Consider the following 57,671-nt stretch of genomic DNA (forward strand, 5'->3'; position numbering starts at 1 on the left):
GCCAGAAATTACCGATGATCGCGAACTGCAACTATTTCTTCACAGCGCTAGCGATGATGAGATTGACGCCCTAGAAGAAGCTAGACTGGCGGTTGAAAATATCGTTATCCCCAAAGGACAACCTGTGGAATTACTGCCGCGATCGCCCCAAGTACGGAAAATGCAGCATGAGTTAGTCGAACACTATCGCCTGAAGTCTCATAGCTTTGGGGAAGAACCAAATCGACGCTTGCGCATTTATCCGGCGTAACTTCGGCAGAGATCTGGTTAAAAAGGATGTAGAGACGCGAAATTAATCTCCGGGAAAGCCTGGGTGTACGCGCCTCTACGAGAATTTCAAAATATCAAAATAAAAATCGAGTGGACAGTTTTGAAACAAATCCACCCGTTATTGTCGTACTTAAAATACCTGGGCAACCCCGTAAAATTGTTTTAATTATTAGCGTCGCAACAAAATTAACGCGATTCAGTTCCTTGATTAGGGCTACCTGCTACTGTATCTTCACCAGGTGATTCTGGCTTGGCAGAATTCTTAGCATCATCTTGGGCGGCTGTACCTGTCTTACGGATATCTTCTTCAATGGGTGTTTGGTAGCCACCTGAGGTGCTGGGTGTAGTTTCTTTACCTTTTTCTTGCTCAGACATATGTTTTACTCCTTATCATTTACTGTTCTTGCAACAGTCTAAAGGGAGCATGGGCGCAAGTTCATCTTTCTAAAAACTGGTTATAGCAGGTGACTCCATCTGTCTAAAGGCTTATTTCACACTCACCCAGTTGGATATAGGATGTTTGCAAACCGCAGAAATGTTATGAAACTCTTTTCCCTAAAGGTACATTTCGCTCTGGCTGAATTAACACAACTTCTCCATCTTCTAGCACCACACCCAAAACAAGCACTTCAGACATAAAATCAGCGATTTGTCGGGTTGGAAAGTTGGTAACAGCTAATATTAAGCTATCTAATAAATCCTCTTTTTGGTAAAGTTTGGTAATTTGAGCGCTAGATTTTTTGACTCCCAAATTACCAAAATCTATCCACAATTTGTAAGCTGGTTTTCGCGCTTTAGGAAAATCTTCTACTTTGATGACTTTACCAACACGAATTTCTAGTTTTTCAAAATCATCATAAGTAATAGGTGCCATTCCAGACTCTCAAATTACTTAGCTTATTTACCAACAAGCTTAACTAAACCAATACCGCCAAAGTAAAGCCCTAAAACGGCTCCAGCTAGAAGAGTTTGAGTCAGGGGGTCAACAGAAGGTGTAAGGACTGCACCCAAAATAACTGCCCCTAAAGTCACGTAACGCCAGCCAGAAAGCATTGTTTCTGAAGAGACTATTCCCAAAGCACCTAATAAAAGCTGGATCACTGGTATTTGGAATGCTAAACCTGTACTGAATAGTAACAGCAAAACAAATTCAAAATATTTATCAATTGACCACAACTGTTCTACAACATCTGCACCGTAGCTGATAAAGAATTTTAAAGCAGCTGGAATTAACAGATAGTAGGCAAAAGCCAATCCTGCTGCAAACAATACACTCGATCCCAAAACAATCGGGGCTAGCAAGCGCCGTTCTCGACGAGTTAATCCTGGCAGAACAAATTGAATAATTTGGTAAAGCACGAAAGGACTGGAAACAAGCAAGCCACTGTAACCAGCTACTTTTAAAGAGACAAAGAAGTATTCTCCTGGTGCAAGTTGGAGAAATTTTACTCCTTGGGCTGGTACTTCCAGCAACTGAACAATCGGCTTGACAGCGATAAAGCAACCGATAACGCCGATTGCAACGGCGATTAGCGCATAAAAAATCCGCTGCCGTAACTCCTCTAGGTGTTCAAAAAGGCTCATTTCGACCTCGCCCGGTAACTCATCCAGACGATTGCTTTCTGGTTGATCGTATTTTTCGAGGTCAAGATCGGGAGCAGTTGCAGTGTCTACTTCTTGTGAAGGCGTCATGAGTCAACTAGCGAGCATCATTTGTTAACTATTTTATCTAGGCAAGTAGCTACCCAGAAATTTTTCAGTCCGTTAAAACTAACAGCACAATTCTCAATTAGCACCCTAGCCTACCAAGAAATTTATTTTTTGGCTTATAGTTCAAGTCCACTCAAGTGGACTGCGATCGCTAATAAAAGTAAAAATCTAGTTCCATGAAGAGGACTTCGGCTATGAGGTTTGAGAATTTATTCTCAGACGGTATTTGCTACTGGTGCAAGATTTAAACAGTTAATTGTACCTGTGTCACCCCTTGGCGCAATTCTCGCTGTCGTTGCAGCCAAGACTGTCGAACACCCTTACGGATTAAGGGAGCTAGCTGACGTGCTGCCCATCGTACAAGTGCGCTTTTACTTAGTAATTGAGCCTGAGCCGCTTCTTGGCTTTGAAGTTGCTGTGCTCGAATAATTTCTGGCTCCCGTTCGGCTTGAATCTGTGGCAATGCCTCATCAATTGTCACGTGTCCCGATTCCTCATGCAATAGGGGAACCAAATGATTTGCGGCAACAATGACATCTCGTAAAGCCATATTGATGCCTTGAGCACGGATTGGTGACATGGGGTGAGCAGCATCGCCTATAAGCAGTAAACCTGGTGCATACCAACGCCGACAGCGCCCAACTACAACGGATAATAAAACTGGTCGCTCGATGGTTTGTGCATTTTGCCGCAAATGTTCTGCTAACCACGGAGGTGATGCTTCTGCAAGCATCTTTGACCAATCGACTTGTTTCCAGTCAATAGAATCATCTTCATGGAGCGCCCAACCTAACTGGAGATTTCCTTCTGAAGAACGAAACAACCCAAATCCGTGGCGACTGTGCAAGATAGAATAAAAGACATTTTCAGCTTCAAAACGTGGGCTATCCGCTAATTTAAACCAAAGAATATCAAAGCTTTGAGACTGTTGCTCTATGGACAAGTTTGCTCGCTGCCGCACAATGGAATTACGGCCATCTGCTCCAACAACTAGTTCGGCGTCAAAAGAGCGTTCATCGCCTAGTTTCACCCCACAAACCCGTTGTTCGCTCCACAGTAAATCCTGTACAGTCACACCCTGTAAAAACTCAAAATTTGGATAACTGCTTGCCTCGTCAATCAATGCTTCGAGCAAGGCTGGCTGAGAAACGAGAGTGCATGGTTTACCACCAGGTTCTATAGGCTCATCAACTCTAAATAGCGATCGCCCATCAATGAGAAATTCCCAGGCATCCAAGGAGCGATGGGGGATGCGTTCTACTACAGACAACAATCCCATCTGCTCAAGAGCATCCAGCCCGCTAGGCATTAACCCTTCACCACGAAAAACTCGACGGAAGTTACGGGATGCTTCAATCAATTTTACTGAGATACCGCGTTGTACCAGAAGGAGTGCAAGTGTTGCACCAGTCGGCCCAGCCCCAACAATTACAACCTGAGTCATTACTCTTTTTAGGTAATTTATCAAGAACTCAGAATAGGGCAATAAAATTTTGGATTGGAATTTTCCAAACCCTAAAATTCCTAGTCCCTAGTCCCTAGCCCCTAGTTCCTAGTTTACTGCTGTGGTAATTGTGGGTGTTTGGCTGAATATTGTCCTACTAAGCGGGAAATTTCGGGGTTATAAAGTCGCAGATAATTCCAGTAATTTCCAAAAACTTGACGCACATAGTTCCTTGTTTCATCAAAGGGTATGTTTTCCACAAATTCGTCTGTATCTTCTCTAGGTAAAGTTTGTAACCACTTAGCAACATTACCAGGCCCGGCATTGTAACTAGCGATCGCGAGCAGTGAGTTATTCCCATACTGTTGATGGGTGTGATCCAAATACCAAGTGCCTAGCATAATGTTATCGTTAGGATCTTCAAGGTCGATATTTTTGTTATTTTCCTTGAGTTGAGGAGCAATCCATTTGGCTGTACTCGGCAATACCTGCATTAAGCCAGTAGCATTGGCAACAGATTTGATTTTTGGCTCAAACCTTGATTCTTGACGAATTAAGGCTGTTACCAGTAAGGGATTGAGCTGGCGTTTTTGCGACCAATATTCAATTTCTTTGAGGTAGGGAAAGGGATATCGAGCTTGCCAGTAGATAACCTGTTTGCTCAAAGCCTCATACTCAGATTGTTCTTCTGGTTTTTCTCGGTCTTCCAATTTAGAAATTTTATCAATACCAATGATGTTTTCTCCCCTTGTTAGTCGCATCAATCCTTCGGTGAATTGCTCTGCTACCGTAGACTGCATTTTGTTTTGAAATTCGGTTTGCCATTGCAACCACGCATCACGATCTTGAGCTAGCAAATATAATTCTTTAAAAGTTTCAGAGCCTGCGGGAGGAACAGGGCGCACCAGGGGAACTACTTGTGGTTGTAATTGACGTAGGTTGTTAAAATTGCCAACATTCAGTCCTAGAGTTACAGCCGATCGCCATGCATAGTAAGAGTAGGGAAACTCGCTCATTACATACTCATAAGCTTGTTTTGCTTCCTGCACTTTTCCTGCTTTCATTGCCCATTTACCAAGCCAAAAGCCTGCTCTGGGAGCCAAAATACTGTCAGGATTGTTGATTGGAATTGGTTGCGCCCATTGCCATGCTCCTTGATAGTCTGAGGCTTTGGCTTTCTGTTGTGCTATTTTCCAACGATATTCTGCTGCTTGCTCAGTGTTGCTGTACTTATTAACTAGCAGTTCCAGCGCTTGATTTGCTCCTTGCGTATCGTTTTGAGCTTGCAAAATATTGGCTTTTGCTAAGAGCGCTTCGCCAGCATACTCAGGGAATTGATTGATTACCCGATCTAAATAGGGCAAAGCGTTTTTACGGATTTTTGACATTTGTGCCAAACGCAGTAGTGCGGTGCCAGTTTCGCTTGCCTCTGGAAAAGTACTGATCAGTTGTTGATAAGTAGCGATCGCCTGTTCTTGTTTACCACCAATTTGCAAACCTCGTGCTTTGCGGTAGAGATTACGCGGAGTCACAACTGCTCTGGCATAGGCATTGGCAGCTTTAGTAAATTGATTGTTTTCCCAGTAGCCTGTAGCAATAATTTCCCACTGTTCTGGTTTGAGAGTTCCATTTTTGACAAGTTGATCCAGCACGGGAAGAATGCCTGGTTGATCGTAAGCGTATTTTGCCAAAATATATTTCAACTCCGGCTGATTGGGATTTTCTTGAAGTCGGTTGCGAACAATATCCCAAGTCAGAGGATTAGAAGGAAATTCAGCGATCGCTTTTTGTTGGTATTCGTCCAGTCCAATTAAGTATAAAGCTTTGGCAGCAGCTGGGTGTTCGGGATAGCGTTTTAACACCGCTTGTCGATTATCTGAAGCCTTGCCTTCTTCTCCTAAAATGTCATATGCCTGGGCAGCTTTTAGTAGGATGTAGGGTGCAAGCACTGGATAGTCATTTTCTAAACCTTCCAGCAAAGAGAGTGCTTGTTTAGCTTCTTTGGCTTCTATTAAGTCACTTGCCAACAAATAACGAGCGCGATTCCGATCAGCTGATGGAAAACCTTTAGCTAGTTCCTCTAGCTTTGCCGCTCGTTCTTGAGGGGATTGCAGTACCAATGGGAAAACCGATGACTTGGCTTTGTTTGCTTCTGTGAGTTGCTGAGGCTCATTTTTGAAATTTTTGAGCCATTGACCCATATATTGCCCCATTCCAGGAACTGAAGCTACTGCTCCAGCTAAAAAGGCACATAGTCCTGCACCCACAATGAGAGATATTTGTTTTTTCTGTAGGTTCTTCAGCATTGATACCCGCTGAAAGTTTCACAAGAATTTCTTGCCACTCTAGCATTAACTAGTGAAAGAGATAACTTATTTTGCCAATGGATTTTGGATTATTAGTCAGAATATGTAAAATTCAAATTTATTTAAGCATTTATACTTAATCTCCTAATTGTTACTCTTGATTTGTACTTCAGCATCATCCTTAGGATATATTTGTTAGCTTTGCTTAGTTCACTAAGATTATACAAATATAAAAAGCTACTAAAAAGATAGGATTTAAAGGAGTACAAAAATTATTAATAAATTCCTTTAGGGCTTGCCATTATAAGACAGCCAAAAAAGCCCTGAGGTTTTTGTAATGGCTTTGCCAGAAAATTAGAAATAGCCATTTTATTGATTGGGAAATCATAATTGTGCAATATTAGATTAAGTAACTTCCAGTGCCATAGCTACTGCTTTCTGGACGTGAAGTAACATAGTGTCAAATAATTTTGCGATCGTATCTTGTGGACGAATTAAGAGTGGCAGTTCTGTATTACCCAAGACAATCGCTGTTGCTCCTGCCTCCTGCAAATTGTCAATAATACTCAACAGCTTTTGTCGAGAAGTTTCACGTATCTTTCCTAAGCAAAGTTCTTTATAGATGACGTGATGAATATAATTCATTGACTCAGGACTAGGAACTACTACACTAATGCCATAGGATGCAAAACGTTCCTTGTAAAAGTCTTGCTCCATCACGAAGCGTGTACCGAGCAGTCCTACAGAAGAAACACCTGACTCTACAATCTTTTCAGCCGTAGCATCTGCAATGTGTACTAAGGGAATTCCAACATTATTTTGTACTGCTGATGCTACCTTGTGCAATGTATTAGAAGCTATTAGGAAAAAATCTGCTCCTGCTTGCTCAATCTTTTGAACAACATTTATCAGTAAATCTGCTATATCATCCCATCTTTCCTCATGTTCAAGTTGAATGATGGGATGAAAGTTTAGGCTATACATTAAAAGTTCAGCAGAGTGTTCAACACCCAACTTTGCTTTTACTTCCTGGTTGATCAGGCGATAGTATTCGGCAGACGATTCCCAACTGACGCCGCCAACTAACCCAATAGTTTTCACTGAGATACTTCCCTAAATAGTGAATATTGCTGGGCTATTTTAGGAGTCTTCCCCTTCAAGCCAATCATTAACTTGAGAGTAAATACCTTGAGCAAAGGTAATCGCTGCATCATCCATAAACCCAAGCGACGAACTAATACTAAAGGCAAGAAATGATTGGAGAACATTCGATCTAGCAAGTCAGTAAAACCTAAAATAACCAAGTTTTCCCGCTTGCGCCAGCGTTCATAGCGTTTGAGTACCTTCAGAGAGCCAATATCTTCACCGACTTGGTGTGCTTCTTGGATTACCTGAGCCAAAGCTGCTACATCTCGAATGCCTAAATTCAAACCTTGTCCGCCAACCGGATGACAATTGTGTGCTGCATCACCAACTAAAGCCAGTCGATGTCGGGCATAACGATCGCTTTGCATGAGTTGCACCTGAAAAATAAAGCGATCGCCCAGTAATTCCAGCTTGCCCATTTGATTGCCAAAACGACGGCTTAATTCACCTAAAAATTTTTCGTCATCCAAAGCACATAAAGCTTTGGCTTCTTGGTGGGGGGCTGTCCAGACAATTCGGCAACGGTTTCCCGGCAAAGGTAAAATTGCGAAAGGGCCACTAGACCAAAATTTTTCGTAAGCTGTGTGGTTGTGAGATTTCTCTGGTTTGACAAATGCTACAATACAAGATTGCCAATATTTCCAGCCGCGAGTTTTAATATCGGCTCCTTGACGAATCCGCGATCGCGAACCATCGGCAGCTACGAGTAATTTGCTCTTGATTGTCTGCAATTGTTCTGCCACTTTAATTTCTATTGCTACCGCATCTTGCTGGTAATCGGTACTAACTACTTCTGCGGGGCAAAGATAGGTGACATTGGGGCAATTTTGAACAAATTCCTGCAATGGATACAACAGTGCTTGATGTTCTGCCACATAGCCCAAATCTTTAGTACCTATATCAGCTGTTGCAAACTCCACCACATCTGGGTAGTCGGCATCAGAAAGGCGAACGCGACGGTAAACTTCAATTTGGGGCAATATTTTTTCCCAAACTCCTATTCCTTGAAAAATCAGCGCTGAGAGCATATGCACGGCGTAGGCTTGTCCTTTGCACACCGCCGCTGATTCTACTTTTGCCTCCACTAAGAGCACGCTTAACCCGGAATCTTTCAAAGCTGAGGCGAGAGTTAAGCCAGCGATTCCGCCGCCGACTATAACTAAATCATAATCATATCCCTGCTTGTGTGGATCTGCTTGAGCAGGAGGAACAGGTTGTAAAAGCTGTGCTTGCGCCATTGTTAAGAGAAATTACAGCATTTTAATTATTATTTTTACGCGATCAGCTTGTGGAGGGCAAGCGTACTCAGAGGCAAGGGGGCAGAGGAGCAAGGTAGAACGGCTTCTGTTACTTGCGAATGAAGTTTTGTAAATCTTTTGAGTCTAAACTAATTCTCCACAAGCCTGCGAGGGGAGAGTCAGCCAGTTGAGGATTACCAATTATATTGTTGTCACGATCCAAACCAATACTAAAAATTCCACCCAAGGGAAACTGCCCTAATTTTCCAAAGCCTTCAATATTTTTTGGATCGGCGATCGCTCGCTGCTTCAACCGTATAGTTGTTTGCGAACCACCATCAAAATAGATTGTGGCTCGATTATCCTTGAACCTTACCTGAACGTCGTAAACCCCACCAGTTGCGTAATAGTAAGCTTTGGCAGCGAGCTTTTTGCCATCTATATTTCTGCCTTGATACTCGGCTGCCGTAGTGGGTTTAACTAGCATAAACAGGGCTGTAGCTAGAACTAACCCTAAAACTTTCATAGTTACCCCAAGTTAAAGTTTAATCTAGCTATATTTTCTAGGGTAGAACGTAAGTTGATATATGTACTCCAACAAGAAGTTATATCAACATTCACTACTTCACAGTTCAAGTAAGCAGCATATTTGAATTATTGACTCCAGAATAGGGAAATTTGGCAGATATTTCTATAAATTACTACTTAAGAAAGGTAAGGTAACCTTACTTGCGATGGGTGTTATAAATACTTATTACCCTGAATTATAGATTAAGAGTCATAGCAAAAACTTATAATTTCTGCAAACAGTGTTATCACCGTGGCAACTTCCACTCCCGTTGGATGAGTACACAGCAAGCCGAGTTGTTGTCTACTTTTTATTCAACAGCAGATGGGTTCCAATCAAGTTCTGTACCTTATCTAAAGCAATTCAACTTTACTATGAAGGATTGCGCTCAGGTGAAGAATTTTTTTTATTTCCCGATGGGGTAGATCCTAATGACTTCTACCCTCCTTAAGAATATGACAGAGTGATTACACCAAAGTTAAAAACTCCAGTTTAACTGCACTCCTACAATATCAACTTGATTTTCGTACTTTCCTGTGAGACTTCCTTCAGTTCTACTTGCTTGTTCAATTGAACCATCATCAACAAACAAATGAGCATAGCCTACATCTATACTTAGAGAATCTGAAGGTTGATAGCTGGCACCCACAGCTAACCAAGTGCGATCGCTATCTGGAATGCGGGCAGTGCGATACTCATCTTTAACTGGAGTAGGATCATAAGCAATCCCAACCCGTAAAGTGAGTTGCTCCAAAACTTGATAGTTGAAGCCCAAACCGACTCGGATCGTATCTCGCCAATTCTCTGGTTGTACTGTACTTGGTTGGGCTGGGTTATCATAGTCGATTTGCAGTTTATCAAAACGGCTCCAGTTTGTCCAAGTTACATCTCCCATCAAGGCAAATTTGGGAGAAACGTTTTGATAGATACTTAAAGAAAGTGTGTCAGGTAGTTTTAATTCTGCTTTGGCATCTGTATCTGTGAATGCTCCACGCTGGGTAAGAGCGGCAGCAGCTGTAGGAACTGTAAAATCTGCTTCTCCTCTAAGTTGGTGAGTAATAGCAGAACGATACGCTAATCCAATCCGGGTGTTTTTGTCAGGTTTATAAAGAATACCCAGGTTATAGCCTAAGCTCCAATCGTTACCTTCCACTGTCACAAAACCATCGGCAGATTGGGGTTGTGTTGGCAATCCAGCACTCAGCCCAATTAATCCAAAATCAATCGCATTAGAAAGTTCTGCATTAGCGTATTGTAGATTCACGCCTGCACCGATTGAAAGTTGATCGGTTAACTTTGCTGCGATCGCTGGGTTAACATTAATAGTTGTAAGCTGGGATTTTACTGCTTGATAACGTCCCACCCAATTTGATTCATATTCTGTTGTCAGTGCAAATGGCACGTTTACACCAACACCAAGTTTAATGCGATCAGAAATACTCCAGTTTGCATATAAGTTCGGTACTACTGCGTTTACGCCTGCATCCCCACCTTCACCTCCAGACAAGGGAGTACCATTAAATAATGATGAGCCTTGATTCTTAAAGCGGACTGTTGGTGCAATATAGAAAGCACCACCTTGAACAGAACTACCTTCTAATTCAGTCAATCCTGCCGGATTGAAAAAGATTGTACTGGCATCATCTACTGCTGCCGCTCCTCCAGTAAAAGCATTACCTAAACCTTTCACACTTTGTTCAGATAGGGCAAACCCAGAAGCTTGAGCAACTTGGGGATGAGAACAGACACTTAAAGCAATTGTTGGGAGTAGAAACCTAAATCGTAATTTTAAGCTTTGCATTTTAATTGCTGATTTCAAAAATTTTGTTTGCTTTTTGGCAAACAACGTTTTAGGTGATTTGATGGTGCAAAATTTAGCTGGTTGATAGCGGATTGTACCAGTTCTGGCGATTGGCTTTGACTTAAAGTATTATTTGTTCAAAATTAGTAAAGTGCTTGAGTGTAAACAACACAAGCAGATTGATACCCATAAAAAACCCTCCACAAAGGGAGGGAAGCAATAACTATAAAAGCATGAGAATATCCTCAATTGAGAATATCCTTACTCACTCAAATAAAAAAAGGAACAAGTATTATGTAAAAAAAGCATATATTTTATGTAATTTTTCAATAGAAGCATATGGGTGATCGCCTAATCTCGAAAGTAAAAAATCAGTATTAAGCAGAATAATTGTATTGTGGGCGTCTTCTGATAAATCAGCAATTATATACACGACAGCTTATGAAATTGCCACCTCAGTTGCTCACCGATCCATTTTTGCAACTGCCAACCTCAACTTCTGTAAGAGTTGTATGGTTTACCGAGTTTGCTGGTTACGAACACATGGTTTCTTACGGTGAGCATTTGACTCAAACTGTCTTTGCCAAAACTTCTAAACTAACTCGCACTCGTGAAGATCAACAATCACGTGTGGGAAGTCAAACTCAAGATGGGCAAATTTATCAATATCCCGTTAAACGTCACATTTGGCGACACGAGGCTGAAGTAATTAACTTAACTCCTGACAAAAAAACTTCTTATCGAGTTACAAGTGTACGTGAAGATGGCGAAAGTGTTAGTAGTAATGTATTTAATCTTGCACCAAATCCTACTCCCGGCACACCATTGAAAATTCTCCTCACCTCTGATCATCAAATCAAGCCGATGGTGGCAGCCAATTTACAAAAGGTGGTAGAAACAATTGGGCAAGTAGATGCAGTTTGGTTTGCGGGTGACTTGGCAAATATCCCCGATCGCGCTAGCGAATGGTTTGATGATAATCGTGGTGGTGCGTTTTTTCCTTGTTTGCAAGGTCGTGCAAATTATGAAATGTCATACAATAACCAAAAAACAAACTATACAGGAGGAGCGATTATTCAATATGCACCAATGTTTACTTGCATTGGTAATCACGAGATTATGGGGCGCTTTGCTAAAGAAGAGAGTTTAAACGCAGAATTTAACGATACAATTCCCCGTAATGTTGCCCTACATTTGTACGGAGAAGCATTTCTAAAAGATAATTCTTTTAATACCGATACTTACGAAGAAATTTTTACCCTACCACAGAGTAAAGAAGTTGGAAAAACTTACTACGCAGTCAGCTTTGGTGATGTGCGTTTAGTTGTGCTATACGCTACAAATATGTGGCGTTATAGTAGTAGTGATGACGGACACAAGGGAAAATACGGCGAGCCGGAAACAGAATTAAATAATCCTGAAAATTGGGGTTACGGACAGCATATTTATGAGCCGATTGCCAAAGGTAGCAAACAGTACGACTGGTTAGTACAAGAACTCAACACTCTTGAGTTTAAACAAGCTAAGTATAAAGTGGTAATGCTGCATCATCCGCCCCATACTTTAGGAGATAATATTATACCTGCTTATACAGACCCAGTACAGATAATAGAACGGGATGAAGGTGACAAGATTAAGGCAGTGCGTTACGAATATCCCAAACAAGCAGACTATATAATTCGCGATGTATTGCCACTTTTGGAAGCGGCTGGAGTGCAGTTAGTATTTTTTGGGCATTCGCATTTATGGAATCGCTTTTATAGTTCTTCGGGAATGCACTTTATAGAAACTTCTAATGTCGGTAACTCCTATGGTGCTGCTTATGGAGATAAAAAGCGCAAGAACTTACCACTTTGGCATAGTCAAGATTACATAGCAATTGGCGATCCATATGGTTTAGAACCAGTAGTGCCAACAATTGCGCCGATATTAAATGATGATGGGCAACCGATGCCGTATATTTCCAGTAATGACATCACAGCTTTCAGCATTTTTGATACGGCTACAGGTACAGTAAGTAGCTATCGTTTTGATACGCGCAAGCCGGATGGGGAAGTGATTAAATTTGATGAGTTTAAGTTGAATTGACACTCCCGTGCCTGAAGGCGACGGGATTCTTCTCTCATCCAGCCAACTTGTCTAGAGGAGTTTCCCCACCTAGATAGAGGTCGTTCTGTCCAGAAGCTTTAGATTCCGTATGCCCTACGGTACTTTTTAATCCTTTCGCCAATATTTGTTTAGCGGCATTGTGGTCACGGTGCATGACTGTTCCACAATTTGTGCATTTGTGGGTACGAGTAGACAACGATTTTTTAACTCGTGTCCCGCAAACAGAACAGTCTTGACTAGTGTAGTGGGGTGCAACTGCGATCGACCAAGTATCAAAAACTTTGGTGTAGTAGTCCACCCAATCAGTAAACAATGACCATGATGCATCACAGATAGATTTAGCTAGATGATGGTTCTTGACCATATTCTTCACCTGCAAGTCCTCATAGACTACCAAGTCGTTAGATTGGACAAGCGCTCTTGCAGTCTTAACTGCAAAATCTTTACGCTGTCTACTTACCTTGAGGTGCTTCTTAGCTAATCTCTTAACAGCTTTACGACGATTAAGCGAACCTTTTTTACTTTTTGAAACTTGACGTTGTTTGCGTTTTAAAGACTTCTCAGCTTTACGCATCAGTCTAGGATTATCTACTGTTCTACCATTAGAATCAGTGTAGAAAAACTCTAAACCCACATCAATTCCAACTTGATTACCATTGTGTTGATGCTGTTCTTTACGTTCAACGTCAACACAGAATTGACAATAATAACCATCAGCACGCTTAACTATTCTGACACGCTTAATCTGCTTAACAGAGTAGAAACTTAATTCACGAGTACCAATTAACTTGAGCTTGCCAATATTCAAGTCATCAGTGAATATAATGTGTTTTTTGTCAGCAGAAAGCTTGTATCCTGTGGTTTTATACTCTACAGAATGTCCACGCTTTTTGAATCGTGGAAACCCTTTTTTACCAGCCTTTTTAGCTTTGCAATTATCATAAAAACGCTTAATTGCTGACCAAGCTCTATCAGCAGAAGCTTGACGTGCCATAGAGTTAAGCTTGTTGGCAAAATCAAATTCTTTAGCTAAAACAGCACAAAGCTTTTGAAGGTCGTTCTTGCCAACATCTTTGTTATCCATCCAATGTCTTAGAGCCTTGTTACGGATAAACAGAGCAGTCCTAATGGCTTCATCTATTGAGTTGTACTGACTTTGTTTACCTTTTAACTTAACTTCTAAAACTAGCATCGCTTCGACCTGTTGACGATAAATCTAATATAGTACAATATGGTTGATAAGTGCAAGCTATTGACCATAACTTTATTATAATTTTAAAATGCATGACAAATATCGACATAAAACAACATCTGTTACTTTAATTAACTATCACTTTGTTTGGATTCCTAAAAGACGGAAAAAAGTTCTTGTTGGAGATGTGGCTAAACGACTTGAAGAATTGTTGTATGAAAAAACAAAAGAACTAGATTGTGAAATCATAGCTCTTGAAATCATGGAAGACCATGTACATCTATTTCTTTGTTGTCCGCCTACTTTAGCACCAGACCAAATAATGTTTAGGCTAAAAGGTTATACTTCAAGAGTACTCAGACAAGAATTTCCACACTTGTTAAAACTTCCTTCGATGTGGACTAGAAGTTATTTTTGTAGCACTGTTGGAGATGCTTCTAGTGAAACAATTAAAAGGTATATTGCCACTCAAAAAACAAGATAGACTGCACCTAAAGGTGCAACGCATTCATCCCATGCCTAAAGGACGGGACACGTCGCTGTGCGATTGTCCCTCATGGGCTTTCTGCTTAGATTACTGTAATTAGGAAGAGGGAATGGAGAATGCGATCGCATTCTCCACAATATCCTAAACAGCACTTGTCTGCCGAATCGGAATTTCAATTATAAATTCTGCTCCTTGCTCTGGTGTTGAAGTGCAGCTCAAAACACCTTTGTGATTTTCGACAACAATTTGGTAACTAACCGATAATCCCAAGCCAACACCACTACCCACGGGTTTTGTAGTAAAAAACGGATCGAATATTCGTGCTTTGACTTGTTCGCTCATTCCAGCCCCATTATCAGCTATTTTGACACGAACTCTACCCGGAGAAGCAATTTCTGTACGAATACGAATTTGTGGAACTTGGTATTGGGTATTGGGTACTGGTGATTGGGAAGTGTGAGAAGTTTGAAGAAGGGCGTGGGGAGAAGCGGAGTATAGGGAGTTTTTCTCTCCCCCATCTTCCCTATCTTCCTTATCTGTTTCTCTCCCTCTCCCCCCTCCTCCTCTTCCTAATCCCCAGTCTTTAGTCCCTAATCCCTCTAATGCATCAATTGCATTATTAAGAATATTCATAAAGACTTGGTTGAGCTTGCCTGGATAGCACTCAACAGCAGGCAAGTCGCCGTATTCTTTAATAATTTCAATTTGAGGATGGCGAAGATTATCTTTGAGTCGGTGCTGCAAAATTAATAAGGTACTGTCAATGCCTTCATGCAGATTAACTCGTTTCATCTCCGCTTCGTCAAGACGCGAGAAGTTTCTTAAAGACAGGACGATATTACTAATACGTTTAGCACCAGCTTGCATAGATTCTAAAAGCTTTGGCAGATCCATTACTACAAAGTCAAAATCTATGTCTTGCGATCGCTCAACAATTGTCGAGACTGGTTGAGGATAATTTTCTTGATACAGGTGCAACATATCAATTAAGCTGGATATATATTGCTCGGCGTGTGCCAAGTTACCAACAATAAAATTGATGGGATTGTTGATTTCATGAGCAATACCAGCTACCATCTGACCAAGAGAAGACATTTTTTCGCTTTGCACAAGCTGAGTTTGAGTATTTTTGAGGTTTTCTAAGGCTTGCTGTAACTCTAAACTGTGCTTTTGTGCCACTTGAACTGCTGCTTGCAGGGCGCGTTCGACAGAGGAGCGTTCGACAATTTCCACTAATAATTGTTCATTTGCATCTTTTAAAGCCTTTGTCCGCTTGTCAACTTGCATTTCTAGTTCATCTTTAGCCTCAGACAGGGCTTTTTCTGCCAATGCTCGTTCTTGGTGCAAAGCTACTGCTGCTACTGCTGCTGCTAACATATCTACTTCTAAAGCATCCCAAGCACGTGCTTCCATACGATTGTCAAAGCCTATAAAACCCCAAAATTTGTTATTTACAGTTAAAGGTAAAAGCAGGATAGAAAGAATTTCTTGGCAGGCAATAATTTCTCGTTCTGATTCTGGAAATTCAGCGACTATACCTGCAATGATTTCACCCTTTCCTAAAACTTCTGCCCAACGGGGAAGCACTTTTTGCAAGGATACGTTTTGCAGTTTGGGTTTATCTATTTCTAGTTTGACGTCTTTTGCACACCACTCGGCACGCTGACTGCTAAGTAAGCATCCTGTTTCGTTTTGGTGGTTCTCAAACAAGTAAACGCGGCTTGCTCCTGATGCTTGTCCAAGTAATTCTAAGATGTGTGCATAACAATTTCCAGCAGTATCATCAGCCAGCAACCGTCGCTGTGCTTCTACCAGTGTTGCCAGGTAATGTTCCCGCTTCGCCAAAGCAACTTCAGTTTGTTTACGTTCCGATTCAGCTTTTTGACGTTGGTTTGCTTCAATCGCTAAAGTTACTAAGTCTGCTATACAACCTGCGAAGTTTTGTTCTTCTAAAGTCCAATGGCGCACACCACCTGTATATTCATGGCAGACAACGCCTACCATTTCACCTTCCATCCAAATTGGTGCATCTAACATAGATGTAACACCAACGGCGGGCAGATATGCTGTGCCAAATTCACAGGTACGCGGATCTGTATAGGCGTCATCGGCAGCAATGCTACGCTCTGCTTCCAGAGCCTGGAAGTATGCTGGATAGTCAACTGCCCTTATTTCTAATCCACAGCTATGACGATTAGGGGTTTTCTCGTAGAGGTTGAGGCAGTGAATTTTGGAGCGATCGCTATTGTAGTGCCACACACTTACACGTTCTAATCCAAGAGTGGTGGCGGCGGCTTCGGTAATTTTGTCTAAAGCGGCATTTAAATCGCCTTGTGCCAAATTTCTACTTTTTGCCAGTGACAAAAGCACCTGATTTTGCTGTTCTAAGCGATTGTGGGTGTGACGCAGGATTAATTCGCAGCTTTGCCGTTCAATAATATTACTAAAGGTACAAATTACCTGTTCTGTATCATCCTGAGGTTGCGTATTCACTAGCAACCAAATCCGTTCACTGTTAGTGCGATCAGAAATACCCAAAATCAGATTTTCTTGTCGAGAAAGTAGTAGATTGGGGTTAGCAAAAGTTGTATTGTCTGCTTGGGTAATTTGCCAGGTATGGGCAAAAGCAGTAGTTCCCAATAATTCTTGTTCTGAACGTTGTAGCAATTTACAACCTATGTCATTACAAAATAAAATTTCTGCCTTTGCTCCCAATAGCATTACCCCTACAGGTATTTGGCGTAAGATTTTTTTTTGATCTAATAAAGTCTTTAAGTCTTTCTGACGAGCGTAATCTTTTTTATGATTTATTACCATACTTAATTTAATTCAAAAACTTTCTTCCCTTCTGCCTCCTGCATAGCTGCCTTTTATTCAGTTGTTTTACTTTTGTGCGTGCCTCCTGACAAAAATGCACAGCCCCATCTCAAAATACAAACAAAATCAGCTTACTAAGTAGATTGATTTTGATAATATATTATTTGTTACAATTTTTATAACCGAAAAAATACGGCTGTTATTTAAATTTAAACTAATAGACGCAACTGTGATCCTTGCTGAGTTTTATTAACTTCTATGCGGGCAGCAAAAGCTTCTTTGAGATGGGGCATATGGGTAACAGTGAGGATGCAGGCAAAATCGGGGGCGATCGCATTAATTGCTGCAATCAGGCGATCGCATCCTTCGTTATCTTGGGTACCAAAGCCTTCGTCTACAATTAACATTTGCAATGCCGCTCCTGCTCTTTGTGCCAATAATTTTGCTAAGGCTAAACGAATGGCAAAGTTAATTCTAAACGCTTCTCCACCAGAGTAAGTTTCATAAGCTCGTGTGCCTCTAGCATCAGCAATCAAAATATCTAAAGTATCAATCAACTTACTATTTTTCTTAGTAGATTTACCGCTACGTCCAGCTTTTTGAGTGACAAATTGTACGTGTAGCTGATTTGCACTCAGGCGCGAAAGTAGTTGATTTGTCTCCGCTTCTAGTTGGGGTAAGACATTTTCAATCATCAGTGTCTGGATGCCGTTTTTACCAAATGCCTGTGCTAATTCCTGATAAGTACGATATTGGTGCTTGACTTCTTGCAGTTGTTGTTGCTGTTGTGCGTATTGATTCTTGACAACTTCCAACTGGTGCGCCATCTGCTCTAAACGCCCGACTTGGGCGAGTTGTTCGTCGAGTTGGCGTCTGCGAATTGCTAGCTGCTGTTCTAAAGTTTGAATTTGGGCGATCGGGTTGGCAGTTTCTTGGAGTTGATGAACGATACTGTCAATTTGATGTTTGAGTTTTTGCCGTTCCACCCATCTTGCTTGCAAAGCCACCTCTAATTCTTGCGCTCTTGTCTGAATTTGTGGATATTGTTGTTGCGCAGTTTGTAGTTGTTGATGGCGCAACTGCCAAGCTTGGGCTTGACGGACTGAGGTTCGTAGATTATTATGCTGTTCTGTATCGTAACCAAGTTCACTGATGTAGCGATCTAAGGCTGCAATTTCTTTGGCACACTCAGAATCATATGCCGCCTGCCCAATGGTGACTTGCAATTGGGCAATTTGTGCTTCTAGTTCAGGTTGACGTGCTGCAATTTGTGCTTTTCGCTTAGTTGCATCTTTAATCTGCCCTTGCTTAATTTCTGCCCAACGCCAACGTTCCACTTCATTACGAGCTAGGGCATGGTCTTGTTCATTGTAGTTTAGTTGTTGCAGATATTGTTCTAGCTCATGGAGTTCGGCTTGTTTATGATGAGCGTAATCTCCAATTTGTAGCGATCGCTCTAGTTGTTGCTTTTCTGTGGTAATCTGTTGTATTTGCTGTTCGACATCAGTGGTGGCTTGCAACTGGGCTGCCAATTGTCCCCTTTGTTCGCGCAATCCATCATAAGGAGATAGTAACTGAGATATCTCCCGATATTCCTGCCTGAGTACCTGAATTTCCCGATCTGAAACAGCCATTTGTTCGCGCACTACCCACAACTGCTCTTCCGTATCCTTATACTCAGTCTTAGTTTTGTCTACCACACGATTCCAGTGATGTTCATCCAAAGGACGTTCACACAAAGGACAAATAGCATTCGGAGTCTGAAGCATTTGCAATTTTTGCTCTAATTCTCCCAACAGCCTTTCAAAATCCCGTTGGTGAGCTTGCAATCTTTCAATAAAGTGACGCCTTTCCTGTCCTTTTTCTTGAACTCGTTGCAAATATACCCGCTTTTTCTCCAATTCCTCAATCTTTACTGCTACTTCCATTACCGCTTGTTGTAGTTGCGGTTGACGCCGCCGTGAAAGTTGCAATTGATTCTGTGTCGCTTCTAGTTGCTCTAATCGTGCTACCAATCCGGCATGAGTTCTATCTATTTGGCTTTGTAAGGTTGCCCTTTGTTGTAACAAAGGAGCAACTTGCATTTGTAACCCATCTAGTTGAGCAAGATGCTGACGTGCTGCTGCTAATTGTGCCAAAGCTGCTTCTACTTCCCCTGACTTGCTCAGAGTTTGCTGAATTTCTTGTTGTTGTTGTTGTAAAGCTTCCAACTGCGCCTGTGCTTGTTGCTGTTGCCGTTCCAAATCGTGAATTTGTTTAGTAAGCTGTTGCTGTTTTTGCTGACGAGTTGCAACAGCACGGGTATATTCTGCAAATTTAGCGCTCATGGCTTCTTCTTGAGTTTGCAGACTTTGATACTGAGCGTATCCAGCTTTGATTTGGGGTTCTTGAGTTAATAACTCTTCTAACAAAGATAGCTGACTTCTTGAGCTGGCTTGCTCTTGTTCGAGGCGATCGCAATCTCCTGTCAGATTTTGGTATTGTTGTCTAACAAAATTCAGTTGCTCTTCCCAATTTTGGCGTTGGTGCTGTACAACTTGCAAACTTTGTAATTGGACATTTTCAAAAGCTTGTACCTGTTGCAACCGCTCCAGTTCGTTTTCTAACTCAGCACGTTTTTGGGCGATCGCATCTTGTTGTTGCAGTTGAGTTTTCATCGACTCTAAAGAACGCTCTAACTCTTCGGCTTTGGCTTTAAACTGACGCGATAATTCTTTTGCCCGTTCTTCTAATTGATCATATTGATTAAGTTTCAATAACTCTGCTAATATTTCTTTGCGCTCGCTGGGGCGCTTGAGCATAAATTCATCTGCACGACCTTGACGCAAGTAAGCAGAATTAATAAAAGTATCGTAATCGAGTTTTATATGTTGTAATATCATGTCTTGCGTCGCTCTGACACCTTTGCCAGTGAGCGAACGAAAACCATTTGGCGTTTCGATTTGAAATTCCAGAACACTACTACCACCCCGCGCTCTGGTGCGAATAACTCGATAAGTTTGTTGCCCGCTTGTTTTGAAGGTGAAATCTACCCGCACTTCTTTTGTACCAGTGTGGATGACATCATCTTCAGAAGCAGCTCTGCTTTCTCCCCAAATTGCCCAGGTAATAGCTTCCAACAAAGAAGATTTACCCGCGCCATTGGATCCACAAATACAAGCAGTATGCAATCCGCGAAAATCTAAAGTCGTATCACGATAACTGAGGAAGTTTTTCAGGATGAGTTGTACTGGAATCATCTAGGCAAAGAAACCACACATTTTTTAATAAGTAGCAGCACAGATACTCTGTTTGCTAGTCTAACTAGCTAAAAATCATGTTTCTAGTCTTTAAGACTCTATTTTTACAATTGTTAACAATAGCATGAGAGATTTTTTCCTGTTAAGTTACCCTTTTTTACTATAGTTATATAAAAATCAAACCTAGTCTGAGAGAATTAACTTTATCCTTGAGCTACCCTTAACAGCTTCTATAGCCAGAGGTGGTGCAACAAGGGATAAACAGTATAGTCTTATGTTGATTAATAAACTTTTTTTGATGGCAACAGATTCAGAAGTTTTTTTACTAGAAAGATAGAGCATAGAAAGAATGGGGAGGGGGTAGCCGCAAATTTTAATCACAAGGTTTAGTAGGTGAGAGAAGGCGTTGCTGTTTTACCCTGACAGCGAAAAAATTAAACTCTTTGGTATTCCCTACTTTTTTACTCTTGGCAAAACTGGAACAGAGAGGATTTTGGGAATTCAAATCGTCAGGGTTTGATGATAGTTAGGAGTTGCTTGTGTCATCAAGATCCATTTAATTTAGTGCAACAACACTCTGTACTTCATGTTTGAGAAAGTTTAGGTAACATTTGACGTACTTCCAAATCATTATCTTTAGCTTTACAAGTACGTGTTTGCAGTCAGCTTGAATACTAAATTACGACATGAGTGATTTATGTGTGCGGTAGGCGTAACTTCAGAAGTTTGCCTTTAAAATTAATATAAGTGTTGAAGGCTACAACAAAGCGAACGCTTTACTAGTCTCTCTAAGGTATCAAAGCTGCATTAGCCTATGAGTTGGATCTGACTTTCCAGCCCATTAGAAAGTTCCTTACAGGAAAACCAGTTGATAGAGTTACAACAAAGGATGAAAATTTATTTCCGTAGACGCTCTGAAGATGATGTCCGCTTAAAGTCTTATCATTAAGATAAACATGGAGAGATTGTAATCGTCAGTAATTAGCCGGACTTGATATTACCTGTCATTTGTTCCCTATTTTCCAACTTATAGTCTATTGATTGAGATATATCTGCTGAGATAGACAATATAAGGAATCAGGAACAAATTTAAATAAATTTGCGTCATTTTATATAAATAGTAAGTTTATTTTTATTAAATATAAATTATTATGAGCTCAAGGCTTAAATAGTACTTCACAAACTATCTATGACTTTGGTGCTATGACCTTTGTCACGTATAAATATATAGGTTAAAAAATCAGAAACAATATTAGTAAATTCACGTCAAAACAAGTAAGACGCAAAAACACAAAAGGACTTCTTATGAATCGCTTACTATACTGGAAATCAGGAACTGCCGCAGTCATGGCAATGGCAATCACTACAGGTACAATTGTGCCTTTGTTTGCCCCCGTTGGTGCTAATGCACAAACACCAGAACTTTTTAATCGCAGTCGAGTTACAAGTCAATCAAGAACAGTTTCAATTCCTCGTGGAGTTAGAATTCCTGTTACCTACGAAAAAGATAGAATTCTAGTAACTCCTAATGAAACATCATCTTTAAAATTGATAGTTGCAAGAAATATTGTAGATAACAATCGCAATCTTTTAATTCCAGAAGGAACAGAAATTGAAGGACAACTGCAACCTGCAACTGCTAGAAATGGTGAAAAAGGTTCTCGATTTGTAGCAAGAGAACTAGTTTTTCGTGATGGCAGGCGGCAATCTATAGATGCAACTTCTCAAATAGTTACTACCAAAGAAACGATTAAGAAAGGAGCTAACACAGGGACAATATTAACAGACGCTGCTATTGGTGCAGGTGCTGCTAGTGTCATTTCACTAATTACAGGTAACCGCAGAATAGAAGTTCTAGAACCTATAGCGGGTGGTGCTGCTGGCGCTTTAGCAAGTGTTCTGCTGCGAAGAAGAGAAGTGGAAGTTGTTTCTATCGATCCTCAAAGAGATTTGGATTTGACTTTAGAATCCAATTTGCTTCTATCCCGCTATTAGAATTAACTAAGTTTAATTTAGCTTCAGATGCGATCGCCTCTTCAAATTAAATGAGTGCGATCGCATAATTTTTACTTTAGTCGCAGATATCATTCAGCAATTAACTATTAGCCACTTACAACAGGCACCCAAACAATAAAAGTAGTTCCTGGTGCTTGAGGTGATGAAATTGTTGAGGTAAGAGCAGGACTAAAAACTTCAATTTTTCCCTGCATTTGTTCTACTAACTGTTTCGCTATTGCTAACCCCAAACCTGTACCAGGAATTTCGGTTTTAGCTTGTACACCCCGATAATGCCGTTCACCAAGATGCTCTATATCTTGAGGTGGAATTCCTGGCCCGGTATCAGTAATAGCCACTCCTTGTAAATTATCTTTTTCTTGCCCTACTTGAATCAATATTTTACCACCTGCGGGGGTATATTTCAAAGCATTATCAATCAGATTGCTTAACACTTCTGTTAATGCTTTGGGATTAATACTTACTAATGGCAGATTAAACGGAATATTAGTTATTAATTCTAAATTTCGCTCATGAGCTATTGCTTGAGCCGAGACTAACAGAGGTTGCAATACATCAGTTAAATGACACTCTATTTTTTTCTCTCCCGTACCCGGTAATAATAGTACAGGTTTGTTATCTTTTTCTATAGTTGCCTCTACAAATACTTCGTTCTTTTCTGGTAGTTTCAAAGGTGCTAAATCTTCGGCACTCAAGTCAATCACTTCATCGAATTTTTGCAGCAATTCTTGTAGGCGATCGCTTTCTCTGACTATACTTTCTGCCACCTCTGTGTTAGCATCTCCTGCTCGCAATCGCTTGATTAACAGTTTGCCAAAAGTTCGTAATGCCGTTAATGGATTGCGAAATTGATGCAATAGATTATCCAGCAAGTCCTGCTGTTTTTCTTGCAAAATTTGTTGTTGATGTAACTGCACCTCCAACCATGTTCGACGCTGATCCAAAATACAAGCTATTGTCAGGGTTTGGGCAATGCGCTCAATTTGACTTCGCTCCTGTTGATTCCATGCCCTATCTTCCCTAGCTGTTACTAATAACCCCATCATCACATCTTCATAGATTAGAGGCAGAAAAATCTGATCGCCACTTAGTAATTCCTGTTGGGAGTTTGATGCAGTTGGATCTGCTGTGTCAAATTCCCGTGAGGAAGTAGAAATTTCCTGTGCTGCTGTTAGTAACTTTTGGTTAAAATTTGGCAACGCCAATGCATTTAATCCTTGTCGTCCGACTGCTGTTTCTGGATAAACTACTACGGGAACCAGTTTCGCCTCATTCGCCGGAGCTTCTACCAATTCTTGTGTTAAATACACAACGCTTAAAGACGCTCCTAACCCTTGGGCTAACAACATCATTTGCTCTCGACACAGCACAACAAACTCAGAACTGGCAGACATTAACATTTTTTAGCTCTTGCTTAGAATTTGTAAGATCTCACAGAAGAAAGAAAAACAGTCCCGATGAACAAAATTTATCACCAAGCATGAAAACTACACCCCACAACGCCATTCCGCTCAAGTCGGGAAACCCGTTCACGCGGCTGACTCCCCTACACCCTCTTTTAAGTCAGGAGTTCTCTATGTAACAAAGCATAACTAAATCATCTAGGTTTTGCGTCGATCCAGCGCATTATTCTTTGACTACTTTTTATTGATCTACACTCAAAAAAAATATGCTTGTTGTATCAAAAGTTTAAAAACTGTTGATCTTTTAAACTAGAACTTTTATAATTACGACGGATTTTGTAGCTATAACTACAATATGTAGCTTGCAAAGAGGAGGAAAATAGGTTGGCAAGGAGACGGAAGCGGAAAAGCCGTCGTCGCCAAGAAGGGCGGCGCATTCTAGAACATGTGCCTCAATATAGCATTGAAAGTGGCGAGGATAAACCTGTAACGGCAGCCAGAAAATTCATTCAAGCTGAAGGTATTTTGCCACCCGCTTTACTACTAGTAAAGCGTAACGAGCATACCACAGACAGGTATTTTTGGGCTGAGAAGGGATTATTTGGCGCTCAATATGTAGAAGAGAACCATTTCTTATTCCCAAGTCTGAGAATTTTAGAAAATCCCTCAGGCCCAGAACCTATGGCTGTGGCAAGCCGATAAACTATCGAGTTGAGCGTGGATAGTGAATGTAGCTTTTGACTTTTATTAACTGGCAAAATGCTAAGAATATTCAATAACTTCATGATTTTTTTAGTTTTCAGCGCATTTGTCAGTAGGGGTAGCTGTCTGGACTTGGGCGATTGAATTCCGCAAAGCAAGATGATTTGTGGGATTTAGTTTGTAGTTATGAAAATGTACCAGGGAGTAAGAATAAACGTATTCTTTGCTAAGGTCAAAGTTATTCTCAGGTGATCGCCCACATAAGTTAATTTAAGTGGATACTAAAAAGTAGATCATTGTGATAACAGCCAAGCCCATGTGTCAAAAATTAAGGCTTGCTCTCTACAGCCATTCAAATGTTGTGGAGAATAGCGATTAAATTTAGAAACTGTTATTCTTCCTCCCTAAAGTCCATTTTCTGAAAGTTTGGTCAAAAGTCTACATCATTTTTGATTTACAGATGGTTACCGGATCTCGAAATTATTCACACAGCTTCAGTTTCAAAGCCCTCTGTAACTCAATGAGTTCATCGCGATGGGCTGTGATAGTGATTTTGCTTGAGAAGTGTGGTTTACTCTGGTTTGGTTCCAGTTTTAGCAACACCTTCTCAAGTTTTCCAGCTTTTTTCCAGTAGAAAAATCCACATAAAGGCGATAGCAGGACTAACCCTGTAAAGAAAGTGTGAAGGCTAGGAAAAAGCAATGACAAGACTAGTGATAGACAAAGAATACCTACTGCCGCCAGCAGCGTCAAAAATACAGTTAAAAACCAACTAGGACGAACATTACCTTCAAAAATTACCTGGTTTTTTTCTGGATCTACCGCTGCCACTCGGTAAGATCGCATTTGAAAATACTCCTTTAATTGAGGCATTAAAGTCGCTTCATCTTGTTCAGATACCAGTTGTACTACTTTTGTGCGGTCTTTGGTAGAGGCACGGATAAAGAAAAACAGCCCTACCGATAACAATAAAGTTAGCAGCAACGTGGATGGCAGAATAGCAGTATCCATATCTAAATTGTTACTGTTTGAATGGAGGGGACTTATTCATTATCGATTATCAATTACCATTACCTTCTACCTAACTTATATACTGTTGCCATAGACGAGCTAGATCCTGGGCTTGTGATATCCATTCTGAAGACACTTGGTACATTCGTCGGGGACGTCCTCTGCCTTCGAGTTTTTTCCAGTATCCTGTGATTGCCTTGTTGTCTTCTAGAAATTTAATTGCACTATAAAGAACAGTATCTGAAAGCCGATAGCTAGGATATTCAGCTTCCAATCTTTGGATTAACTCGGTTCCGTAAGACTCCCCTTGTAGTACAACGTACAAGATATAACAAACTGCTAGTTCTTGACAAAGGTAAGTTGGCGGAGGATTTTCAAAGAACTTATATATATCCTCAAGTTTCATGGTGAGTGAAGAATGACTGAAATAATACCTGGAGGTTAAGCTTACCATCCCGATAGGGAGTATATAGTGCTACCCTCTGGTTTGGTTAAGTATATAACTTAGGTGGAATTGGCAAAGCGCAAATTGCGAAAAATGACCCAAACTATTTAGTCGGGGGAATGGCGCTAGACAGCGCCAGATGAATGCGCCAGCTATGGAAGTACAAAAATTTGCACTTCTATCCTAAGGTTTAGGCATTGTGGTGAGGAGCAAACAAACAACGGCTTAACCGTCGTCTTGGTGTCAAGTGATGCCGAGCATGTGAGGACTGCTTAAGCATAAAATGTTGCCTTAGCAATAATAAAGGTAGCATGAAAATTTTTCTGTAAAACTTAATAAACACTTTTTTTACAAGGTTAATCCCAGTGCGAATCATCAATGATGATGCTGATTAAAAATTATGTATTTCAATCCTTATATTTATTGACACACATACACAAATATGTATAGTTGCATTTTTATACTTGAGACATTCCCAGATGATCTGAAGAAGTATGATAGTAAACTTATTTAGCACCCAGCACATTAGGTGATCAGTATGTCAGTAGACTCTCAATCATCTTCCTCTCGACGTCGAGCAATTGCCCAAGTGTTTCGCCTCACTGGTTGGATTAGCTTTTGGATTCAGTTAGTGTTAGGTGTCGTTTCTGCGATAATTGTTTTGTTATTTGCGGTATTTAGCCAAAGACCAGGTAGCCCCAGTAATAATCCGGGTAATGGATTGGGTGTATTTTTGGCGGTTTGTGGACTAGTTACCTTAGGTGGGGGTATTTATTTGGCTTTTCGTTATACACGAATTGGCAGACAACTTTTGTCTTCCAATCCCAGCAACCACCCCGGCAAATTGGAAACAGTGCAAGTTTTGCGGCTGGGACTAATGGTGAATTTGATCGGAATGTTGTTAACGCTTTTAGGAGCGCAGGCGATCGTCGGAACTCTGGTAGCAAGATCTATATCTCCCCAAGCAATTACTACCCAATTATTTGATCCCAATCGTATTATCAGTGGATTGGATATGTTAGTGGTGCAGGCAAATACAAATACGGTTTCAGCCCACTTTGCCGGTCTTGTAGGATCTATTTGGCTACTTAATCGCGTTACCCGTTAAGTCCAGCATAGAAAAATTTAGGTAATTGAAACTCATTTTTTCGCCTGTATCTTTAGTTTTGTTCTGAATTAACTAAAAGTAAAATTGTACTTTTCCGAAACTATGAATTCTAGGTGTGAAGACTAATACAGATTAATTAAACAAACATCCTACTAATGGATGAAGACAGAAATAGTACAAAATTATTACTAAAAATTGTAGGTCTTCTACTATGAATAATCATAAAACATGGACATTTGGCGTACAGGTTTTCTTTAGTGCAGTGGTGATTTTACTTTGTGTCGTACAGATTGGTTTTCAGCGCGATAAGGATAATTTAGCTTTGTATTGGGGTGGCTTATCCAGCGTACTTGCATACTGGCTACCCTCGCCGACAAATTCTAAAGAAGACGAGCAATTATTGGTGAGTAATCGGTATAGTCTGAATCAGATGAGCAGTAATGGTATGGTTAAACATTCGGAAGCTACTCAAGAAACCGCAGCGATAAAAATGACAAATGAATAACCAATGCTCTTTCTATTCCACAGCCAACCCAGCATAGAAATTAGTAGTGTAGTAGCCCCGGCAGTAATGTTGGGGCAAAATTTTTTGTCTTTAAGAAACTTAGTTTTAGCAGTCATTACCAATCAAAAATACAATATGCTGATGTGTGGTAAATGAAGATAGTAGGCTAACAATTGAGAAAAACCTGTGCTGGATATTAAGCAAATACGGGAGAATCCACAATTTGTTCAGGAAAGGTTGAATACTCGTGGTGGTAACTACGATATTCAGCCAATTGTAGAGTTGAATAAACAGCAACGTGAATTAGAAGTAAAGCGCAGTCAACTCCAGGCACGCAGTAACGAAATTGGTAAACTGGTTGGGCAAAAAATTAAATCAGGTACCAATCCTCAAGATCCAGAAGTTCAAGCCTTGCGAGAAGAAGGTAATTCCATTAAGGCTACATTAAGTGAACTGGAGCCGCAGGAAAAAGAAATTATCGCCAAACTCCAAGAGCTTGTACTTGCACTTCCTAATCTGCCTAGCGATTACACACCCATTGGCAAGAGCGAGGAAGATAATGTTGAGGTACGGCGATGGGGTGATGAGTATATTCCGCAAAATCAGGATATTCTCCCCCACTGGGAAATTGGCGAAAAGTTGGGAATTCTCAACGTCGAACGAGCTGTTAAAGTTGCTCAAAGTCGCTTTGTTACCTTAATTGGTGCTGGTGCAGCATTGGAAAGGGCATTAATTCAGTTTATGCTCGATCGCCAAATTGCAGCAGGTTATGTAGAAGTCATTCCTCCATTTTTAATTAATAGCGCCTCTCTGACGGCGACTGGACAATTACCCAAGTTTGCTGAAGAAAGCTTTAAATGCGCTGAAGATGACTTGTGGCTCACTCCCACGGCGGAAGTACCTGTTACCAACCTTTATCGTGGTGAAATTCTTGCTGCTGAAGACTTGCCTATCTACCACTGTGCTTACACTCCCTGTTTTCGTCGTGAAGCTGGGAGTTACGGACGAGATATGCGGGGATTAATTCGCTTACACCAATTTAATAAAGTGGAATTGGTAAAGTTTGTCCATCCCAGCACTTCCTTTGATGAACTGGAAAAATTAGTGGGCAATGCAGAAACAATTTTACAGGCACTAAAGTTACCCTACCGAGTCATCGAATTATGCACTGGTGATTTAGGATTTTCTGCAACTAAAACATATGATTTAGAAGTTTGGCTTCCTTCTTCTGGTAAATACCGAGAAATTTCCAGTTGTTCCAATTTTATAGATTTCCAAGCGCGACGAGCGGAGATTCGCTTCAAAGAAGCGGGCAAGAAAGGAACGCAGTTAGTACATACTCTCAATGGTTCTGGCTTGGCTGTAGGGCGAACAATGGCAGCAATTTTAGAAAATTATCAGCAACAGGATGGTACGGTGCAGATACCAGAAGCACTACAACCTTATCTAGGGCGTGAGGTATTGTAAATTTGCGGGAATTGTCCACTTTACTTGGGTGTGTGAACTCATTCATCAGGTTCTGACACTCGGTGACGAGAAAAAAAGACTCGTTAATCAAGTTTCTAATACTCGTTGATGAAGATAAAAGACTCGTTAATCAGGTTCTAATACTCGTTGATGAAGTTCTGAAACTTGCACATGAGTTTTTTATTCTCTTCAGTGGCTCGTTCATCATGACTTGTTCCTTGCTTCTAGCAAAGAATGCCATCTTAGAGGCTCCGCTTCTCGGAATCACTAGAGGTAGAACCTCCCAAATTGAGTTCCCAGACTGGAGCCTGGGAACGAGAAAATCGCAGTGCGAGTTTATTAATACCAATATATTTGAAAAGATAATTTATTGAACTGCGTATGAGTGCGATCACCTTTTTTGTGCATTCTACTCTGAGCGGATTCTCTTTGTGTATCTTTGCCTCAAGACAGGCAAAATATCAAAAATTTACCTGTTCGTAGAAATTCCTTATTTACCACTCAGCCTCAGGAATTAGCGTAAATAGCCTGAAAATATACTCTTTTGCAGACCAATGGTAGACTGGTACTCATTCTAAAATAGAGAAAAGTATAGTTAAATTAGTTCACAAATATTTATCTATGTCAGTTTTCGCGGCGATCGCAGTCTTAGCTGTTCTTATCCTAGTACACGAACTGGGACATTTCATTGCAGCAAGATCCCAAGGTATTCACGTTAACCGTTTTTCTCTAGGGTTTGGCCCTATTCTTTGGAAGTATCAAGGGACAGAAACTGAATATGCTGTACGGGCGTTTCCTTTGGGGGGCTTTGTTGGCTTTCCTGATGATGATCCAGATAGTGATATTCCGCCTAATGACCCCAACTTGCTGCGTAACCGTCCTATTTTAGATCGGGCGATCGTCATCAGCGCCGGAGTGATAGCAAATTTAATCTTTGCTTACTTCCTATTGGTTGCACAGGTAAACTTGGTTGGTATTTCCCAAGCAAGTCAACCGGGAGTTTATATCCAACAATTAGCACCAGAAGTAAGTACAGTTGCATCTGATGCCGGAATTAAGCCAAAAGATGTGATTGTAGCAGCTAATAACAGAGAATTTGGTACATCACTGCAAGAAATAGAAGCTTTAAGGGAAATAATTAAAACTAGTGCAGGCAAGCCAATTCAACTAGAAATAGCTCGTGGCAACGAAAGACTGTCTTTGAGCGTTACTCCTGAAGCGAAACCAAATGGAGGTAGCATAGGTGTTGGACTTGCCCCTAACGGTAAAGTTGTACGTCGTCGAGTTAATAACCCAGTCGAAGCTTTAAACTTTGGCGCTAGAGAATTTCAGCGCATTATTGTCATGACATTTCAGGGTTTTAAGCAATTAGTAACCAATTTTGGCGAAACTGCTAGTCAAGTGGCTGGGCCAGTTAAAATTGTCGAGATTGGTGCTAGCATCGCCCAGAATGACACGGGTAGTTTGTTCTACTTCGCTGCTTTGATTAGCATTAACCTAGCCATCATCAATATCTTGCCTCTACCAGCATTAGATGGAGGACAACTCGCTTTTCTGATGATTGAAGGATTGCGTGGTAAACCTTTGCCTACTCGCGTTCAAGAAGGTGTAATGCAAACAGGCTTAATGTTACTTTTAGGACTGGGTATTTTTCTTATCGTTAAAGAAACTTCCCAGTTAGAGTGGGTGCAAAAATTGTTTCAGTAGTCTTCTAGTTAAGATTAGGCAGAATGTTTTTTGAAGCTGCTCTGCTATTCAAGCTACAAGTAGTAGTTGTATGATTAGCCCACATAAGTGGGCTAAATTTGTTTGACTGCAAATTATATTATTCGCTCGTGAGGTTTAGTAAAATTATAGTAGTGAATAATACACGAAAAATACCATCTAAAAAACAACGATCACTAGAGATACTAATCCGCTTGAAACGCCTTTATCCTGATGCTATCTGCTCTTTGAATTACTCAACGCCAGTACAACTGTTGGTAGCAACAATTCTTTCTGCTCAGTGTACAGATGAGCGTGTGAATAAAGTTACACCATCATTATTTAGTCGTTTCCCAGATGCACCTAGTTTGGCTAATGCTGATGTGACAGAGATAGAAACTTTAGTGCGTTCCACAGGATTTTATCGGAATAAAGCAAAGAATATTCAAGCAGCTTGTCAGATGATTGTTAGTGAGTTTGGTGGAGAAGTGCCACAGCAGATGGAACAACTATTACGACTTCCAGGCGTGGCACGCAAAACTGCCAATGTAGTTCTTGCCCATGCTTTTGGAATTAATGCGGGAGTAACAGTTGATACTCACGTTATGCGCCTTAGCCAACGTTTGGGTTTGACTAAGTATGCAGATCCTATCCGCATTGAACAAGATTTAATGCGCCTACTCCCACAACCAGACTGGGAAAATTGGTCAATTCGGTTAATATATCACGGTCGCGCTATTTGTAAGGCACGCAATCCTGCTTGTCAGGCGTGTGAGCTAGTTGATATTTGTCCTTCTGCTACTCTTCCTCAAATTAAAGTTCTGACAAATGGATAGTAGAGGGAAGAGGAAGACAACAAAGCAGGGGGGCAGGGGAGATAAGGAGAGAACAACTAACCACTAACTACTGTACGGGAGGCAGCGCGTTGCGGAGCCAGTGCGGTGGTGAGCCAGCGCGCCCTAGCGGCTACCCGGAGGGTAGCCGCTAGCTAACGCAACGCCTGACGGCGAACGCGTCTAGTGCCGACTTGTAGCGACTGGCGTAGACACGTAGACGGACGTAGTCCGGCTTCTCGCAGAGTAGTGGATAAGCGAAAGTAAGGGTTCCCCGGCATTAAAGGAGCCAGTGCGTTGCGGAGCCTCCCCGCGTTGTAGACGCCCTCCGGGCGGCTTCCCGCAAGGGTACACCTGGCGTCACCTGGCGTGGGTTAAGCGCGTCGAGTGCGACTGCCATGCGGGTTTTAATAACAATTTCCCTAGGATAACAAAATATCTAAATAAACCCGCCCCTAGCAATAACAAATGACCAATGACTAACCAATAACCGATCCTATCCGATAGAATGGAAAATGCTGTCTTAAATTGAATTACAAAACCTTATGGCCAAAAAGAGCATGATTGAGCGCGAGAAAAAACGCGCTAAGTTGGTAACTAAATATGCAGCAAAACGAGAAGCTTTGCTGGAAGAATTTCGTAAAACAGAAGATCCAATTGATAAGTTGGAGATTCATCGCCAAATTCAACAACTACCACGCAACAGCGCACCTAGCCGCCGTCGTAATCGGTGTTGGGTAACAGGTCGTTCTAGAGGAGTTTACCGTGATTTTGGTTTGTCTCGGAACGTTTTGCGGGAATGGGCGCACGAAGGACTTTTACCTGGAGTTGTTAAGTCTAGCTGGTAGATTAGTTGTTAATTGCTAATTGTTAATTGCAATTAACCATTAGCCATTAACAAAAATTATTGACCACAACACCGATCAATTCCCAAACTTTCTAAAAGTAGATCGCTGACGGCGTTAGCGATCGCAAATTCTCCATAAAAGCTTTTGGAAAAATCAAACGACTGCATCTCTGTGACGATCGCAATTACCAGAGAACCTAGATCGTTTTCTCCCTCCATTCTTTGCCGAACAAAAATCTGTGCTGCCCGTTCGGCAATCTTTTGATTAATAATTTCTGGGAGAAACTCTTCATCGAGCCACCTATGCAACCTTTGTCGTAACCATTCGCCCTCAAGCTCTGGATTTTTTGGTGGTGGTAAGGTAATGGGTGGAATTGGTTCAGTCATGTTTTTATCTTTGTTTCAATTCCTAATAGGGATTAATATAGAACCACTTCCATCCAAAATCGTAAAACCATGATAGATTTTGACTAAATTATACACTGCCGCTTGTAGTTGCCAAAATGCACACTGATAGCAAACAACAACTGCTAGCATCAAATTGCCCTCTTGAGAGGCTTTTTTGATTTGTGGCTTATTTATGCAATATGATATTGCCTCTATCATTCAAGGCTACGCTCAAGGCTATTTTCTCATGGCTGACGAGGATAATGTCTTGGGTTGGTATGGAAGTCGCGATCGCACTCTCATTCCTTTAGATGAAAGATTCCGCTACCCTAAATCACTGCGACGTGTCCTTAATCAACAGCGCTTTGCAGTGGCGATTAACCGCGACTTTCAAGCTGTTGTCGAGGGTTGTGCTCAAAGAGAATTGACTTGGATTTCACCAGAATTAAAGAAAATATACTGGAAACTTTACCAGGCAGGTTGGGCATATAGTTTTGAAACCTGGCAGGATGGCGAACTAGCTGGGGGAATTTTAGGAATTGCAATTAATGGCGTTTTTATTGGGGAATCGATGTTTTACCGCATTCCTGAAGGTTCCAAGGTAGCAATGGTAAAGTTGGTGGAAAGGTTGCGGGAGAGGAAATTTGTGATGTTCGATGCGCAAATGATGAATCCCCATTTGGAGAGATTTGGAGCTTATCGAGTAAATGACGAAGAGTATCAAGAGCTACTTGAGAAAGCGTTGCTAATCAAATGTTCCTTAGTTTAGAAAAGGAGTATCGATTAATTGCAAAAGCACTTGCCGAAACTCCAGGAAACTTTCTATACAGAAATTCCTATTACATATTATTTGGGAATCACTGTGGCAGACTACAACAGTGGTTGCTTGACTTTGAAAGCACCATTAGAAAAAAATATCAATCACAAGCATACTGCTTTTGCTGGCAGTCTTAATATTTTAGTGACGCTTGCAGGTTGGGGACTACTTTGGCTAGTTTTGCAAGAACAAGAAATTGAGGCAACAATTGTTATCCAAAATAGTCGAATCTCCTACCTTAAACCTGTTACCAAAGATTTCTCGGCAAGCTGTAATAAACCTAACCATACGCATATCTCTCAATTTCTCAAGTCCTTAAAAAACAGAGGCAAAGCAAGGATAGAGCTATGCTCCCAGATTTGGGAAGCAGAAGAATTAGCTGTAGAATTTCAAGGACGGTACGTTGCTCTTTTAGATGATTATGAAGAACTAACTCGACGTTCTGTTACCAAAGTCAGACTCACCCATTCTCCTTTCTCGTTGTAGCTGCGAACCATTCTTTGGCGGAAATTTGGCTCGATTAACCAACCTACTTCCAACACAAAAGCCTGACGCAATTGTACTTTCAGGGGGGAAGTAGCAGAAGCTCCATCGGGTAGCAGCAAGACTTGCACCTGCTTGTGTGGATCTTGGTCGAATTTAAGTATAGAACCCTCAATGGCAGCAGCAGAAGTTATCGTCCGACTGTCAAACAAGAGACTTTGAACTAGTCTGCCAGCGTCATCAAGTTGTAACTTTAAGGTTGTGGAGTAGGTATCAGGCGATCGCCAATCTGGATATATTGTTACTGCTTCACCGTGCCATTCTCCTAATAAAGATTCTACGCTCACAGCTGGGCGTTCTAGTTTTGGGGTTCCGGCTAGATATTCTCGAATCAGGGTAAATTGGTTTAGTTGACCATTTTGATCAAACAATTGTACGAGGCGTAAGCGACGATTTTCATAAATTAAACCAAGTTCTGCCCCAAATTCAGAGAATGGTGCTAATTGAATTGAACCTTGAGAAAAAGCACCATTTTGAAAAAACAGCACACCCCGTCCTAGAGAACTATATTCTAAAACCCTTTCTTGTGTATCCAAACAAATAGTTTGACGAATTGCCTGATCATTATTCAACCCTTCCAAAGAAACAACGCTAGGTGTATCCTCTAAAATTTCACCTTGAGGAGACACACGAGTGAATGAACCTTGCCATTCACCAAGATTTTGCAGCAAACATTCCCATTGAGATTTCATATAACTTTTGTCCTTTGTCCTTTGTCATTTATCATTGGTGAATCACAAAAGACAAATGACTAATGACCAATGACTAATGACTAACTTTTAGCAAATCGTCGTACAGCAAATAAACTCCCCATCAATCCTACTGTTGCGCCAAAATTCAGGAGAATCACGGGCAATAATAGAGTTTGTAAAGGAGTCAACTGCAAACCGTTAGTGATAAATTTAATGAATTCTGGCTGATTAGCTAATACATTACCAAGAAATTGCTGAATCAGACTGATGCAACCCCAAGCGATCGCTCCTCCAACCACACCAAAAGTAATTCCTTGGAGGATAAACGGTAGATAAATCCAAGTAGAAGTAGCTCCTACCAGTTGCAAGATTTCAATTTCTTGCCGTCGTGCCATAACTATCAACCCAATAGTGGTAGAAGTGACAGCGATCGCACTGGAAGTAAGAATAATTGTAATAGTTAGCGTTATCCAATTCAAACCTTGATGCAATTGAGCGATGCGTCTGACAGCTTCATCGACATACTGTACCGCATCCACTCCCCGCAACTTCGCTAATTGTGTTGCCAAAGTTGACACCACCTCAGAGTTACGTGCTTTTACCTTCAATTCATCCACAAGAGGATTTTCCCCTAACTGCTGAGTAGCAGCTTCGATATTAGAAATTCCCAACTCCTTAACTAATCTACTCCAAGCTTGCTCTTTAGTAATAATTTTGGTATCCGCTACTTCTGGCATTCTCGCCACCAGTGGTTCAATGCTTTCTGCTTGCGCACTCGAATCGAGATAAACTGATACCTCCAGTTGGCTACCGAATTGGTAGAGTAGTTTTTCGACTTGCCAAGAAGTTTGCAAGCTCAAGCCGAATAAAAATAGTAACACCGTAACAGTACTGATAGCAGCCCAGTTCATCCAGCCACCGCGTCGCAAACCAAGCCAAGTTTCTTTGAGCAAATAATCTAGTTTTGTGAAAATTTTCAACACACCACAGCCTCACCAGCACTTAAAATTGACAAGACAATAAAATTTCACGTCTTATTGGCGCGAGATAATAACACTTTTTATACTCTGTAGTAGGTAAACCAGACAAATGGGGACTAGGAACTCAATCAGTTAACAGTGGACAGTTAACAGTTGTCAGGCGCACTGGTGTTAACTGATAACTGATAACTAATAACTGTCACCCAATACCTAATTCCCGAAATATAAATGTGCATATCTTCCTGGTTGCTAAAATTGAATTAAAGCGGAATCATTTCCAATCCATATAAGTGAGTTAAAAGAGCATGCCTCTGGAAATTGCTGTTGAGAAGAAAAAGTTACAAAATCCGCCCTTGGAACTGCATTATCTGGGCGATCGCGTTCTGCGCCAAGGAGCTAAACGTGTTGCAAAAGTAGATGATGAAATCCGCAAGCTGGCACGTGAGATGCTACAAACCATGTATAGCCAGGATGGTATTGGTTTGGCTGCCCCTCAAGTGGGAATTAACAAACAAATAATTGTCATTGATATTGAACCAGATAACCCAGCTAATCCCCCATTGGTGCTGATTAACCCAATTATTAAACAGGTTAGTCGTGACATTTGCGTTGCTCAAGAAGGATGTTTGAGCATTCCGGGGATTTATATGGACGTGAAGCGTCCCCAAATTGTAGAAATCGCTTATAAAGATGAGCACGGACGTCCCAAAACTATAAAGGCTGGAGAATTACTCGGACGCTGTATTCAGCACGAAATAGATCACCTCAATGGTGTGGTGTTTGTAGATCGCGTAGAAAATTCTTTGGCTTTAGCACAGGAGTTATCCAAGCATGGTTTCTCCTATCAAACTGTCAAACCATTAGTATAGGATGGTGTGCTTGTGAATGTAATGACTCCAAAGAGCGGATTGTTCCTTGCTTGCTCGTGCGTAGCAGCGATCGCAGCAGTCGGTTCCATTTTTGAACTTACTTCCGGACAACCAGATCTAGGCAACCAAACCACTGGTATTATCTTGGCGTTAAGCATTCCACTGACAGGATTATTTTTCTTGGCCGCAGTCAAGGATGCTAAAGCTAATATTAATAAATAAGCATCAGGTTTTAAATCAAAAGGAAAAAGGAAAAAGGAGCAATATATCCTTTTACCTTTTACCTTTTTTATGTTTTCTAGCTAAAAAAGGCAGACGGCAGGAGGTAAGAAAGTTTTTTCATGGGTTCTGGTGAGACAGTGCGTCCTTGTAGTTTCCCCAACTTGTAGACACGGTAAACACAAAGCGTCTATTATAAATACGGATCAGCGAAAGTAGCAACTAGCGTAGACGTCGGCTTCTTAAAAGGAACGTCCTAAGCCAAACTGATTTTGAGAAGTTATTTCTATCCGACATAATACTGGTGGATTGGCATTAAATATACAAGTGTAGGTTGCTAAACGGTCTTGTTGATAATTAAAAACTCGAATATTGTAACCGTAGTTTCTCGCAACACTACCTAGATGATTCACAAAATTGTAACGATCCAGATAGTCTAATAAGCTCCAAAGTTGTTGATTTACAATTAAATCTACTCGTGCAGGTTGGTTGTTAATTGCTGGGTATGCGATCCAGTTATCTAGAAGCTTATTTTCGGAATTTTCTTGCGCCCACCACAAACTAGGAACAGTTATGTGTCCTTGGTTGATAGTGTTAGCTGTAATGACAGAGCCTTTTGGATTTTTCAATAAATCTAATTCTAGAGGCGCATCAGAAGCAACTGGAATTGGTGGAGTTACTGCCAATAAGGGTTGAGTTGAAACTACACAAACCGTAGTTAGGTAGATACCGAATAATAGAATTGATTGGCGCATATTATCGTTGGATTTTAATTCTGGATTGTTACCTTCACAATCTCAAAATTCCAATACGATCTAGTTTAATCGTTTCATAACTACAACACGAATAGAGTTCATACTGAATAACCTTCTAAGAACCAAATGGGTGTTTAAAGTTACCAATAACTTGATTAAGCTCCTGAGCGATCGCCAGTAATTCCATCTCACGCCATCGCTTGCCAACAATTTGCAATCCAATCGGTAAGCCATCTTGGGTTTCCCCAATTGGAATCACCACGGCAGGATGGCTGCTCAAATTAAAAGGCATAGTGTAAGCACCGTTTGCAACTCCATGAGGATAGGACTTACCCTCAATATCAATGGCGCTCCAAGCTGGGCGATGGGTAAAGGCAGGGGTTGCTGCTACAGGAGTGAGCCACACATCCCACGGTTCCAGTGCTTCATCAATTTGTGCAGTGAAGCAATCGCGCTCAGTAAGCACCTCGAAATATCCTTTTAGGCTTGGGTTTAATAGCTCAGGTAAGAGACGACTAAAATCCCCCAATTTGCGGAGTTCTTTGTCGCCTTGGGTTGCAGTACGAAAAATCTGCTGCCAACTGCGACGTAAATTATATCGATTTACTGGTTGAGCATAAATGTTAATGTATGCTGCCATCCGTCCGTAGAGGTTCAATATTGTCGATAGATCAAAATCTTTAGGAAGCCAGCGTTCAATATGAGTACCCGCTTGAGAAAGTTTTTGCGTGATCGCCTGTATTTTTTCTCGAATTTCAGAAGCAACAGGTACTTCTGTCCATTCGTCAATCCAGGCAATTTTGAGATCTCGCAAAGTCTTCCCAGAAGGCATATCAAGCGAAATTGGTGGAACATCAGGGCGACGCAGATCCGCTCCTGCTATTAATGAAAAACAAAGTCGAATGTCTTCGAGCGATCGCGCAAAACATCCTACAGTCATCATTTGCCGCAGACAGTATGGCATTCCCGGAACTTCTGGAATCATTCCGGCTGTGGAGATGCGGCGATCGGTTGGCTTCAAGCCATAGACACCACAGAAATGAGCAGGCTGGCGGATGGAACCTGCAATATCATTACCGATATCCAACGGTGAAAGTCCGGCTGCAACCGCAGCAGCACTCCCTCCAGAACTGCCGCCTGCTGTGTACTCAAGATTCCAGGGATTATTTACCTGTGGAAACAGAGAATTTGTACTCTGAAAATCACCAGCCAGTTCAGCCATATTCGTTTTACCGATAATGACTGCTCCAGCTGCCCGCAGCCTTGCGACAACAGTGGCATCCTGTTGAGGAATGTAGTCTTTGAGGGGAATGTAACCTGCTGTGGTACGCAATCCTGCTGTCTCAAAGATGTCTTTAATTGTGATTGGCACTCCATGCAGGATGCCCCAGTTTTCACTTCGTGCTAAGGCTTCATCGGCTTGTTTGGCTCGTTGACGAGCACGTTCTTCATCTAGCGTGCAGATGGCGTTAAGTTTTGAGTTATGTTTGGCAATTTGTACTAAATGGGCATCCAGTACTTCAACCGCCGAAACAACGCGATCGCGGATCATTTGAGCAAGCTGATGGGCAGGCGTAAAAACTAGATCGCTCATGATTTTATTGTGTGTATGTTATACCGACATTTGCAAAACATAGAGATGGAGATTAAAACCGAGACTACGCCAAAACGCCAAAGCGATATCGTTGTTAGGTAAAACATTCAGTTCAATGTTGCTTGCCCCTTGCTCAATGACTGAGTTAATTGTTTTGCGAGCTAATTGTGTTCCGTATCCACGTCTATGCATTGATTGTCTAATGAATAAATCAAAAATTCTTGCAAACTTTTCATCTGATCCAGGGTGGAATAGCATCACTTTGAAATCAACAAAGCCAATGATTTCCTCGTCGAGCAGAGCAAACCAATAACTACGCTCTCCTGATAATGATTGCTGATGGACATTGGTAACCCATTCCGCAGGTGGTTCTGATGAGCCTATGGTTTCGTACATTTCTTTGTAGAGATGCCTCATTACAGGAAGCTCATCAGCAGATGGAGATCTGAGCTTAATTTGTGCCACTGTAAATGTCCTTTGTTAGCTTGCAATTCAAGATATTCGAGATATTAATGCCGAATTTCAGGTAAAGTCTAATGACGATTGAATGCCAGTTGATTCTTTTAGAAGAGATAGCAGAATTTCTCAATCGCTTCTTCGCTGTTGAGCATTTTTCACAAGCTGAAAAGGGAGGAGTGTATTTGCCATCATCACGTCCTGTAAAACGATTAGGATTAGCACTAGAACCTCAGACACAACTACAGGAATGGGCGAGCGCTCAAAATTTAGATGCACTTTTTTTACATCGTCCTTGGAAACTCCAACTAGGGCTGCTTCCACCTGATATTGGCGTGATTTCCTATCATTTGCCATTTGACGAGTGCTTAACAATAGGTTTTAATCCTCGATTGGCACAAGTATTAAATGTATCTAATTTAGAAGTATTAGGAGAGAAAGAAAATAGAGCGATCGGGATGCTAGGAGAAATTCCAGATCAAAGTTTTGAGAGCTTATGTAGTTGTGTAAGCCAAGTATTTGGTGGAACAGAGCAAGTACGTACAACAGTTCGTGGAGAAGTAAAACGTGTTGCTGTTGTTGGTGCAATGACAGATTTATTAGTGCGTGAAGCAGCGAATTGTGGTGTTGATGTTTACATAACCGGACAATTACGACAGCCAGCCGAGGAGGCGATACGAGAAACTCAAATTGGAGCGATCGCTGTTGGGCATCGTCGTAGCGAAGTGTGGGGTTTAAGAGCGCTGGCTGGGGTACTGCAAGAACGATGGCTGAGATTAGAGGTAGTTGTGAGCCACTTTGATTAAGAGGACTGGGGAACATGGGACAAGGAGTTGAGGCAGTTGAGGAAGTTAAGGGAGGTGAGGAGTAATAAGAGTAAATTCTTCCCCATCTTCCCTACCTCCTTTCTTTCTTCCTCCCCTCTTTCTAGTTCTTATTCACTTATTTCTCCCGCTAGATCGGGTTTTGCAATTGTTCTCACCAACGGGCGATGGGCAGATAACTGATAAACTGACAAAATCTCATTAGATCGCAAAGGGTAAGGAAAGGATATGCATGATTAGATCTTGGATGGTTATTGCGGGTGTAACTTTATTAGTTGCTTTGGGTGCTAACTTCATTACTCCTGGCGATCGCAAATGGTTTAAACGCTTACAAAGGCCTAGATGGCTCACCTTTGAAGCAGCAATTCCAGTTATTTGGACTATAGTATTTGTTTGTGGTGCCTGGTCAGCCTATATTATTTGGGACAATAATCCAGGAAGCACCCAGACTTGGATTTACATGGGATTATATTTACTTTTAGAAATTGTTACTGTTGCCTATACTCCTGCCATGTTTAGGAATCGCAGTCTCAGATTGGGTACGATTCTGGGTGGAACGGGTTTTATCATAGCGGTGATACTCGCGATCGCAGTTTTACCAGTTTCTGGTTGGGCAACACTATTGCTTGTACCTTATTTATTGTGGAGTCCAATTGGAACTTATACGACTAGAGTAATGGAGCGTCTTAATCCTCAAGATATTTGAAAGTTAAGTAGATGCGAACTTATTATAAAAATCTGTTCGCACTAGATCCCCGACTTTTTTAAAAAGTCGGGGATTTGAATACCAGCTACCTGTCAAAATTAATCTGATGCAGTGTTACTAACTACTATCTAATCAATAATCCAACCAGCGACTGATTAAACTTGTACCTTAAATTGACAAAATTGCCGTGTATGTCTTGACAAAATACACGTTAAAAGGTAATGATTATGATTCCATCTTGGCTGGTAATAGGAGCAGTAACTTTTTTAGTCGCATTTGGTAGTTTCTTTATCACACCACGTGATGTTAAATGGTTTGCACGTTTAACTCGCCCTCGCTGGTTGGTTTTTGAGCCGTTAATTCCTCTGATTTGGACTGTCATTTTTATTTGCGGTGCGGCATCTGCAACTATTGTTTGGGAAAAAAACCCAGGCAGTACAATTACTTGGTTATTAATGGGCTGTTACTTACTGCTAGAAATTATCACCGTTACCTATATACCTGTGATGCTGAGAAATCGCAGTCTTCGGGTTGGGGAAATTATTGGATGGGTTGGTTTGATTTTGGGTATATTGCTCGCAATCTCAGTTTTGCCAATTTCTTGGTTAGCAACGCTGTTACTTATTCCTTATCTAGTCTGGAGTCCAGTTGGTGCATATACCACTGAGGAATTAATACAATTAAACCCAGAAGATGCCTAATGACATGACTGAATTGTATGGTTGTACCTTTGACATAAACCTCTTGTGTAGCAAGCAGGACAGCCAACCATAAACTTATCCAAATTGATGATTTACCACACCTATATACCGCGATCGCCCCTGTCAAAGTTCGTGGAGTTTTTATGGTTTCGGGAAGGTTATAACGTACAGAAGGCGCAAGCCCGTTTGTTGCCAACGGGTTCTATGGAGTTAGTCATCAACCTGCGTGAGAACTTAATCCCCCTTTTTGATCGACACAGTCGACTACAGCGCGGGAACGCACGCGGCAGTATAATCTGCGGAGTTATGGTGCGTATTGCTACAAGCTATTTCGACCGATTCATAAACAGCTTAAACAGGTTGGATTGTATCCTTTACCCTGGTTCCCTGGTGATTTTAACATTTCAAGAGAGTGGGGCAACATAGATCAAAACGAACAGCAGCGATGGATGTGGAGCAAAATTACTACACTGGAAGGAGAAACCATAGGCACAATTGTTACCATTATCTTTCACGACCACACCCAGTTTCGTCTTCCTTACCAACCCCAAGTAATTGCTTTAACACAAACGAGTAAAGAAGCAGTTGTCGAAGGACTGTCAGAACGTTCTGCCGACTTCAAATCTGCCCTGGAATTCCAAATTGAATACGCACAGTATCTTCATAGTTTAGAAAAGCAAGGCTAAATTAATCGACCGTATCGTGCTACAAACTTTGCATCTGGATTAATTTGATTATTTAACCAAGCCCACATTTGATCCCCAAAAGAAAAATGCCACCACTCGCGGGGATTGCGTTTAAATCCGGCTTTTTCCATGACATCCAACAAGAGCAAACGGTTAGCATGATACTGCTGTGCCTGTGGATGATCGCTATTGAGATAGTAATCGGGAAGCGATCGCTCAGATAATTCATCAATCGGCGAACCCATATCCACAATTTTCCCTGTATCATCTACAAGCGTTATATCTACAGCCGCACCAGTACTGTGAGGCGGTGGTGTTTTTTCATCTAAACTAGGTTCAGCCCAAATTTTATAAACTTCTTGCCAAATTTCCTGGCGTTGAATTTCTGATAACTTAATGTCAACAAGCCCCCTGTCGCGCAAAGCTTCGGCAAAGGCGTAATTTACCATAAATTGCTGCACCGTCACCGGGCGGTAGGCATCAAAAATTTGAATGTACCAGTCAGGGTGTAGTGTTTGCAGATAGTTTTGCGCTGCTATCAAACAATCAACTACGCTTTGGCGCAGAAAATAGGGTGAATGTTCGCCATAAGGCGCACCCAGTTTTTCATAGGGATGGGGAGATTCGACTGCAAATTTTTTGAGGGGAATAGCTATAAGAGGTTCACCACACTCTTGAATAGGAATTTGATGATAAGGTCTCATTCTTAAAAAGGGGACAGGGGATAGGGTGCACGGGACAGGTGATTAGGGATTAGGAAAGAAGCACCAGGAGTAGAGGAGCTCCAGGTGCAGGGGGTGAAAATTTTTCTCCTTGTCCCCTTGTCTCCTTGTCACCTTGTCCTCTTCTTCCCAATCCCCGATCCCCCTTTAACCCCGTTGACCAGTAACAATATACGCGACTCTTTGACCAATATTAGTAGCATGATCTGCCATGCGTTCTAAGTAACGTATTACTAGTACTAAGAGTAAAATTGGCTCGATGATCCCTGGAACATCTTTTTGATAGGCTAAAGTTTGATAAAGGTATTCGTAGGCATTATCTACAGTGTCGTCCATTTGCTTCACACTGCGTCCGCTAACTTCATCTAAGTCAGCCAAAGCTACCAAACTAGTTGCTAACATCGCCTGAGCATGATGAGACATCTGCGCAATCTCAGGTAAGGAGGGATGCGGCGGATAAGGAAAAATTTTGATTGCAATTTCTGCTATATCTTTTGCATAATCGCCAATGCGTTCAAGATCGCGCACTAGCTGCATAAAGGCACTCAAGCAACGCAAATCCTGGGCTACAGGGGCTTGCAGTGTCATGATTGCTGTACAGTCTGATTCTATTTGTTTATAAAAGCGATCTATTTGTTTATCTATACGCGGAAGTTCCTCAGCCGCTATTAAATCACGAGCAAATAAAGCTTGGTGGCTGAGGCGAAACGATCGCTCTACCAAAGCTCCCATGCGCAAAATGTCCCGCTCTAAACGCCTGATCTCGCGTGTTAGCTGGGGTCTTCCTGAATTAGCATCAAAAATAAGAGCTTTCACGCTTGCAGTCTCAAACATGAAGATACTTCTAAATATAATCTTGTGATTAATAATTTGCCACGCTCTCAGGGAGTATTATCTGTATCCACGCACCACCTTTAACAGGATGGTTCATGGCTTTGATAGTACCACCATGAGCAAGCACAAGTTGGCGCACGATCGCCAAACCTAAACCAGTACCCACAATTGTCGTTGTAGAAATATTTTCTGCTTTTTGTGGGCGAGAGCGTGCTTGATCTCCTCGGTAAAAGCGTTCAAATACATGGGGCAAATCTGCCTCAGAAAAACCAGCTCCAGAGTCTATAACATTTATCTCCAGGTTCGGTGGTGTGCTTGCTTTAACACTAAAGCTATTATCTGTACAAAAAATCTTTGCCTCAACTGCAATCGTACCTTCAGGAGGACTATATTTGATACTATTGTCTAGCAAGTTCAAAAAAATTTGATAAATGCGGGATTCATCGCCATTTATCCAAAGTTTTTCGGGGCCAGAATAGGTAAGCTGGATTTGATGGCGTTGTGCTAGAGGTTCTAGAGTTTCCCAAACTTTGGCAATTAGCGATCGCAATTCTACAGGTTGGCGATTTAATTCCAAGGAGGGGTTGTTTTCGAGTCGGGTGAGTTCCAACCAGCTTTGTACTAAATAAATTAACCTATCAACCTCATTTAAGAGGCGGCTCACCCAGCGATCTAAAGGTGGTTTCAAACGATCTTGCAAATTCTCTACAACTAGACGAATTGAAGTCAACGGTGTCCGCAGTTCGTGGGCAAGATCAGAAAGAGCGCGATCGCGTGCTTGATTTAATTCCAAAAGTGATTGGCGATTTTCTAGAAATACTGCTACTTTTCCTTGCGATAAAGGAAAACTAGTGGCTTTTACTGCCAGAGGTTTGATCTCTAAAATGGCGGCTGCGTTTTCCACTGAGGGATGAAATATCCACTCCCGAATTTGGGATTGTTGGCGATCGCGAGTTTGCTCAATTACCTGATCGAGTTCATAAGAACGCACCAATTCTAGCAACAAACGTACTTGTCCCGGTTGCCACCTTTGTAAATACAACATCTCTCGTGCCAGTTGATTGCACCACAGCAGTTGATTTTCTTCATCCACCTGCAAATATCCCACTGGTGCCATCTCTAGCAAGTTTTTGTAATTTTGCAGATCTTGTTGTAATTCTTCCTGCTGCTCCTTTAACGAAGTAATTTCAGATCGCAAGCGTGGAATAAGCGGTAGTGTTACTTCAGAAGACTGGGATTTCAACGAGGGCGGTATTCTTCCCAAGAGGCGGTACACTTGTATTTTGTACCAAAGCCAAAACCCAAGTCCAATTGTCAAACCTAAAAAAAATTCCGGTACTAACATCACTAGTTGTTAGTGCTATTGCACAACTCATGAACTAACAACTATCCAAATCGATAACCAAAACCACGCACAGTCACTATATATTCAGGATGGCTCGGATCTTGCTCTAATTTTTCACGTAACCAACGGATATGAACATCCACAGTTTTACTATCTCCAACAAAATCCGGCCCCCATACTTGATCTAGCAGTTGTTCCCGCGACCAAACTCTACGGGCATAACTCATAAAGAGTTCTAAAAGACGAAACTCCTTTGGAGACAGGTTCACCTCTTGAGCGCGAACTAGCACCCGACACTCTTGCGGATACAATGTAATATCTTTGTACTGCAAGACTGGGAGTTGCGGCAAGCTACTCAAACGTTGGCGGCGTAATAAAGCGCGACAACGAGCCACTAATTCCCTCATACTAAAAGGCTTTGTCAGGTAATCATCTGCTCCTACTTCTAACCCTAAAACGCGGTCAGTTTCACTACCCTTAGCACTTAGCATCAAAATCGGTACTGGGTTGCCTTGGTAACGAAGCAAGCGGCAAATATCTAAACCATTGATTTGAGGCAGCATTAAATCAAGAATAATCAAATCAAAGGCAGGTTCTCCTGAATTGGTTTCAAAGTTTTTCAGTTGTTCTACAGTTGAGCGACCGTCCGTAGCCGTTACTACCCCATAACCTTCCTCTTCCAGAGCTAAGACTAGCATTTCTCGGATGAGTTCTTCATCTTCAACAACCAAAATACGATTTCTTTGGCCGATGTCGGTCGTGGGAGGATACTTAGTTGATTCACTCGTGTACATCGATATCACAACAATGCTGCAAGTTTTATTGTATCAATATAAGTGACTAATCTCAGTGCAACTACTCGATTATCAGTTGGTTATATTTTCAGTGTTTCGTAACCTATATGACAGCACACTCTACGATTATAAACTAAGCGTGCAACAAATACTTTTTTAAAAGCTTTTATTCTTTGGCATTCTATCAATTCCAGAAATAATTTGTTTTATGTCAACAAAATCTGAAAAAGCTACTTCAATTTTAGGGATACTTATGTTAACTCGCGAGAGCGACTTGCGAAGATAGAACCTAGCATCCAAGACTGCAATTTCCTCACTACTCTCCAGTGTCTACACCAGTTCACGCTAGTTAAGTTATGGTCTCACAACCGGACTAGCTGACCGTAAAGTGTCTGTAACCAGCAGAGGGTAAAGGGTGAGATAATTAAATATGTTGCTCAACAATAATCATAAATTTTACTAATTTTATTTCTCTGTATTTATTTAGTTTTTTGATATTCAGATTAACTAGTATTGAATTATAAAAAATATAATTTTTGCAACTCTATTTACAATTAGTTATAGATAGAATTATGGCTATATTTTTTATCTATAAAACTTTTTCTAAGTAAATTATTTACTTCATTTTTTAAGTTTATTAGGTTGATTTTTGTCAGAAATCAAACCAGGTTCTGTTTTATTTGGTTTGTCTTTAATTGGTAAAGGAGGTGGACTTGATTTTTTATTATTCATAGTATTTAGCTTTGAAGCTTAATAACAATACTAATAACACGATTTTTATTGCTGCTTTAAACTAATATTCTCAATAAATCTGCATTTTGTCTAACTTTTAATGAGTTTTGTTACAAAATATAAAAAGAGAGACGCTATTAACGTCTCTACAAAAGAGGAAACCCATGATAAAAATTTAAAAACTCAAACTACAAAGTAGAGAATTTAAGCTGAAAATTAAAAATCAAAAAAACATTTTGCCGTTTTCATCATAAAAATTTGGATGTACAGAATTTTTTACACATCCTTAAGCTGTTTTTGGCTTTTGTTGGTTGTAGTCTTGACTATTCTCGGCTCGGAAGTTAGTACTACCTGATTCGGTTCGAGGTTTACTAGTAATGGGGGGTTTTTTACGAGTCATATAAATTAGTTGCGTTGTAATCTCTACAACTTGAACTACAACGCAGGAAATTACTAATCCGGAAAATTAAAAAATTAACGGATGGGGATTGATTATCAGTTACCAGTTATCAGTTGTCAGTTAACACCAAGACACCTGATAACTGTTAACTGTTCACTGATAGAGTTCCCACTAAGCAAATGCTGAAAAATCTAGATTAGGAGGTATATCCTGAATACGTCCAGAACCAACAGCCCGCAATGCTTCTTTGAGGGAAATATCACCAGTATATAAGGCACGACCAACGATCGCACCAGTGACACCTTGAGGTTCCAAGGCTAGCAAACTCAGCAAATCTGTGACAGAACTAACACCACCAGAAGCAATGATAGGAATATCTACTGAGTTGGCAAGTTCGCGTAAAGCTTCTATATTTGGCCCTGTGAGGGTTCCATCACGATGAATATCAGTGTAAATTACTGCTGCGGCTCCCAATTCTTGCATTTGCACAGCAAGTTGGGTAGCAAGAACTTCTGAGGTTTCTAACCAGCCGCGAGTTGCGACTTTGCCGTTGCGAGCATCAATACCGATAATTATCTTTCCGGGAAATTCTTGGCAGAGTTGTTGTACCAACTGCGGTTGTTCTACAGCAATGGTTCCCAAAATTGCCCATTCTACACCCAAATTAAATAACTGCTGGGCGCTTTCTTTTGTCCGCAATCCCCCACCAACTTCAATGGGTACAGAAACAGCTTGAGCGATCGCCTCAATTGCCTCTAGGTTGACTAGTTTACCCGCTTTTGCACCATCTAAATCAACTAGATGTAGTCTAGTAGCGCCTTGTTCTACCCACTGTTTAGCTACATCAGCAGGATTCTCGCTAAAAACTTCTGATAGTGAGTAGTCCCCTTGATAAAGTCGCACACAGCGACCTTCTAGTAAATCTATTGCTGGAATAACTTCCATAATTGTCCTCAAGGTTGTTAGTAGATAGTAGGGGCGGGTTTATGAAGATAAGTTGTCGGTTGAAACCGAAAGTGACTCTACAAAACCCGCACGGCAGTCGCTACAACGCGCTTAACCCACGCAACGCGCTGCCTCCCGTACAGTAGTTAGTGGGTACAGACGCGATTAATCGCGTCTGTACAATTAGTGGTTAGTTGTTCTCTCCTCATCTCCCCCATCTCCCCCATCTCCCTTATCCCCTTGTCTTCTTCCTAGCCCCTAATCCTCACTCTCTTTCATCTTCATCACAGCGTGACGAAAACCTAGCACAACCAAGATATTAGAAAGTACTAAAAACGATTCTGCACTTCCGTGCAACCAATCAACGTTTGCCAGTGATTTACCATAATGCAGTTGAGCGTAAATCCCTGCCGGAATAGTGACAGCAACAAAAACAAGAGTGCAATAAAATCCATACAGTGCCAAACGCGGCATTTGCTTGACTTGGCTAATAAACCACAAGAAACCCAAATAGGGAAACAGTGACAGGATAAATAGGGTTTCTTTTGAAATCATTGCTGTGTTAAATAAATTTAGTTAGGAATTTTGAAATTTCCCATGCCCTAAAGGCAGAGGATTCTTGGTTTACAAGTCCAATCGTAACCCCAATTTCCTTGCTCAATAGAGCGAGAGGAAATTAAAACTTAATATTGACGAGGTGATTATTAATTATTGCTTTGATTCGAGTGGATCTGTGGAAGTCAATTCATTGGTAACATCACTAGATTTATTAGAACGCCAAATCCATACAGCAGCAGCCCACAACGTGAAATTACCCACTAAAGTCATGCTAGCTTGTAGCGTTACTAACCATTCGAGCGATTCTGCATTGTCGAAATAGTGCCAGGTACAGGCACACATTGCACTGATCAAAGCTGGTAACATCCCAAAAGACAATGCCCACCAAGCGCGGTTGTTCGTGAGTTCGCCATATTTCCAAATCAGCCAAATGGCTACAATCCACTCAATAACGCTAGAGACGTGAATAATCCAGGTAGGAATTGAAAGAGCGTGCATAATTGTCATTAATCAATAGTCATTTGTCATTTGTCATTGTAGAGATGCGATTAATCGCGTCTCTACAAATCTGCCAGTGCCTAATACCTAATCCCCAGTCCCTTTGAATATTACTATTTGCATTAATGCACAATATCAGTTAAGTAACCTGAAAATCAAAAATCCAAAATGGTTAAGATGCGGGCGCTATTGTCTGGATATTACGGTAAAGGAAATGGTGGTGATGAGGCTTTGTTGGCAACCCTGCTGCAAATGCTACCACCTGATGTTACACCTGTGGTTCTTTCTGGTAAGCCACAAGAAACGCATAGTCGCTATGGTGTAGAAGCTCATGAACGCATGAGTTTTTTACCAGTAATGCAAGCTTTACGCTCTTGCGACGCCTTAATCTGGGGTGGTGGTAGTTTGATTCAGGATGCTACCAGTGCTGTTAGCCCATTTTACTATGGGGGTATGATGAAATTTGCCCAAAAAATGGGTTTGAGAACAGTTGCTTGGGCGCAGGGTATTGGCCCTTTGGAGCGTTCTGTAACTCGTTGGTTGGCACGGCGAACTTTTGCAGATTGCACAAAAATCAGCGTTCGCGATCGCGCTTCTGCGGCTTTACTTTCTGATTGGCAAATTCCCCATATCCTTGCACCCGATCCGGTTTGGGCGTTGGAGTCAAAACCAGTACCGGGACTTTGGGATTTACCAGCTCCCAGGGTGGCGGTGACTTTGCGATCGCATCCTCAACTTACACCCACTCGCCTTGCTAATCTGACTCGTGCACTGGTGGATTTTCAAAAAGCCACGCAGGCTTTTATTGTGCTGTTGCCATTTCAAAAAGCCCAAGATTTAAGTATTGCCCAAGCCATTCAACCTGCTATTAAAGATGCGAGCAAAATTCTTGCTTTGGATGAGCCGCAGCTTTTAAAAGGTGTATTTCGTGGTGTGGAAATGGCGATCGGGATGCGCCTGCACAGTCTAATTATGGCGGCAAGTGAAGGATGTCGTTGTTTTGCCCTTAGCTATGATCCCAAGGTGAATCGGTTAATGGAAGATTTGGATATGCCTGGGTGGGATTTAGCTAATTTGCCAGACGATGCCAATGTGATTAGTAAAACTTGGATTGAGCATTACGCCAATGGCGATCCGCTTTCATCAGAAAAAATCCAGTTTTTAGTAGATCGGGCGCTAATTCACCGTGAGGTACTATATGCAGCACTAGGCAATAATTGATAGTTTTAATTCACCAATTTATCCAAAGTAAAGTTGCTGGCAAACTAATAAAAATTTCTAAGTTAAACTTCCTCAGTTAAATCTTGTGTAGAGAAACATTTTAGATTTTTAGGGAACACCAGAAAATAAATTATCCCATCTTGTGGGATGGGCATCCTGCCCGTCCCTAGTGATTAGCGGGCAAGATGCCCGCACCACAAGAAATTTTTGGGTATTTTTTTATTTGGATGTCCCTTATCATACAAAAGAAATGAAACAATACTAATATTCTTTTGTAATTTATGTTTGCCGATATTATCTATTTATTAAGATTATTTACTCATGTACAAGCCTTTAGCTCGACGAGTGTTTATTGGCTTATGTTTTGGGATAGGTCTATCAGTATCTTTATCACAAACAATTAAAGCAGTACAACGCTTAAAGGTGAAAACAAATAAGCATTACTTATTTAAAGAAGATGGTAAGCCTTTCTTCTATCTCGGTGATACAGCTTGGGAGTTGTTTCATCGGCTGAATCGGGAAGAGGCACTGATTTACTTGCAAGATCGTGTCAGAAAAGGATTTACTGTCATCCAAGCCGTTGTTCTTGCTGAATTAGATGGACTTAAGCAACCTAATCCTTATGGCTATCTACCACTAAGAAATAACGATCCCACCAAACCTAATGAAGGTTACTTTCAGCATATTGATTACATTGTAAATAAAGCCGAAGAGATGGGGCTTTACATCGGAATGTTGCCGACATGGGGAGATAAATGGAATAAAAAATGGGGTGTAGGGCCAGAAATTTTTACCCCAACTAATGCCGAAGCTTTTGGTCTATATCTTGGCAAGCGCTACAATAATAAGCCGATTATATGGATTCTCGGTGGCGATCGCAATCCAGAAAACGATACTCATCTTGCCATAATTCGGGCGATGGCGAAAGGATTAAAGAAGGGGGATGGAGGCAACCATTTAATGACATACCATCCACAAGGGGGAAGTAATTCAGCGACTTGGTTTCAGAATGATGATTGGCTTGATTTTAATATGTTCCAATCTGGTCATAAGGCTATTAATTTACCGAATTATGAGATTACATCAGAGAACTATTTTTTAAATCCACCAAAGCCAACGCTAGATGGGGAACCACGCTATGAAGATCACCCAATTGATTGGAAACCAGAGAATGGCTGGTTTAATGAGTTTGATGTTAGGCAAGCCGCCTACTGGTCAATGTTAGCTGGAGCTTGCGGTCATACTTACGGTAACCATAACATCTGGCAGATGTGGGAGCCAAAGAAAAAGCCCATTTCAGCAGCTAGAACACCTTGGCGGCAAGCTCTAAGACATCCTGGCGCAATCCAGATGGGCTATTTACGGCGATTATTTGAATCTAGGCCATTTATAAAGTTAGTACCCGATCAGTCTCTGATTATCAGTGATGTGGGTGAGGGGATGGATCATTTGAGAGCTGCTTGTGCGGAGGATGGTAGTTTTGCATTTGTGTATACACCTACCGGAAAGCCTATTAATGTAAAGTTAGGAAAAATAAAAGGCACTACAGTAAAAGCTTATTGGTACGATCCACGCAAGGGGATTGCAAAACAGATAGTAGAACTACCTAGTAGTGGAACAAGAGAATTCATACCACCAACAAGAGGGCGGGGTAATGATTGGCTCTTGGTGTTAGATAATGCAGCCATGAATTTTTCAGCGCCAGGAGTTGATTAGAAAGTTATGGATTAATTCCTTTGAGGTGGAGATTGCCCACCAATTGTGCATCGTGGTAGGCATGAATAAACTTATGCTGCTAATTCTTCAGAGTTAACTTGCACTCTTTTGTTTGCTAATCGTTCATAATTCATCCGTAACAGTTCTAATAGCAGAGGCACATCCTCCACACTATTAGGACTTAGGCAGAAGTTCTGGGAAAATCTTATTTCTACCCTTCAAGAACGCCTTTGTTCACATCTTGCACCAGTTGTTTGATTACGATTTTTCAACCGCCAATAAATAAATTTCTTGGCTAAAAGTGAAAGTAATACCAATTTGAAAAAAGAATGCGACAAATAGATATTGTAGAGAAGTACCATGGCACGTCTCTACATCAGGATGTGTTGCAAATATTTTTTGAATCGGTATAAGCTAAATCTTACTAGACATATCTTTTAATCTATTTTAACGGGTTGTAAAGTACTTTTTTAAGTTTACTATCCACTAACAAATTCTGATTTGCAAAACTTTCTATTTAGAGTTAATTTTAACTACTATCGAAAATTAATGTTGAAAATTTATTTTTACACAAAATTTATAGTAACTATATCATAATTTTATATAACTCTATTCTCAAACTAGCTATTCTATGAGAACAAGCTCACTTTTTATCATCTTAAAAATCGAATAAGTAAAGCACATAAATTTATATATGTTATATGTACAACTATATATATCAATATCTCATAGCAATTTACCTAGCTTTTAAAGCACCTTTTTTATAGTAACTGTAGTTTCTAATTTAAAATTTTTCTAATTTTGAATTCAATTGAATATTATCTCCATGAGTTTGCATATAAGTTGAGAATTTAGTTTTTTATTAAAAATCTTAATATTTTTGATTTTACATATTAATATGTAAACTTTTACCAATTATATTGCACACGCAAAATATAAAAGCCTTAGTTTTAGCTTTTTACTTCCAGTTAAAAATAAATTAAATTAATGATGATATGGGATCCGGTTTGATTACTTAAAAATCAGTCTAACGTACCTAACCCTTGAAAATGGTATGTTAAGCTACGCGATCACACATCCTACGTGTTTTTCAAAAATTAAATATGAGTCCTATATTTGAGAATATATTTGAGAAGAGGAATATGATGAAAAAACAAATTTATAGTATTCATAAAATTCTAAACAAAGTAGAAAGAAAGCTAGCTCAATTTACTTCATCTTACATTTACAGAACTAAGCAAATTATTCATGTTAGGAAGCTACCTGTTATTTCTGAAATTGGTCGTCGTATTGTTCGCGAGCTTAATCGAGAAGGTGTTGCTGTTCTTCATTTAAGAGAGCTTCCATTTTCTTCTAATCTTTCACTTTTAAATGCTATGGAGAAGGCTGTCAAAGATTTGCATGAAGCTTCTCCTGATTCTCCCAGATTGACTGAGTATCGTACAGGATTTGAGCATTGCATTCCAATCAATCCAACTAGAATTGCAATGTATTATCCAGAGTTATTTTTATGGGGACTTGACGAACAACTACTTGATATTATTGAAAACTGTATTGGTCTTCCGCCTGCATATCATGGTGTGATTTTACGCAAAGAAATTGTTGATGGCCAGCAGGTAGGATCGCGAATATGGCATCAAGATCAAGACGATCGCAATATTATCCGAGTCAGCATTTATTTAAATGATGTTGATGAGAAAAGTGGTGCTTTTGAATATATTCCTCGAAGCCTAACTCCATCTATTCGTGCTTTTAAACACGGGCCAAATATTTTGGATGAACATATGGAGGAAGTGATTCCTTCTTCAAAATGGAAGACTTGTACGGGAACTGCGGGTACGGTTGTTTTCGCTGCTGCTGCTAAAATATTTCATCACGGTAAAATGCCTTTAAAAGAGCGGATGGCGGCATCTTTTTACTATACTTCTAGAAATCCAAGCAATGAAAAATTATGCCGAGAGTTTAGCTTTCAATCAGGAATTCCATTTATCTTTCAACCTTTGACAAAACGGCAGCGAGAGTGTCTTTGGAAATATCAGGAACTTCTACCCGATCAAAATGATTGTTTTATAAAAACCGAAGATAGTTTTTTGCTTAATAGCAAGTTAACTGCACTTGTGAACAAATCTCCATTTCTACTTTGAGGGGCTAGCTGTAAAAGCCATAACTTGTTGTCTCATTACAATAAATATTATTCCCAGCACTAGCAAAAGTCCTCCTGCTAGAGAGTATGTCAAACCCAAGCCTACTTTTGCACTTATGGGTTGGCTAACGATAGGTGAGAGAAATTGCCCCAAAAATAAAGATGTAGAAAGCCCTCCTAAGGCACGTCCGCGCACAGCATCAGGAACGGCAGCAGATACCCACACTGTCATATTAGGCATGAGGAGTCCCAGTCCCATACCTGCAAAGCCTAAACCTAATAAAACTAGTGCATAGCTACTGGCTAAACCAATAATGGTGTAGCCGATGCCCATAAATACAAACATGATAGGTAAAATGCTGACAAAATCTAGTCTTGCTCTGACTCTACCGTAAGCCAAGGAGGCAAAGGCGCTAAAGAGGGTGGAAAAAGCGATCGCCATTCCGCTTTGTGTAGGTGTTGCATTGGTGAGGCGGCGCAGATAAAACGGTAGCTGCACGGGAATCAGGTAGAAGATAATCTGGCTGAGGACAGTAATACTAAAGATAAGTACGAGTAAGTTTACAGGGATTGATGTATCACTACTCGCTTCACTATCTTGAATTGATGGGATTTTTGATATGCTACGGTTTGGTTCGTATATGTAAAAAATAATTAGAGGTATTAGCAGCCATGCAAACAGATAAATTAAAAATGGTAAGCGCCAGTTTGCACTTGCTAGCGAACCGCCTACCGACAAGAAAACTACTCCTCCCAACCCCATGAAGGCTGCTTGCAAACCCATAAAGGTAGCACGAGCAGCGCCAATATAATAGTCTGCAATCAAAGTAGTGGCGCTAACCATAACTCCCGCCACTGCCAAACCCAGTAACGCACGCCCAGCGAGAATGGCAAACAAAGAATTGAGAACTAATCCAGAACCACCTGCAAAACCATAAAGTACAGCAGCAGCCAGTAGTAGTGGTTTGCGTCCCAGTCGATCTACAATTACGCCAGCGATGGGTGAACCAATGACGATAAATAAAGCAGGAAGCGTCAAAACTAGCTTTACCCAGAATTCTGCATTTGCCACGTCAGCAAATTGATCTTGCATCGCAGGTAGAGAAGGAGCGATCGTTGCACCTGCCATTACTGTTAAAGTGCTGGCAAGCAGTAGGGTAGCTTTGGTTAAGGTTGAGTTGGGATTAGAATTGCTCATAAGTTTTTGGTAAAGTTTTCGCTCTAAGGAGCAATATCACTTTCACTAAAACCAAGTTTCATCAACTCCTCAGCGCGGTTTTGAGCATCGCCTTCTAGAAAGAATTCATCGAGTTGCGGAGGTGCAACCGCTGTTCCAGCTAACATTGCGTGTACTTGTCCTCAATGGTGGATTTGGTGGACAAACAAATGTGTCAAAATTCGGTCAATACGGTCGAACATCACTCCATGCTTGCCTCGATCAAGAGCAATCTTGTCAGCAAGTCGTTCTGATGTCAAACCATCACAAAACTGAACCAGTCTTTTGTCTACAGCGGCTTGTGCTTCTTGAATTTCAATTACACTTCGGCAAGGAGTTGCATCGTTTAAAACAGACAATCCCAATCCAGCAACCTCTAAGACATCCAGGTAGTACCAATCCACGATCAGAATATGGTTCAGTGTCAGCAAGATTGAAGGAAAAAAGCTAGTTCTTATAGCTTCAAGCTCCGTTTGACTCAGCTTCGCACAAGCGTTTAACAGACGAAAATTTGACCATCTGTTATTGCGAGCCATAATGCGAAAGTGTTTGACAAGAGTTGAATCATTCATGGGAGTGTGCTTGTAGCAGTTGTAAAAGGAAGCTGACACCCTGAAGGGTGCAGCTACACGGACTAAGCCTGCGGAGGCAGGCTTAATTAGTCTGTGGGCTTATCCAAACCGTATTGAGACAACCCCCCTCAAACATCTAAATTACTGGCTTGAAAGCCTCCTCACGCTGCTGCTGCTTCTTGGTAAGGAACGAAAGTTTTCTTGCTAGCGCCACAAATCGGGCAGTACCAATCCTCAGGAATTGCTTCAAAAGGTGTCCCAGGAGCAATGCTAGAATCGGGATCGCCCTCTACTGGGTCGTATATCATCGAACATTGACGACAAATCCATTTTTGGGTGGCAGGATCGCTACTTGCTGATTTGACGGCAGGAGATTCACCTTGCAAAACATGGAGTGCCTCCGTATATTGACGGGCGTGATGATTTTCAATGTGTGTTAATAAACCAAAGTTGTGGGCAGCTTTGCGGAAGGTATCAGCGTGTTCGCGAGACTCTGCCTGTTGCGCTTCAAACTCAACTACAGCTTTATTATCGTGATCAGCACGTGCCTGCTCGGTGAATTCTGGGTACATGGTAGTGTACTCATAGGTTTCTCCTTCAATCGCTAGTTCTAAACAACGAGCAGCGATCGCTTTTTTTTGCTCTTCCGTCAGAGAAGCCATATCACCCACTACTAACTCTGGATGCATGAGGCGAAAATGGGCAAAAGCGTGTTCTGTCTCTTGATTTGCCGTTTCCCGAAACAGCTTTGATAGTTCATTCATCCCTAACTGGCGAGTCACTTCTGCAAAGAACAGATACTTGCGATTTGCCATTGATTCTCCACCAAAAGCTTCGGCTAAGTTCTTGGCTGTATTGGAGTTAGATAAATCCATTGTGTTCCCTCTTGTGAATCCACTTAAAGACTGCTTGTGAACATCAGTCTTTGAGCTAAAACGTACTCGTAACGAGTTTGTTTAAATCATATTATATGTACTTTTTACGAGTATGAGAAGCATAGATTCTTTTAAGAAACAAGGTAGCCCCTATGAACTTCGTACATCACCAAGTATGAAAGAGGATTCTTTCCCCTACACCCCTACACCCTCTTTCCAGACAGAAGGAAAGAGGATTTGACTATTGCAGAGTAATTATTTCTAGGCAGGTTGCGCTTCTAGGAATGGATAGTCGATATAACCTTTTTCCAAATCTTTCTCGCCGAAACCGTAAAAAGTTTTTGGATCTGGTGTGTTCAGGGCAGCATCTACTTGTAAGCGTTGAGGCAAATCTGGATTTGCCAAGAATAGCTTGCCATAGGAAACCAAATCGGCATCACCGGAGGACAAAACCTCGTTACCTTTGAGCTTGTCGTAGCCGCCATTGGTGATAATTGTGCCTT

At 41.1% G+C, this 57,671-nt stretch carries 57 protein-coding genes and 1 pseudogene (2 of these 58 running past the window's edge); 24 read left to right on the forward strand and 34 right to left on the reverse strand.

The features are described from left to right. Nucleotides 1-250, forward strand: the 3' portion of a protein-coding gene (locus QUB80_RS20245) for a R3H domain-containing nucleic acid-binding protein (protein ID WP_289791313.1). Its footprint begins 1,484 nt before the window's first position; only the last 250 of its 1,734 coding nucleotides appear in the window; its start codon lies beyond the left edge, outside the window; the stop codon is at nucleotides 248-250. Between the two features lie 206 nt (nucleotides 251-456). Here QUB80_RS20245 and QUB80_RS20250 read toward each other — a convergent pair whose 3' ends face one another. The 9 genes from QUB80_RS20250 to QUB80_RS20290 form a co-directional block, all read right to left on the reverse strand. Beyond that, nucleotides 457-645 carry a hypothetical protein gene (locus QUB80_RS20250; protein WP_289791314.1) on the reverse strand — a complete coding sequence of 63 codons (189 nt, stop codon included), beginning with the start codon at nucleotides 643-645 and terminating at the stop codon, nucleotides 457-459. A gap of 163 nt (nucleotides 646-808) precedes the next feature. Next, on the reverse strand, nucleotides 809-1,144 hold the full coding sequence (locus tag QUB80_RS20255; protein WP_289791315.1) for a tRNA-binding protein: 336 nt from the start codon (nucleotides 1,142-1,144) through the stop codon (nucleotides 809-811). Between the two features lie 23 nt (nucleotides 1,145-1,167). Further along, nucleotides 1,168-1,962: a twin-arginine translocase subunit TatC gene (gene tatC, locus QUB80_RS20260; RefSeq protein WP_289791316.1), complete on the reverse strand. Its 795-nt coding sequence runs from the start codon at nucleotides 1,960-1,962 to the stop codon at nucleotides 1,168-1,170. Nucleotides 1,963-2,224: 262 nt separating this feature from the next. Beyond that, a complete protein-coding gene (locus QUB80_RS20265) occupies nucleotides 2,225-3,424 on the reverse strand; it encodes an FAD-dependent monooxygenase (RefSeq protein WP_289791317.1) in 1,200 nt (399 codons plus the stop codon). A gap of 113 nt (nucleotides 3,425-3,537) precedes the next feature. Beyond that, nucleotides 3,538-5,730, reverse strand: coding sequence for a lytic transglycosylase domain-containing protein (locus QUB80_RS20270; RefSeq protein ID WP_289791318.1), 2,193 nt, complete (start codon nucleotides 5,728-5,730; stop codon nucleotides 3,538-3,540). 405 nt (nucleotides 5,731-6,135) lie between these two features. Next, nucleotides 6,136-6,831 (reverse strand): aspartate/glutamate racemase family protein, encoded by a 696-nt coding sequence (locus tag QUB80_RS20275; RefSeq protein ID WP_289791319.1) that lies wholly within the window; start codon nucleotides 6,829-6,831, stop codon nucleotides 6,136-6,138. Then, on the reverse strand, nucleotides 6,828-8,114 hold the full coding sequence (locus tag QUB80_RS20280) for an FAD-dependent hydroxylase (protein WP_289791320.1): 1,287 nt from the start codon (nucleotides 8,112-8,114) through the stop codon (nucleotides 6,828-6,830). The genes QUB80_RS20275 and QUB80_RS20280 overlap by 4 nt, the downstream gene beginning before the upstream one ends. A 109-nt stretch (nucleotides 8,115-8,223) precedes the next feature. Next, the gene (locus QUB80_RS20285) at nucleotides 8,224-8,640 is read right to left on the reverse strand and encodes a hypothetical protein (protein ID WP_289791321.1); all 417 of its coding nucleotides are present in this window, start codon (nucleotides 8,638-8,640) and stop codon (nucleotides 8,224-8,226) included. A 520-nt stretch (nucleotides 8,641-9,160) separates the two neighbouring features. Continuing rightward, complete coding sequence (locus QUB80_RS20290) at nucleotides 9,161-10,483, reverse strand: OmpP1/FadL family transporter (RefSeq protein WP_289791322.1); 1,323 nt, start codon at nucleotides 10,481-10,483, stop codon at nucleotides 9,161-9,163. 441 nt (nucleotides 10,484-10,924) lie between these two features. On the opposite strand from QUB80_RS20290, the gene QUB80_RS20295 reads away from it, so the two are divergent. Beyond that, nucleotides 10,925-12,571 carry a purple acid phosphatase family protein gene (locus tag QUB80_RS20295; protein WP_289791323.1) on the forward strand — a complete coding sequence of 549 codons (1,647 nt, stop codon included), beginning with the start codon at nucleotides 10,925-10,927 and terminating at the stop codon, nucleotides 12,569-12,571. A 34-nt stretch (nucleotides 12,572-12,605) separates the two neighbouring features. On the opposite strand, the gene QUB80_RS20300 is transcribed toward QUB80_RS20295, so the two are convergent. Next, nucleotides 12,606-13,784, reverse strand: a complete 1,179-nt coding sequence (locus QUB80_RS20300; protein WP_289791324.1) for an RNA-guided endonuclease InsQ/TnpB family protein — start codon at nucleotides 13,782-13,784, stop codon at nucleotides 12,606-12,608. Between the two features lie 88 nt (nucleotides 13,785-13,872). Here QUB80_RS20300 and tnpA point away from each other — a divergent pair, with 88 nt between their 5' ends. Beyond that, nucleotides 13,873-14,268: an IS200/IS605 family transposase gene (gene tnpA, locus QUB80_RS20305; protein WP_289791325.1), complete on the forward strand. Its 396-nt coding sequence runs from the start codon at nucleotides 13,873-13,875 to the stop codon at nucleotides 14,266-14,268. Between the two features lie 144 nt (nucleotides 14,269-14,412). Here the strand turns inward: tnpA and QUB80_RS20310 are convergent, their stop codons facing one another. Together QUB80_RS20310 and sbcC are read right to left on the reverse strand one after the other, a co-directional pair. Beyond that, a complete protein-coding gene (locus tag QUB80_RS20310) occupies nucleotides 14,413-17,088 on the reverse strand; it encodes a GAF domain-containing protein (RefSeq protein ID WP_289791326.1) in 2,676 nt (891 codons plus the stop codon). A gap of 209 nt (nucleotides 17,089-17,297) precedes the next feature. After that, entirely contained in the window at nucleotides 17,298-20,327 is a 3,030-nt protein-coding gene (gene sbcC, locus QUB80_RS20315) for an exonuclease subunit SbcC (protein WP_289791327.1), read from the reverse strand. A gap of 1,305 nt (nucleotides 20,328-21,632) precedes the next feature. Here sbcC and QUB80_RS20320 point away from each other — a divergent pair. Beyond that, complete coding sequence (locus QUB80_RS20320; RefSeq protein ID WP_289791328.1) at nucleotides 21,633-22,322, forward strand: conjugal transfer protein TrbI; 690 nt, start codon at nucleotides 21,633-21,635, stop codon at nucleotides 22,320-22,322. A 107-nt stretch (nucleotides 22,323-22,429) separates the two neighbouring features. Here QUB80_RS20320 and QUB80_RS20325 read toward each other — a convergent pair whose 3' ends face one another. Continuing rightward, the gene (locus QUB80_RS20325; RefSeq protein ID WP_289791329.1) at nucleotides 22,430-23,743 is read right to left on the reverse strand and encodes a sensor histidine kinase; all 1,314 of its coding nucleotides are present in this window, start codon (nucleotides 23,741-23,743) and stop codon (nucleotides 22,430-22,432) included. Between the two features lie 387 nt (nucleotides 23,744-24,130). Here QUB80_RS20325 and QUB80_RS20330 point away from each other — a divergent pair, with 387 nt between their 5' ends. Further along, nucleotides 24,131-24,448, forward strand: a complete 318-nt coding sequence (locus QUB80_RS20330) for a DUF3155 domain-containing protein (protein WP_289791330.1) — start codon at nucleotides 24,131-24,133, stop codon at nucleotides 24,446-24,448. A 480-nt stretch (nucleotides 24,449-24,928) separates the two neighbouring features. On the opposite strand, the gene QUB80_RS20335 is transcribed toward QUB80_RS20330, so the two are convergent. Together QUB80_RS20335 and QUB80_RS20340 are read right to left on the reverse strand one after the other, a co-directional pair. After that, nucleotides 24,929-25,459: a cofactor assembly of complex C subunit B gene (locus QUB80_RS20335; RefSeq protein ID WP_289791331.1), complete on the reverse strand. Its 531-nt coding sequence runs from the start codon at nucleotides 25,457-25,459 to the stop codon at nucleotides 24,929-24,931. A 70-nt stretch (nucleotides 25,460-25,529) separates the two neighbouring features. Beyond that, nucleotides 25,530-25,865, reverse strand: a complete 336-nt coding sequence (locus QUB80_RS20340) for a PadR family transcriptional regulator (protein WP_289791332.1) — start codon at nucleotides 25,863-25,865, stop codon at nucleotides 25,530-25,532. Between the two features lie 577 nt (nucleotides 25,866-26,442). Here QUB80_RS20340 and QUB80_RS20345 point away from each other — a divergent pair. The 6 genes from QUB80_RS20345 to nth all read left to right on the forward strand — a co-directional run bounded on the left by QUB80_RS20345 (nucleotide 26,443) and on the right by nth (nucleotide 31,524). After that, the gene (locus tag QUB80_RS20345; protein WP_289791333.1) at nucleotides 26,443-27,012 is read left to right on the forward strand and encodes a DUF3611 family protein; all 570 of its coding nucleotides are present in this window, start codon (nucleotides 26,443-26,445) and stop codon (nucleotides 27,010-27,012) included. Nucleotides 27,013-27,223: 211 nt separating this feature from the next. Beyond that, nucleotides 27,224-27,517, forward strand: coding sequence for a hypothetical protein (locus tag QUB80_RS20350; protein WP_289791334.1), 294 nt, complete (start codon nucleotides 27,224-27,226; stop codon nucleotides 27,515-27,517). Nucleotides 27,518-27,520: 3 nt separating this feature from the next. Continuing rightward, a complete protein-coding gene (locus tag QUB80_RS20355; protein ID WP_289791335.1) occupies nucleotides 27,521-27,673 on the forward strand; it encodes a hypothetical protein in 153 nt (50 codons plus the stop codon). Between the two features lie 30 nt (nucleotides 27,674-27,703). Next, nucleotides 27,704-28,984 (forward strand): serine--tRNA ligase, encoded by a 1,281-nt coding sequence (gene serS, locus QUB80_RS20360; protein WP_289791336.1) that lies wholly within the window; start codon nucleotides 27,704-27,706, stop codon nucleotides 28,982-28,984. Nucleotides 28,985-29,605: 621 nt separating this feature from the next. After that, entirely contained in the window at nucleotides 29,606-30,691 is a 1,086-nt protein-coding gene (rseP, locus tag QUB80_RS20365) for an RIP metalloprotease RseP (RefSeq protein WP_289791337.1), read from the forward strand. Between the two features lie 152 nt (nucleotides 30,692-30,843). Next, a complete protein-coding gene (nth, locus tag QUB80_RS20370) occupies nucleotides 30,844-31,524 on the forward strand; it encodes an endonuclease III (RefSeq protein WP_289791338.1) in 681 nt (226 codons plus the stop codon). 152 nt (nucleotides 31,525-31,676) lie between these two features. On the opposite strand, the gene QUB80_RS20375 is transcribed toward nth, so the two are convergent. After that, nucleotides 31,677-31,802 (reverse strand): hypothetical protein, encoded by a 126-nt coding sequence (locus QUB80_RS20375; RefSeq protein WP_289789197.1) that lies wholly within the window; start codon nucleotides 31,800-31,802, stop codon nucleotides 31,677-31,679. Nucleotides 31,803-32,066: 264 nt separating this feature from the next. Between QUB80_RS20375 and rpsN the strand changes: the two genes are divergently transcribed. Then, a complete protein-coding gene (gene rpsN / locus QUB80_RS20380) occupies nucleotides 32,067-32,369 on the forward strand; it encodes a 30S ribosomal protein S14 (RefSeq protein ID WP_289791339.1) in 303 nt (100 codons plus the stop codon). Between the two features lie 56 nt (nucleotides 32,370-32,425). Here the strand turns inward: rpsN and QUB80_RS20385 are convergent, their stop codons facing one another. Next, a complete protein-coding gene (locus QUB80_RS20385) occupies nucleotides 32,426-32,755 on the reverse strand; it encodes a DUF8822 family protein (protein WP_289791340.1) in 330 nt (109 codons plus the stop codon). A gap of 193 nt (nucleotides 32,756-32,948) precedes the next feature. Between QUB80_RS20385 and aat the strand changes: the two genes are divergently transcribed. Next, nucleotides 32,949-33,524 (forward strand): leucyl/phenylalanyl-tRNA--protein transferase, encoded by a 576-nt coding sequence (gene aat, locus QUB80_RS20390; protein ID WP_289791341.1) that lies wholly within the window; start codon nucleotides 32,949-32,951, stop codon nucleotides 33,522-33,524. Between the two features lie 18 nt (nucleotides 33,525-33,542). Beyond that, the gene (locus QUB80_RS20395) at nucleotides 33,543-34,058 is read left to right on the forward strand and encodes a thioesterase domain-containing protein (protein WP_289791342.1); all 516 of its coding nucleotides are present in this window, start codon (nucleotides 33,543-33,545) and stop codon (nucleotides 34,056-34,058) included. On the opposite strand, the gene QUB80_RS20400 is transcribed toward QUB80_RS20395, so the two are convergent. Further along, the gene (locus tag QUB80_RS20400) at nucleotides 33,992-34,807 is read right to left on the reverse strand and encodes a DUF3598 family protein (RefSeq protein ID WP_289791343.1); all 816 of its coding nucleotides are present in this window, start codon (nucleotides 34,805-34,807) and stop codon (nucleotides 33,992-33,994) included. The genes QUB80_RS20395 and QUB80_RS20400 overlap by 67 nt on opposite strands. An 80-nt stretch (nucleotides 34,808-34,887) precedes the next feature. Then, on the reverse strand, nucleotides 34,888-35,790 hold the full coding sequence (locus QUB80_RS20405; protein ID WP_289791344.1) for a cell division protein FtsX: 903 nt from the start codon (nucleotides 35,788-35,790) through the stop codon (nucleotides 34,888-34,890). 302 nt (nucleotides 35,791-36,092) lie between these two features. Here QUB80_RS20405 and def point away from each other — a divergent pair, with 302 nt between their 5' ends. Beyond that, entirely contained in the window at nucleotides 36,093-36,656 is a 564-nt protein-coding gene (def, locus tag QUB80_RS20410; protein WP_289791345.1) for a peptide deformylase, read from the forward strand. A 21-nt stretch (nucleotides 36,657-36,677) separates the two neighbouring features. Next, entirely contained in the window at nucleotides 36,678-36,878 is a 201-nt protein-coding gene (locus QUB80_RS20415; RefSeq protein ID WP_289791346.1) for a hypothetical protein, read from the forward strand. 239 nt (nucleotides 36,879-37,117) lie between these two features. Here the strand turns inward: QUB80_RS20415 and QUB80_RS20420 are convergent, their stop codons facing one another. From QUB80_RS20420 to QUB80_RS20430, 3 genes are all read right to left on the reverse strand, one after another. After that, a complete protein-coding gene (locus QUB80_RS20420) occupies nucleotides 37,118-37,630 on the reverse strand; it encodes a hypothetical protein (protein ID WP_289791347.1) in 513 nt (170 codons plus the stop codon). 115 nt (nucleotides 37,631-37,745) lie between these two features. Next, nucleotides 37,746-39,224, reverse strand: coding sequence for an amidase (locus tag QUB80_RS20425; protein WP_289791348.1), 1,479 nt, complete (start codon nucleotides 39,222-39,224; stop codon nucleotides 37,746-37,748). A gap of 18 nt (nucleotides 39,225-39,242) precedes the next feature. Next, nucleotides 39,243-39,689, reverse strand: a complete 447-nt coding sequence (locus QUB80_RS20430; RefSeq protein WP_289791349.1) for a GNAT family N-acetyltransferase — start codon at nucleotides 39,687-39,689, stop codon at nucleotides 39,243-39,245. Nucleotides 39,690-39,760: 71 nt separating this feature from the next. On the opposite strand from QUB80_RS20430, the gene QUB80_RS20435 reads away from it, so the two are divergent. The 5 genes and pseudogenes from QUB80_RS20435 to QUB80_RS20450 all read left to right on the forward strand — a co-directional run bounded on the left by QUB80_RS20435 (nucleotide 39,761) and on the right by QUB80_RS20450 (nucleotide 42,597). Further along, nucleotides 39,761-40,486, forward strand: coding sequence for a Nif3-like dinuclear metal center hexameric protein (locus QUB80_RS20435; protein WP_289791350.1), 726 nt, complete (start codon nucleotides 39,761-39,763; stop codon nucleotides 40,484-40,486). A 250-nt stretch (nucleotides 40,487-40,736) separates the two neighbouring features. Beyond that, nucleotides 40,737-41,210, forward strand: coding sequence for a TspO/MBR family protein (locus QUB80_RS20440; protein WP_289791351.1), 474 nt, complete (start codon nucleotides 40,737-40,739; stop codon nucleotides 41,208-41,210). A 227-nt stretch (nucleotides 41,211-41,437) separates the two neighbouring features. Continuing rightward, nucleotides 41,438-41,911, forward strand: coding sequence for a TspO/MBR family protein (locus QUB80_RS20445; RefSeq protein WP_289791352.1), 474 nt, complete (start codon nucleotides 41,438-41,440; stop codon nucleotides 41,909-41,911). An 87-nt stretch (nucleotides 41,912-41,998) separates the two neighbouring features. Next, nucleotides 41,999-42,232: pseudogene (locus QUB80_RS35070) on the forward strand (DUF6597 domain-containing transcriptional factor); the annotation flags it as partial. Beyond that, nucleotides 42,208-42,597 (forward strand): DUF6022 family protein, encoded by a 390-nt coding sequence (locus tag QUB80_RS20450; protein ID WP_289791476.1) that lies wholly within the window; start codon nucleotides 42,208-42,210, stop codon nucleotides 42,595-42,597. The pseudogene QUB80_RS35070 and the gene QUB80_RS20450, both read left to right, overlap by 25 nt. On the opposite strand, the gene QUB80_RS20455 is transcribed toward QUB80_RS20450, so the two are convergent. From QUB80_RS20455 to QUB80_RS20485, 7 genes are all read right to left on the reverse strand, one after another. Then, entirely contained in the window at nucleotides 42,594-43,301 is a 708-nt protein-coding gene (locus QUB80_RS20455; RefSeq protein WP_289791353.1) for a M15 family metallopeptidase, read from the reverse strand. The genes QUB80_RS20450 and QUB80_RS20455 overlap by 4 nt on opposite strands. Nucleotides 43,302-43,466: 165 nt before the next feature. Then, entirely contained in the window at nucleotides 43,467-44,153 is a 687-nt protein-coding gene (gene phoU / locus QUB80_RS20460; RefSeq protein ID WP_289791354.1) for a phosphate signaling complex protein PhoU, read from the reverse strand. 28 nt (nucleotides 44,154-44,181) lie between these two features. Continuing rightward, the gene (locus tag QUB80_RS20465) at nucleotides 44,182-45,498 is read right to left on the reverse strand and encodes a sensor histidine kinase (RefSeq protein ID WP_289791355.1); all 1,317 of its coding nucleotides are present in this window, start codon (nucleotides 45,496-45,498) and stop codon (nucleotides 44,182-44,184) included. Nucleotides 45,499-45,539: 41 nt separating this feature from the next. Continuing rightward, nucleotides 45,540-46,292: a winged helix-turn-helix domain-containing protein gene (locus QUB80_RS20470; RefSeq protein ID WP_289791356.1), complete on the reverse strand. Its 753-nt coding sequence runs from the start codon at nucleotides 46,290-46,292 to the stop codon at nucleotides 45,540-45,542. Nucleotides 46,293-47,595: 1,303 nt separating this feature from the next. Further along, nucleotides 47,596-48,369, reverse strand: coding sequence for a 1-(5-phosphoribosyl)-5-[(5-phosphoribosylamino)methylideneamino]imidazole-4-carboxamide isomerase (gene hisA / locus QUB80_RS20475; RefSeq protein WP_289791357.1), 774 nt, complete (start codon nucleotides 48,367-48,369; stop codon nucleotides 47,596-47,598). Nucleotides 48,370-48,627: 258 nt separating this feature from the next. After that, on the reverse strand, nucleotides 48,628-48,924 hold the full coding sequence (locus tag QUB80_RS20480) for a DUF3593 domain-containing protein (RefSeq protein WP_289791358.1): 297 nt from the start codon (nucleotides 48,922-48,924) through the stop codon (nucleotides 48,628-48,630). Between the two features lie 153 nt (nucleotides 48,925-49,077). Beyond that, the gene (locus QUB80_RS20485; RefSeq protein ID WP_289791477.1) at nucleotides 49,078-49,425 is read right to left on the reverse strand and encodes a DUF2499 domain-containing protein; all 348 of its coding nucleotides are present in this window, start codon (nucleotides 49,423-49,425) and stop codon (nucleotides 49,078-49,080) included. A 177-nt stretch (nucleotides 49,426-49,602) separates the two neighbouring features. On the opposite strand from QUB80_RS20485, the gene csaB reads away from it, so the two are divergent. The 3 genes from csaB (at nucleotide 49,603) to QUB80_RS20500 (ending at nucleotide 54,506) form a co-directional block, all read left to right on the forward strand. Then, on the forward strand, nucleotides 49,603-50,646 hold the full coding sequence (gene csaB, locus QUB80_RS20490) for a polysaccharide pyruvyl transferase CsaB (protein ID WP_289791478.1): 1,044 nt from the start codon (nucleotides 49,603-49,605) through the stop codon (nucleotides 50,644-50,646). Between the two features lie 321 nt (nucleotides 50,647-50,967). Next, nucleotides 50,968-52,362 (forward strand): glycoside hydrolase family 140 protein, encoded by a 1,395-nt coding sequence (locus tag QUB80_RS20495; RefSeq protein WP_289791359.1) that lies wholly within the window; start codon nucleotides 50,968-50,970, stop codon nucleotides 52,360-52,362. Between the two features lie 1,142 nt (nucleotides 52,363-53,504). Continuing rightward, a complete protein-coding gene (locus QUB80_RS20500) occupies nucleotides 53,505-54,506 on the forward strand; it encodes a phytanoyl-CoA dioxygenase family protein (RefSeq protein ID WP_289791360.1) in 1,002 nt (333 codons plus the stop codon). Here the strand turns inward: QUB80_RS20500 and QUB80_RS20505 are convergent. The 5 genes from QUB80_RS20505 to QUB80_RS20525 form a co-directional block, all read right to left on the reverse strand. Beyond that, nucleotides 54,498-55,703 (reverse strand): MFS transporter, encoded by a 1,206-nt coding sequence (locus QUB80_RS20505; RefSeq protein ID WP_289791361.1) that lies wholly within the window; start codon nucleotides 55,701-55,703, stop codon nucleotides 54,498-54,500. The genes QUB80_RS20500 and QUB80_RS20505 overlap by 9 nt on opposite strands. Nucleotides 55,704-55,726: 23 nt before the next feature. After that, nucleotides 55,727-55,849 carry a hypothetical protein gene (locus tag QUB80_RS20510; RefSeq protein WP_289791362.1) on the reverse strand — a complete coding sequence of 41 codons (123 nt, stop codon included), beginning with the start codon at nucleotides 55,847-55,849 and terminating at the stop codon, nucleotides 55,727-55,729. Nucleotides 55,850-55,864: 15 nt separating this feature from the next. After that, nucleotides 55,865-56,293 (reverse strand): DinB family protein, encoded by a 429-nt coding sequence (locus tag QUB80_RS20515; RefSeq protein WP_289791363.1) that lies wholly within the window; start codon nucleotides 56,291-56,293, stop codon nucleotides 55,865-55,867. A gap of 161 nt (nucleotides 56,294-56,454) precedes the next feature. After that, entirely contained in the window at nucleotides 56,455-57,168 is a 714-nt protein-coding gene (locus QUB80_RS20520) for a rubrerythrin family protein (protein ID WP_289791364.1), read from the reverse strand. A 261-nt stretch (nucleotides 57,169-57,429) separates the two neighbouring features. Continuing rightward, nucleotides 57,430-57,671, reverse strand: partial view of an alkene reductase gene (locus tag QUB80_RS20525; protein WP_289791365.1) — the 3' end only. It continues 874 nt past the right edge of the window; 242 of the gene's 1,116 nt are visible here — the last part of the coding sequence; its start codon lies beyond the right edge, outside the window; its stop codon occupies nucleotides 57,430-57,432.

The organism is Chlorogloeopsis sp. ULAP01 (genome assembly GCF_030381805.1).
GTDB lineage: Bacteria > Cyanobacteriota > Cyanobacteriia > Cyanobacteriales > Nostocaceae > Chlorogloeopsis.

Excerpts from the sequence above, each read along its gene's own strand:
- QUB80_RS20285 (WP_289791321.1), bottom strand. The coding sequence starts at position 8,640 with ATGAAAGTTTTAGGGTTAGTTCTAGCTACAGCCCTGTTTATGCTAGTT.
- QUB80_RS20300 (WP_289791324.1), bottom strand. The coding sequence starts at position 13,784 with ATGCTAGTTTTAGAAGTTAAGTTAAAAGGTAAACAAAGTCAGTACAAC.
- rseP (WP_289791337.1), top strand. The coding sequence starts at position 29,606 with ATGTCAGTTTTCGCGGCGATCGCAGTCTTAGCTGTTCTTATCCTAGTA.
- QUB80_RS20270 (WP_289791318.1), bottom strand. The coding sequence starts at position 5,730 with ATGCTGAAGAACCTACAGAAAAAACAAATATCTCTCATTGTGGGTGCA.
- QUB80_RS20470 (WP_289791356.1), bottom strand. The coding sequence starts at position 46,292 with ATGTACACGAGTGAATCAACTAAGTATCCTCCCACGACCGACATCGGC.
- QUB80_RS20350 (WP_289791334.1), top strand. The coding sequence starts at position 27,224 with ATGAATAATCATAAAACATGGACATTTGGCGTACAGGTTTTCTTTAGT.
- QUB80_RS20420 (WP_289791347.1), bottom strand. The coding sequence starts at position 37,630 with ATGCGCCAATCAATTCTATTATTCGGTATCTACCTAACTACGGTTTGT.
- QUB80_RS20510 (WP_289791362.1), bottom strand. The coding sequence starts at position 55,849 with ATGTTAGCTGGAACAGCGGTTGCACCTCCGCAACTCGATGAATTCTTT.
- QUB80_RS20255 (WP_289791315.1), bottom strand. The coding sequence starts at position 1,144 with ATGGCACCTATTACTTATGATGATTTTGAAAAACTAGAAATTCGTGTT.
- QUB80_RS20325 (WP_289791329.1), bottom strand. The coding sequence starts at position 23,743 with ATGTTAATGTCTGCCAGTTCTGAGTTTGTTGTGCTGTGTCGAGAGCAA.
- QUB80_RS20295 (WP_289791323.1), top strand. The coding sequence starts at position 10,925 with ATGAAATTGCCACCTCAGTTGCTCACCGATCCATTTTTGCAACTGCCA.
- QUB80_RS20250 (WP_289791314.1), bottom strand. The coding sequence starts at position 645 with ATGTCTGAGCAAGAAAAAGGTAAAGAAACTACACCCAGCACCTCAGGT.
- QUB80_RS20495 (WP_289791359.1), top strand. The coding sequence starts at position 50,968 with ATGTACAAGCCTTTAGCTCGACGAGTGTTTATTGGCTTATGTTTTGGG.
- QUB80_RS20515 (WP_289791363.1), bottom strand. The coding sequence starts at position 56,293 with ATGAATGATTCAACTCTTGTCAAACACTTTCGCATTATGGCTCGCAAT.
- QUB80_RS20345 (WP_289791333.1), top strand. The coding sequence starts at position 26,443 with ATGTCAGTAGACTCTCAATCATCTTCCTCTCGACGTCGAGCAATTGCC.
- QUB80_RS20290 (WP_289791322.1), bottom strand. The coding sequence starts at position 10,483 with ATGCAAAGCTTAAAATTACGATTTAGGTTTCTACTCCCAACAATTGCT.
- csaB (WP_289791478.1), top strand. The coding sequence starts at position 49,603 with ATGCGGGCGCTATTGTCTGGATATTACGGTAAAGGAAATGGTGGTGAT.
- hisA (WP_289791357.1), bottom strand. The coding sequence starts at position 48,369 with ATGGAAGTTATTCCAGCAATAGATTTACTAGAAGGTCGCTGTGTGCGA.
- QUB80_RS20480 (WP_289791358.1), bottom strand. The coding sequence starts at position 48,924 with ATGATTTCAAAAGAAACCCTATTTATCCTGTCACTGTTTCCCTATTTG.
- QUB80_RS20385 (WP_289791340.1), bottom strand. The coding sequence starts at position 32,755 with ATGACTGAACCAATTCCACCCATTACCTTACCACCACCAAAAAATCCA.
- aat (WP_289791341.1), top strand. The coding sequence starts at position 32,949 with ATGCAATATGATATTGCCTCTATCATTCAAGGCTACGCTCAAGGCTAT.
- tnpA (WP_289791325.1), top strand. The coding sequence starts at position 13,873 with ATGCATGACAAATATCGACATAAAACAACATCTGTTACTTTAATTAAC.
- rpsN (WP_289791339.1), top strand. The coding sequence starts at position 32,067 with ATGGCCAAAAAGAGCATGATTGAGCGCGAGAAAAAACGCGCTAAGTTG.
- QUB80_RS20465 (WP_289791355.1), bottom strand. The coding sequence starts at position 45,498 with ATGTTAGTACCGGAATTTTTTTTAGGTTTGACAATTGGACTTGGGTTT.
- QUB80_RS20415 (WP_289791346.1), top strand. The coding sequence starts at position 36,678 with ATGACTCCAAAGAGCGGATTGTTCCTTGCTTGCTCGTGCGTAGCAGCG.
- QUB80_RS20425 (WP_289791348.1), bottom strand. The coding sequence starts at position 39,224 with ATGAGCGATCTAGTTTTTACGCCTGCCCATCAGCTTGCTCAAATGATC.
- QUB80_RS20310 (WP_289791326.1), bottom strand. The coding sequence starts at position 17,088 with ATGGTAATAAATCATAAAAAAGATTACGCTCGTCAGAAAGACTTAAAG.
- QUB80_RS20500 (WP_289791360.1), top strand. The coding sequence starts at position 53,505 with ATGATGAAAAAACAAATTTATAGTATTCATAAAATTCTAAACAAAGTA.
- phoU (WP_289791354.1), bottom strand. The coding sequence starts at position 44,153 with ATGTTTGAGACTGCAAGCGTGAAAGCTCTTATTTTTGATGCTAATTCA.
- QUB80_RS20455 (WP_289791353.1), bottom strand. The coding sequence starts at position 43,301 with ATGAGACCTTATCATCAAATTCCTATTCAAGAGTGTGGTGAACCTCTT.
- QUB80_RS20505 (WP_289791361.1), bottom strand. The coding sequence starts at position 55,703 with ATGAGCAATTCTAATCCCAACTCAACCTTAACCAAAGCTACCCTACTG.
- QUB80_RS20485 (WP_289791477.1), bottom strand. The coding sequence starts at position 49,425 with ATGCACGCTCTTTCAATTCCTACCTGGATTATTCACGTCTCTAGCGTT.
- QUB80_RS20280 (WP_289791320.1), bottom strand. The coding sequence starts at position 8,114 with ATGGCGCAAGCACAGCTTTTACAACCTGTTCCTCCTGCTCAAGCAGAT.
- QUB80_RS20445 (WP_289791352.1), top strand. The coding sequence starts at position 41,438 with ATGATTCCATCTTGGCTGGTAATAGGAGCAGTAACTTTTTTAGTCGCA.
- QUB80_RS20435 (WP_289791350.1), top strand. The coding sequence starts at position 39,761 with ATGACGATTGAATGCCAGTTGATTCTTTTAGAAGAGATAGCAGAATTT.
- QUB80_RS20265 (WP_289791317.1), bottom strand. The coding sequence starts at position 3,424 with ATGACTCAGGTTGTAATTGTTGGGGCTGGGCCGACTGGTGCAACACTT.
- QUB80_RS20375 (WP_289789197.1), bottom strand. The coding sequence starts at position 31,802 with ATGCCGGGGAACCCTTACTTTCGCTTATCCACTACTCTGCGAGAAGCC.
- sbcC (WP_289791327.1), bottom strand. The coding sequence starts at position 20,327 with ATGATTCCAGTACAACTCATCCTGAAAAACTTCCTCAGTTATCGTGAT.
- QUB80_RS20440 (WP_289791351.1), top strand. The coding sequence starts at position 40,737 with ATGATTAGATCTTGGATGGTTATTGCGGGTGTAACTTTATTAGTTGCT.
- def (WP_289791345.1), top strand. The coding sequence starts at position 36,093 with ATGCCTCTGGAAATTGCTGTTGAGAAGAAAAAGTTACAAAATCCGCCC.
- QUB80_RS20340 (WP_289791332.1), bottom strand. The coding sequence starts at position 25,865 with ATGAAACTTGAGGATATATATAAGTTCTTTGAAAATCCTCCGCCAACT.
- QUB80_RS20520 (WP_289791364.1), bottom strand. The coding sequence starts at position 57,168 with ATGGATTTATCTAACTCCAATACAGCCAAGAACTTAGCCGAAGCTTTT.
- QUB80_RS20335 (WP_289791331.1), bottom strand. The coding sequence starts at position 25,459 with ATGGATACTGCTATTCTGCCATCCACGTTGCTGCTAACTTTATTGTTA.
- QUB80_RS20320 (WP_289791328.1), top strand. The coding sequence starts at position 21,633 with ATGAATCGCTTACTATACTGGAAATCAGGAACTGCCGCAGTCATGGCA.
- tatC (WP_289791316.1), bottom strand. The coding sequence starts at position 1,962 with ATGACGCCTTCACAAGAAGTAGACACTGCAACTGCTCCCGATCTTGAC.
- QUB80_RS20355 (WP_289791335.1), top strand. The coding sequence starts at position 27,521 with ATGCTCTTTCTATTCCACAGCCAACCCAGCATAGAAATTAGTAGTGTA.
- QUB80_RS20400 (WP_289791343.1), bottom strand. The coding sequence starts at position 34,807 with ATGAAATCTCAATGGGAATGTTTGCTGCAAAATCTTGGTGAATGGCAA.